The sequence below is a fragment of the Phenylobacterium zucineum HLK1 genome (genome assembly GCF_000017265.1).
Taxonomy (GTDB): Bacteria; Pseudomonadota; Alphaproteobacteria; order Caulobacterales; family Caulobacteraceae; genus Phenylobacterium; species Phenylobacterium zucineum.
The window spans coordinates 53,269-106,648 of record NC_011143.1; the positions used below are offsets into that span (position 1 = coordinate 53,269).

58 protein-coding genes and 1 pseudogene (2 of these 59 running past the window's edge) are annotated in these 53,380 nt (G+C 68.6%); 38 read left to right on the plus strand and 21 right to left on the minus strand.

Annotation, left to right across the window (positions count from 1 at the left end; genetic code table 11):
• The 3 genes in view from PHZ_RS19820 to ligD are tightly spaced (at most 47 nt apart) and all read left to right on the plus strand, a layout consistent with a single transcriptional unit that may run on beyond the window.
• A protein-coding gene (locus PHZ_RS19820) for an RNA polymerase factor sigma-32 (RefSeq protein ID WP_012520292.1) crosses the window boundary here: on the plus strand, positions 1-371 show its 3' end. Its footprint begins 562 nt before the window's first position; only the last 371 of its 933 coding nucleotides appear in the window; its start codon lies off the left edge, out of view; it ends in the stop codon at positions 369-371.
• 16 nt (positions 372-387) lie between these two features.
• Entirely contained in the window at positions 388-837 is a 450-nt protein-coding gene (locus PHZ_RS19825; protein WP_148217016.1) for an SRPBCC family protein, read from the plus strand.
• Between the two features lie 47 nt (positions 838-884).
• Positions 885-2,495, plus strand: coding sequence for a non-homologous end-joining DNA ligase (gene ligD / locus PHZ_RS19830; RefSeq protein WP_012520294.1), 1,611 nt, complete (start codon positions 885-887; stop codon positions 2,493-2,495).
• Between the two features lie 78 nt (positions 2,496-2,573).
• Here the strand turns inward: ligD and groEL are convergent.
• Both groEL and PHZ_RS19835 read right to left on the minus strand, forming a co-directional pair.
• A pseudogene (gene groEL, locus PHZ_RS23680) lies at positions 2,574-2,742 on the minus strand (chaperonin GroEL); the annotation flags it as partial.
• Positions 2,743-2,809: 67 nt separating this feature from the next.
• Positions 2,810-3,838 carry a sensor histidine kinase gene (locus PHZ_RS19835; protein ID WP_187149132.1) on the minus strand — a complete coding sequence of 343 codons (1,029 nt, stop codon included), beginning with the start codon at positions 3,836-3,838 and terminating at the stop codon, positions 2,810-2,812.
• A 150-nt stretch (positions 3,839-3,988) separates the two neighbouring features.
• On the opposite strand from PHZ_RS19835, the gene PHZ_RS23285 reads away from it, so the two are divergent.
• The 5 genes from PHZ_RS23285 to PHZ_RS19855 all read left to right on the plus strand — a co-directional run bounded on the left by PHZ_RS23285 (position 3,989) and on the right by PHZ_RS19855 (position 10,652).
• Positions 3,989-4,159: a hypothetical protein gene (locus tag PHZ_RS23285; RefSeq protein ID WP_187149133.1), complete on the plus strand. Its 171-nt coding sequence runs from the start codon at positions 3,989-3,991 to the stop codon at positions 4,157-4,159.
• Between the two features lie 20 nt (positions 4,160-4,179).
• The gene (gene dnaK, locus PHZ_RS19840; RefSeq protein WP_012520296.1) at positions 4,180-6,039 is read left to right on the plus strand and encodes a molecular chaperone DnaK; all 1,860 of its coding nucleotides are present in this window, start codon (positions 4,180-4,182) and stop codon (positions 6,037-6,039) included.
• Between the two features lie 54 nt (positions 6,040-6,093).
• Positions 6,094-6,636 (plus strand): nucleotide exchange factor GrpE, encoded by a 543-nt coding sequence (locus tag PHZ_RS19845; protein WP_012520297.1) that lies wholly within the window; start codon positions 6,094-6,096, stop codon positions 6,634-6,636.
• Between the two features lie 69 nt (positions 6,637-6,705).
• Complete coding sequence (gene clpB, locus PHZ_RS19850; RefSeq protein ID WP_012520298.1) at positions 6,706-9,312, plus strand: ATP-dependent chaperone ClpB; 2,607 nt, start codon at positions 6,706-6,708, stop codon at positions 9,310-9,312.
• A gap of 557 nt (positions 9,313-9,869) precedes the next feature.
• Positions 9,870-10,652, plus strand: coding sequence for a purine/pyrimidine phosphoribosyl transferase (locus PHZ_RS19855; protein WP_148217018.1), 783 nt, complete (start codon positions 9,870-9,872; stop codon positions 10,650-10,652).
• A gap of 34 nt (positions 10,653-10,686) precedes the next feature.
• Here PHZ_RS19855 and PHZ_RS19860 read toward each other — a convergent pair whose 3' ends face one another.
• Together PHZ_RS19860 and PHZ_RS19865 are read right to left on the minus strand one after the other, a co-directional pair.
• The gene (locus tag PHZ_RS19860) at positions 10,687-11,406 is read right to left on the minus strand and encodes a Crp/Fnr family transcriptional regulator (protein ID WP_012520300.1); all 720 of its coding nucleotides are present in this window, start codon (positions 11,404-11,406) and stop codon (positions 10,687-10,689) included.
• 159 nt (positions 11,407-11,565) lie between these two features.
• Positions 11,566-12,495, minus strand: a complete 930-nt coding sequence (locus PHZ_RS19865; RefSeq protein WP_012520301.1) for a YfdX family protein — start codon at positions 12,493-12,495, stop codon at positions 11,566-11,568.
• A 182-nt stretch (positions 12,496-12,677) separates the two neighbouring features.
• Here PHZ_RS19865 and PHZ_RS19870 point away from each other — a divergent pair, with 182 nt between their 5' ends.
• The 4 genes from PHZ_RS19870 to PHZ_RS19885 all read left to right on the plus strand — a co-directional run bounded on the left by PHZ_RS19870 (position 12,678) and on the right by PHZ_RS19885 (position 15,437).
• Complete coding sequence (locus PHZ_RS19870) at positions 12,678-13,340, plus strand: BON domain-containing protein (protein ID WP_012520302.1); 663 nt, start codon at positions 12,678-12,680, stop codon at positions 13,338-13,340.
• A 73-nt stretch (positions 13,341-13,413) separates the two neighbouring features.
• Positions 13,414-14,151, plus strand: a complete 738-nt coding sequence (locus PHZ_RS19875; protein ID WP_012520303.1) for a sensor histidine kinase — start codon at positions 13,414-13,416, stop codon at positions 14,149-14,151.
• Positions 14,148-14,807: a hypothetical protein gene (locus PHZ_RS19880; RefSeq protein ID WP_012520304.1), complete on the plus strand. Its 660-nt coding sequence runs from the start codon at positions 14,148-14,150 to the stop codon at positions 14,805-14,807. The genes PHZ_RS19875 and PHZ_RS19880 overlap by 4 nt, the downstream gene beginning before the upstream one ends.
• A gap of 30 nt (positions 14,808-14,837) precedes the next feature.
• A complete protein-coding gene (locus tag PHZ_RS19885; protein ID WP_012520305.1) occupies positions 14,838-15,437 on the plus strand; it encodes an HdeD family acid-resistance protein in 600 nt (199 codons plus the stop codon).
• 158 nt (positions 15,438-15,595) lie between these two features.
• Here PHZ_RS19885 and PHZ_RS19890 read toward each other — a convergent pair whose 3' ends face one another.
• Positions 15,596-16,015, minus strand: coding sequence for a response regulator (locus PHZ_RS19890; RefSeq protein ID WP_012520306.1), 420 nt, complete (start codon positions 16,013-16,015; stop codon positions 15,596-15,598).
• A gap of 215 nt (positions 16,016-16,230) precedes the next feature.
• On the opposite strand from PHZ_RS19890, the gene PHZ_RS22855 reads away from it, so the two are divergent.
• On the plus strand, positions 16,231-16,485 hold the full coding sequence (locus tag PHZ_RS22855) for a hypothetical protein (RefSeq protein WP_148217019.1): 255 nt from the start codon (positions 16,231-16,233) through the stop codon (positions 16,483-16,485).
• A 370-nt stretch (positions 16,486-16,855) separates the two neighbouring features.
• Here PHZ_RS22855 and PHZ_RS19895 read toward each other — a convergent pair whose 3' ends face one another.
• From PHZ_RS19895 to PHZ_RS19905, 3 genes are read right to left on the minus strand one after another with little or no spacing between them, the layout of a single operon-like run.
• Entirely contained in the window at positions 16,856-17,617 is a 762-nt protein-coding gene (locus PHZ_RS19895; RefSeq protein ID WP_012520307.1) for a gamma-glutamyl-gamma-aminobutyrate hydrolase family protein, read from the minus strand.
• Between the two features lie 4 nt (positions 17,618-17,621).
• Entirely contained in the window at positions 17,622-18,956 is a 1,335-nt protein-coding gene (locus tag PHZ_RS19900; RefSeq protein ID WP_041374477.1) for a carboxylate--amine ligase, read from the minus strand.
• A gap of 49 nt (positions 18,957-19,005) precedes the next feature.
• Entirely contained in the window at positions 19,006-19,710 is a 705-nt protein-coding gene (locus PHZ_RS19905) for a 2,3-bisphosphoglycerate-dependent phosphoglycerate mutase (RefSeq protein WP_012520309.1), read from the minus strand.
• 117 nt (positions 19,711-19,827) lie between these two features.
• On the opposite strand from PHZ_RS19905, the gene PHZ_RS19910 reads away from it, so the two are divergent.
• A complete protein-coding gene (locus PHZ_RS19910; protein WP_012520310.1) occupies positions 19,828-20,613 on the plus strand; it encodes a ZIP family metal transporter in 786 nt (261 codons plus the stop codon).
• Here the strand turns inward: PHZ_RS19910 and PHZ_RS22860 are convergent.
• The gene (locus PHZ_RS22860) at positions 20,599-21,006 is read right to left on the minus strand and encodes a hypothetical protein (RefSeq protein WP_148217020.1); all 408 of its coding nucleotides are present in this window, start codon (positions 21,004-21,006) and stop codon (positions 20,599-20,601) included. The genes PHZ_RS19910 and PHZ_RS22860 overlap by 15 nt on opposite strands.
• Before the next feature lie 91 nt (positions 21,007-21,097).
• On the opposite strand from PHZ_RS22860, the gene PHZ_RS23685 reads away from it, so the two are divergent.
• Positions 21,098-21,997, plus strand: a complete 900-nt coding sequence (locus tag PHZ_RS23685; RefSeq protein WP_049758479.1) for a diacylglycerol/lipid kinase family protein — start codon at positions 21,098-21,100, stop codon at positions 21,995-21,997.
• 51 nt (positions 21,998-22,048) lie between these two features.
• Here the strand turns inward: PHZ_RS23685 and PHZ_RS23690 are convergent, their stop codons facing one another.
• Positions 22,049-22,327, minus strand: coding sequence for a DUF5961 family protein (locus tag PHZ_RS23690; protein ID WP_041374478.1), 279 nt, complete (start codon positions 22,325-22,327; stop codon positions 22,049-22,051).
• A gap of 108 nt (positions 22,328-22,435) precedes the next feature.
• On the opposite strand from PHZ_RS23690, the gene PHZ_RS19925 reads away from it, so the two are divergent.
• From PHZ_RS19925 to PHZ_RS19935, 3 genes are read left to right on the plus strand one after another with little or no spacing between them, the layout of a single operon-like run.
• The gene (locus PHZ_RS19925) at positions 22,436-22,852 is read left to right on the plus strand and encodes an Hsp20/alpha crystallin family protein (RefSeq protein ID WP_012520312.1); all 417 of its coding nucleotides are present in this window, start codon (positions 22,436-22,438) and stop codon (positions 22,850-22,852) included.
• Positions 22,849-25,227, plus strand: coding sequence for an endopeptidase La (lon, locus tag PHZ_RS19930; protein ID WP_012520313.1), 2,379 nt, complete (start codon positions 22,849-22,851; stop codon positions 25,225-25,227). The genes PHZ_RS19925 and lon overlap by 4 nt, the downstream gene beginning before the upstream one ends.
• An 11-nt stretch (positions 25,228-25,238) precedes the next feature.
• Complete coding sequence (locus PHZ_RS19935; RefSeq protein WP_041374479.1) at positions 25,239-25,532, plus strand: hypothetical protein; 294 nt, start codon at positions 25,239-25,241, stop codon at positions 25,530-25,532.
• Positions 25,533-25,555: 23 nt separating this feature from the next.
• Here PHZ_RS19935 and trxC read toward each other — a convergent pair whose 3' ends face one another.
• Entirely contained in the window at positions 25,556-25,993 is a 438-nt protein-coding gene (gene trxC / locus PHZ_RS19940) for a thioredoxin TrxC (protein WP_012520314.1), read from the minus strand.
• Positions 25,994-26,181: 188 nt separating this feature from the next.
• Between trxC and PHZ_RS19945 the strand changes: the two genes are divergently transcribed.
• From PHZ_RS19945 to PHZ_RS19960, 4 genes are all read left to right on the plus strand, one after another.
• Complete coding sequence (locus PHZ_RS19945) at positions 26,182-26,910, plus strand: peroxiredoxin (RefSeq protein WP_041374480.1); 729 nt, start codon at positions 26,182-26,184, stop codon at positions 26,908-26,910.
• 12 nt (positions 26,911-26,922) lie between these two features.
• Positions 26,923-27,216 (plus strand): glutaredoxin family protein, encoded by a 294-nt coding sequence (locus PHZ_RS19950; RefSeq protein ID WP_041374481.1) that lies wholly within the window; start codon positions 26,923-26,925, stop codon positions 27,214-27,216.
• A gap of 115 nt (positions 27,217-27,331) precedes the next feature.
• Positions 27,332-28,009 carry a BON domain-containing protein gene (locus tag PHZ_RS19955; RefSeq protein WP_012520317.1) on the plus strand — a complete coding sequence of 226 codons (678 nt, stop codon included), beginning with the start codon at positions 27,332-27,334 and terminating at the stop codon, positions 28,007-28,009.
• Positions 28,010-28,024: 15 nt separating this feature from the next.
• Positions 28,025-28,612: an HdeD family acid-resistance protein gene (locus PHZ_RS19960; RefSeq protein WP_012520318.1), complete on the plus strand. Its 588-nt coding sequence runs from the start codon at positions 28,025-28,027 to the stop codon at positions 28,610-28,612.
• Positions 28,613-28,614: 2 nt separating this feature from the next.
• Here PHZ_RS19960 and PHZ_RS19965 read toward each other — a convergent pair whose 3' ends face one another.
• Positions 28,615-29,988, minus strand: coding sequence for a lyase family protein (locus tag PHZ_RS19965; protein WP_012520319.1), 1,374 nt, complete (start codon positions 29,986-29,988; stop codon positions 28,615-28,617).
• Positions 29,989-30,125: 137 nt separating this feature from the next.
• Here PHZ_RS19965 and PHZ_RS19970 point away from each other — a divergent pair, with 137 nt between their 5' ends.
• Genes PHZ_RS19970 through PHZ_RS19980 form a run of 3 tightly spaced genes read left to right on the plus strand, consistent with a single transcriptional unit; the run spans position 30,126 to position 31,875 of the window.
• A complete protein-coding gene (locus PHZ_RS19970; protein ID WP_012520320.1) occupies positions 30,126-30,476 on the plus strand; it encodes a DUF5335 domain-containing protein in 351 nt (116 codons plus the stop codon).
• A complete protein-coding gene (locus PHZ_RS19975) occupies positions 30,473-31,120 on the plus strand; it encodes an RNA polymerase sigma factor (protein WP_041374482.1) in 648 nt (215 codons plus the stop codon). Before PHZ_RS19970 ends, PHZ_RS19975 begins: the two co-directional genes overlap by 4 nt.
• Before the next feature lie 5 nt (positions 31,121-31,125).
• Positions 31,126-31,875 (plus strand): SDR family NAD(P)-dependent oxidoreductase, encoded by a 750-nt coding sequence (locus PHZ_RS19980; RefSeq protein WP_012520322.1) that lies wholly within the window; start codon positions 31,126-31,128, stop codon positions 31,873-31,875.
• 34 nt (positions 31,876-31,909) lie between these two features.
• Here the strand turns inward: PHZ_RS19980 and PHZ_RS19985 are convergent, their stop codons facing one another.
• The 6 genes from PHZ_RS19985 to PHZ_RS20010 all read right to left on the minus strand — a co-directional run bounded on the left by PHZ_RS19985 (position 31,910) and on the right by PHZ_RS20010 (position 36,619).
• A complete protein-coding gene (locus PHZ_RS19985) occupies positions 31,910-33,259 on the minus strand; it encodes an acetate/propionate family kinase (protein WP_012520323.1) in 1,350 nt (449 codons plus the stop codon).
• Positions 33,256-34,476, minus strand: coding sequence for a bifunctional enoyl-CoA hydratase/phosphate acetyltransferase (locus PHZ_RS19990; RefSeq protein WP_012520324.1), 1,221 nt, complete (start codon positions 34,474-34,476; stop codon positions 33,256-33,258). The genes PHZ_RS19985 and PHZ_RS19990 overlap by 4 nt, the downstream gene beginning before the upstream one ends.
• Before the next feature lie 53 nt (positions 34,477-34,529).
• A complete protein-coding gene (locus PHZ_RS19995) occupies positions 34,530-34,808 on the minus strand; it encodes a hypothetical protein (protein WP_041374483.1) in 279 nt (92 codons plus the stop codon).
• Positions 34,809-34,878: 70 nt separating this feature from the next.
• Positions 34,879-35,412 carry an Hsp20 family protein gene (locus PHZ_RS20000; RefSeq protein ID WP_012520325.1) on the minus strand — a complete coding sequence of 178 codons (534 nt, stop codon included), beginning with the start codon at positions 35,410-35,412 and terminating at the stop codon, positions 34,879-34,881.
• A 339-nt stretch (positions 35,413-35,751) separates the two neighbouring features.
• A complete protein-coding gene (locus tag PHZ_RS21960) occupies positions 35,752-36,204 on the minus strand; it encodes a host attachment protein (protein ID WP_012520326.1) in 453 nt (150 codons plus the stop codon).
• A 67-nt stretch (positions 36,205-36,271) separates the two neighbouring features.
• The gene (locus PHZ_RS20010; RefSeq protein WP_012520327.1) at positions 36,272-36,619 is read right to left on the minus strand and encodes an RcnB family protein; all 348 of its coding nucleotides are present in this window, start codon (positions 36,617-36,619) and stop codon (positions 36,272-36,274) included.
• Between the two features lie 195 nt (positions 36,620-36,814).
• On the opposite strand from PHZ_RS20010, the gene PHZ_RS20015 reads away from it, so the two are divergent.
• The 11 genes from PHZ_RS20015 (at position 36,815) to ybaL (ending at position 46,313) form a co-directional block, all read left to right on the plus strand.
• The gene (locus tag PHZ_RS20015; RefSeq protein ID WP_041374484.1) at positions 36,815-37,360 is read left to right on the plus strand and encodes a hypothetical protein; all 546 of its coding nucleotides are present in this window, start codon (positions 36,815-36,817) and stop codon (positions 37,358-37,360) included.
• A gap of 87 nt (positions 37,361-37,447) precedes the next feature.
• The gene (locus tag PHZ_RS20020) at positions 37,448-37,834 is read left to right on the plus strand and encodes a DUF6491 family protein (RefSeq protein ID WP_012520328.1); all 387 of its coding nucleotides are present in this window, start codon (positions 37,448-37,450) and stop codon (positions 37,832-37,834) included.
• A gap of 40 nt (positions 37,835-37,874) precedes the next feature.
• The gene (gene ftsH, locus PHZ_RS20025) at positions 37,875-39,707 is read left to right on the plus strand and encodes an ATP-dependent zinc metalloprotease FtsH (RefSeq protein WP_012520329.1); all 1,833 of its coding nucleotides are present in this window, start codon (positions 37,875-37,877) and stop codon (positions 39,705-39,707) included.
• Positions 39,708-39,780: 73 nt separating this feature from the next.
• Entirely contained in the window at positions 39,781-40,275 is a 495-nt protein-coding gene (locus PHZ_RS20030; protein WP_187149134.1) for an SRPBCC family protein, read from the plus strand.
• A gap of 107 nt (positions 40,276-40,382) precedes the next feature.
• Positions 40,383-40,604 (plus strand): helix-turn-helix domain-containing protein, encoded by a 222-nt coding sequence (locus tag PHZ_RS20035; RefSeq protein WP_012520331.1) that lies wholly within the window; start codon positions 40,383-40,385, stop codon positions 40,602-40,604.
• A gap of 207 nt (positions 40,605-40,811) precedes the next feature.
• Positions 40,812-41,288, plus strand: a complete 477-nt coding sequence (locus PHZ_RS20040; protein WP_012520332.1) for an Hsp20 family protein — start codon at positions 40,812-40,814, stop codon at positions 41,286-41,288.
• A gap of 73 nt (positions 41,289-41,361) precedes the next feature.
• Positions 41,362-41,877: an Hsp20/alpha crystallin family protein gene (locus PHZ_RS20045; RefSeq protein WP_012520333.1), complete on the plus strand. Its 516-nt coding sequence runs from the start codon at positions 41,362-41,364 to the stop codon at positions 41,875-41,877.
• An 82-nt stretch (positions 41,878-41,959) separates the two neighbouring features.
• A complete protein-coding gene (locus PHZ_RS20050; RefSeq protein ID WP_148217022.1) occupies positions 41,960-42,271 on the plus strand; it encodes a hypothetical protein in 312 nt (103 codons plus the stop codon).
• Positions 42,272-42,284: 13 nt separating this feature from the next.
• Complete coding sequence (locus PHZ_RS20055) at positions 42,285-42,971, plus strand: NADH dehydrogenase ubiquinone Fe-S protein 4 (RefSeq protein ID WP_012520335.1); 687 nt, start codon at positions 42,285-42,287, stop codon at positions 42,969-42,971.
• A 91-nt stretch (positions 42,972-43,062) separates the two neighbouring features.
• Positions 43,063-44,511 carry a Do family serine endopeptidase gene (locus tag PHZ_RS20060; RefSeq protein ID WP_012520336.1) on the plus strand — a complete coding sequence of 483 codons (1,449 nt, stop codon included), beginning with the start codon at positions 43,063-43,065 and terminating at the stop codon, positions 44,509-44,511.
• A 68-nt stretch (positions 44,512-44,579) separates the two neighbouring features.
• Entirely contained in the window at positions 44,580-46,313 is a 1,734-nt protein-coding gene (gene ybaL, locus PHZ_RS20065; protein WP_012520337.1) for a YbaL family putative K(+) efflux transporter, read from the plus strand.
• A 100-nt stretch (positions 46,314-46,413) separates the two neighbouring features.
• Here ybaL and groL read toward each other — a convergent pair whose 3' ends face one another.
• Together groL and PHZ_RS20075 are read right to left on the minus strand one after the other, a co-directional pair.
• Positions 46,414-48,033: a chaperonin GroEL gene (groL, locus tag PHZ_RS20070; protein WP_012520338.1), complete on the minus strand. Its 1,620-nt coding sequence runs from the start codon at positions 48,031-48,033 to the stop codon at positions 46,414-46,416.
• Positions 48,034-48,049: 16 nt separating this feature from the next.
• Positions 48,050-48,343, minus strand: a complete 294-nt coding sequence (locus tag PHZ_RS20075) for a co-chaperone GroES (protein ID WP_012520339.1) — start codon at positions 48,341-48,343, stop codon at positions 48,050-48,052.
• Positions 48,344-48,641: 298 nt separating this feature from the next.
• Here PHZ_RS20075 and PHZ_RS20080 point away from each other — a divergent pair, with 298 nt between their 5' ends.
• The gene (locus PHZ_RS20080) at positions 48,642-49,496 is read left to right on the plus strand and encodes an SDR family oxidoreductase (protein ID WP_012520340.1); all 855 of its coding nucleotides are present in this window, start codon (positions 48,642-48,644) and stop codon (positions 49,494-49,496) included.
• Between the two features lie 35 nt (positions 49,497-49,531).
• Here the strand turns inward: PHZ_RS20080 and PHZ_RS20085 are convergent, their stop codons facing one another.
• Entirely contained in the window at positions 49,532-50,848 is a 1,317-nt protein-coding gene (locus PHZ_RS20085; protein WP_041374486.1) for a family 1 glycosylhydrolase, read from the minus strand.
• Positions 50,849-50,928: 80 nt separating this feature from the next.
• On the opposite strand from PHZ_RS20085, the gene ppc reads away from it, so the two are divergent.
• Positions 50,929-53,380, plus strand: the 5' portion of a protein-coding gene (gene ppc, locus PHZ_RS20090; protein ID WP_012520342.1) for a phosphoenolpyruvate carboxylase. 215 nt of this gene lie beyond the right edge of the window; 2,452 of the gene's 2,667 nt are visible here — the first part of the coding sequence; its start codon is at positions 50,929-50,931; its stop codon lies off the right edge, out of view.

Below are 53,380 nucleotides of genomic sequence, written 5' to 3' on the forward strand. Positions count from 1 at the left end.
TGTCGCTGAGCGCGCTCCACGGCGACGAAGGCGAGCCGGATCGCCTCGAGCGCCTTGCCGATGAGAACGCTCAGGATCCGGAGACCGCGCTTTCGGAAGCCGACGAGCGAGACTACCGCACGCGTCTGCTCACTCAGGCCCTCAGCCCGCTCGGGTCGCGGGAGCATCGAATCTTCGTCGCCCGACGCCTGCGCGACCCTCCCGCTCCGCTTGCCGAGCTGGCTCAGGAATATGGCGTGAGCTGCGAGCGCATCCGGCAGATCGAAATGCGCGCTTTCGAGAAGGTGCAGCGCTTTGTCACCGATCAACAGCAGCACCACGCGCGCGAAGGTGCGTGGCGGCGCGGTCAGGCGTACGAATGCGCCGCCTGAAATGGAGGGCGAGAACTTGAAACATGAGATCGAAGTCCGCGCGCCGGCCGCTCATGCGTTCTCCGTGTTCGTGGACGAGATGAGCGGATGGTGGCCGTTCGCCTACACCGTGTCGAAGGACCCCCTCGCCAAGGTCGTGATGGAGCCACGTCTCGGCGGCTCCTGGTTCGAGTTGACCGTCAGCGGACGGCGCATCCCTTGGGGCGCCGTCGCCGCGTTCACCCCGGAAACGCACCTTGGCCTCACGCGAACAGGAAGCGATGGCCACCCTCTCAGCAACATCTCCATTTGGTTTCGGCCGCGCAGCGCGAAACTGACGCAGGTTGAGCTGCAGCACCAAGCTGCCTGCGCTCATTCCATCGCCGAGGATGGAGACCCCTTGTCACAACCCTCCGCATGGCCCGCGATCCTGCGCGAATACGCGGAGGCGGCGAGCCCCACCTCCCGCGCCCTACTGAACGCCTAGGGGACACCTGACGACAAGAACGCCGGCGAACCGAACAGTCCAAGCAGGTGAAGCAAGCCGTGATCGAGACGCGACTCGACAGTTACCGCGCCAAGCGAGACTTTTCCAGGACACCGGAACCAGCTGGCCAGGGCGCCGTCCGACCGGCAAAGCGGCTGCGGTTCGTCGTCCAAAAGCATGCGGCGCGGCGACTGCACTATGATCTGCGGCTTGAGCTCGACGGCGTCCTTCTCTCTTGGGCCGTCGCAAAGGGGCCCTCGTTCGATCCCGCGGAGCGAAGGTTGGCCGTAAGGACAGAGGACCATCCCCTCGACTACGGCGACTTTGAAGGCAAAATCCCGGAGGGACAATATGGCGCTGGCGCCGTGATGATATGGGATCGCGGCTACTGGAGGCCCGAGGGCGACCCCCGCATCATGCTGGAGCACGGCAAGTTGAGGTTCACCCTCGACGGCGTTCGGCTCAAAGGCGGGTGGGCGCTGGTGCAAATGACGCGGCGTTCCGGAGCGCGCGGGCGCGATTGGCTGCTGATCAAGCGCCGCGACGCCTGGGCGGCGCCTGGTGAGGGCGCGGCTCTGCTCCAGACCCTGACCACCTCGGTCGCCTCCGGGCGCACCGTTGAGGAAATTGCGGCGGGTCAGCGCCCTGCGCCGCGCCGGGACGGCGTCACAAGGTCTTGCAGGAACGCGGAGCGCATGGCCGACGAGATCAAGCGGACGGCGAGCGCCGCGGCCGGGGCCGGTTCGTCGGGGCGCGCTGCGCAGGCTCAGGTGCTCGGCGTGGCGATCACCCACCCGGACAGGGCGCTGTGGCCGGACGACGGCCGGGGACAGCCAATTTCGAAACTGGACCTCGCCCGCTACCTGGAGGCCGTGGGACCTTGGATGCTGCGCCACGTGCAGGGCCGGCCGTGCGCCCTTGTTCGCGTGCCGAACGGCGTCCTCGCTCCGCCGCGGTTCCTTCAGCGCCATCCGGGTCGAGGCGCCCCAGCGCAGATAACGCGGGTCGCCGTCACCGGAGGCGGGCCCCCCTGTTTTCAGCTTGACCGCCTCGACGCGCTCGCGGCCGCGGCGCAGTTGGCGGCGGTGGAGTTCCATCCCTGGAACTGCCGGCCATTTCAGCCTGAGGTCCCCGGCCGCGTCGTGATCGACCTTGACCCGGGCGATGGCCTGCCATTCGAGAGCGTCGTCAAAGCGGCCCTGGCGGTGAAGGACAGGTTGGAAGGCGCCGGCCTTGTGCCGTATTGCAAGACCACTGGCGGCCAGGGTCTGCACGTGGTCGCGCCCTTGGCGGACGAGAAGGGTAAGACCACCTGGGCGATGGCGAAGAGCTTTGCCCGCAGGCTCTGCCAAGCGCTCGCCGCCGACGCGCCGCAAGCCTACGTGCTCAGCGCCAGCCTTGACCAACGCCAGGGACGCATATTCCTTGATTATCTGCGCAATGATTGGGCGGCGACCGCGGTGGCGCCGCTTTCGCCGCGTGCGCGGCCGTTCGCGCCCGTTAGCTTCCCTCTTGCTTGGAACCAGGTGCGAGCCGACCTTGAACCCCAGGCCTGGACGCTGCGCACCGCAGCGACCGCGCTGGTCAGCACCGCAGCCTGGGCCGACTATCTCGACGCTGAGCGGCCGCTGAGCGACGCCTTGCATCGGCTGACCTGAGTTGCGCGGCCCGTCGGCGCGGCCGCGCAAATTGTCAGGCTTCCCGCCGAGCCGCTGTCGCACGCTTGTCGGCCAAGGCGGAGGCGCTGGCCTCCGTTTATCCGCGATGCCGCCCACCGCCGCCTCAATGATCAGCAGTCCCGCGACGGACCCCGCATCCTGAAACGCAGTGCGGACAACCTTGGCGGGGTCAACGACGCCGGCCGCACAGGTCGATGTACTCTTCGGTTTTCACGTTGAAGCCGAAGATAGGGGAGGGGGCCTTGCGGCCGGCCAGCCTATCTCACAGGGATAATGCTCGAAGTTGATCGCGATCAAGTCCGCCGCTCGCTTTCGGCCTGCGCACCAGAAGATCCGAGTGCGGCTGCAAGTGGCCGGTGGGCCGACATGCGAACACTGAAACAGCTTCCGCGCTCAAGTGCGGTGTTGACGCCGATGGTGCACCCGAGCACTCCTGCCAACTCGCCCACGATCCAGAGGCCGAGACCCAAGCCTCCGGCGGCAGCGTCGTCGCCGCGTGCGAACGCTTCGAAGAGCCGCGCGCGCATCGGCGGGAGGATGCCCGGCCCGGTGTCGTAGACTGAGATCGCCAGATCGTCCCCGCGCCGCCGGACGCCGATGAGCACGCCCCCACGCGCAGTATGCTTGACGGCGTTCGCCACCAGGTTGCTGACAATGCTGCGGAGCAGCTGCGGATGACTTGTGACCCGCGCCTCCGTCGATACGGTGCGGAGCTTGATTGACTTGAGGTCCGCTTGCGGGATCCAAGCCGCCATCACCTCATCCAGCAGGGGTTGCAGGGCGATCTCTTCCAGGAAGAGCGCCGAACCCCGCTGCTGAGCCGAAAGGAAGGCGACCGCCGCCAGGTCCTGGTCGAGCTGCGTCGCGGCGGCATTCGCATACCCCAGCAGCTGTTGCGCCCTGGCGGGAGGCGCGGACCCCAACAGTTGAAGAGCCGCGACGATCGTCTGCAGCGGCTGCCTCAGGTCATGGCCGATCATCGCCAGCAGATGACTTTGGGCAAGCCCCGCCGCCCGGATGTGGACCTCGCGTTCGGCCGCGGCCGCCGTGAATCCGGCGACCACGGCGTATGAGTCTTTCGTCTCCTGCGGCAGAGGCGCCGCTGTTATCCAGCAACTGAGAATTCGGTCGTCGGCGAGTCGCAGCGTCGCCGGCGCGTGGATAGGATCCGCCGCGGCGATCCCGACATGGGGCCATGCCAGGTCCAAACCCAGCGCTCTCAGGTCCTTCCCGGCGATGTCGGCCGAAGCGTATCCGGTCAGGCGCTCCCAAGCGGTGTTGCAGACGCGGAGTGACGAACGGCCCGCCTCGGTCTCGATCAATGCGAGGGGGTGGGGGGCGGCCATGAAAGCCGCGGCCAACCTTCCTGCCTCCCGATCGTCGCCCTGCGGTGCTTGTAACATGGAACTAGGCGCCTCCGCGATGCACGGCCGCGCCGGGAGGCGCTGACCCGATCTTCGCATGGAGGGTCGATGGATGCGCTGCAGGCCATGTTGACGAACATCAAGACGACCGAGCCCTCGGCGGTCGGCTCGCCGCTCCCAGCCCAACGGCCGGCGTGGGCAAGCGATGCGATCGGCGGAAACCAGGCGGCTCTTGATGCAGATCAAGTCGGTCGGCTCCGGGAGCGCGAAAGTTGGTGATCAATGAAGGAGAAGCCGTCATGGCGCGCGCAGTCGGTATCGACCTCGGCACGACGAACTCGTGCGTCGCCGTGATGGAGGGCGGCAAGCCCACCGTCATCGAAAATGCCGAGGGCGCGCGCACCACTCCTTCCATGGTGGCGTTTCGTGATGATGGCGAAGTGCTCGTGGGCGCCGCAGCCAAGCGGCAGGCGGTGACCAACCCCGAAAACACGCTCTTCGCCATCAAGCGCCTTATCGGCCGCCGCTATGACGACCCCATCGTCCAGAAGGACAAGGCGATGGTGGCTTACAAGATCGTCGCGGGACCCAACGGCGACGCCTGGGTGGAGGTCGCTGGGAAGGCATACAGTCCCAGCGAGGTTTCCGCTCACATCCTGCGCAAGATGAAGGAGACGGCGGAGAAGCATCTCGGCGAAACGGTGACCGAAGCGGTCATCACCGTGCCGGCCTATTTCAACGACGCCCAGCGCCAGGCCACCAAGGACGCAGGGCGTATCGCCGGCCTTGAGGTGCTTCGGATCATCAACGAGCCGACCGCGGCGGCGCTCGCCTATGGGCTCGACAAGACAAAGGCCGGCCGCATCGCCGTCTACGATCTCGGCGGCGGCACTTTCGACATTTCGATCCTCGAACTCGGCGACGGGGTGTTCGAGGTCAAGTCCACCAACGGTGACACATTCCTAGGCGGCGAGGACTTCGACAAACGCGTCATTGAGTACCTGGCCGATGAATTCAAGCGCGACCAGGGAATTGACCTGCGCAACGACAAACTGGCGCTGCAGCGCCTCAAGGAGGCGGCCGAAAAGGCCAAGATCGAGCTGAGCTCGGCCGTGCAGACGGACGTCAACCTGCCCTTCATCACCGCTGACCAGAACGGGCCCAAGCACCTCAACATCAAGCTCAGCCGCGCTAAGCTGGAGGCGCTGGTCGAGGACCTGATCGACAAGACCGTCGAGCCCTGTCGCGCCGCGCTGAAGGACGCCGGCGTGACGCCGGACCAGATCGACGAGGTCATCCTGGTCGGCGGCATGACCCGCATGCCCAAGGTCGTCGAGGCGGTGAAGCAGCTCTTTGGCAAGGAGCCCCACAAGGGCGTCAATCCCGACGAAGTGGTCGCGCTGGGCGCCGCCGTCCAGGCCGGCGTGCTGAAAGGCGACGTCAAGGACGTGCTGTTGCTGGACGTTACGCCGCTGTCCCTGGGTATCGAGACCCTGGGCGGCGTAATGACCAAGCTGATCGAGCGCAACACCACCATACCGACCCGCCGAAGCCAGGTGTTCTCGACCGCCGAGGACAATCAGCCGGCGGTGACGATCCGGGTGTTCCAGGGCGAGCGCGAGATGGCGGCCGACAACCGGTTGCTTGGCCAATTCAACCTTGAGGACATTGCTCCGGCGCCGCGTGGCGTGCCGCAAATCGAAGTGACCTTCGATATCGACGCCAACGGCATCGTCAATGTTTCGGCCAAGGACCGCGGGACAGGCAAGGAGCAGAAGATCACGATACAGTCCTCGGGCGGACTGACGGAGGACGACATCAAGCGCGCGGTGCGCGAAGCGGAGGAACATGCCGAAGAGGACCGGCGACGGCGCCTTCTGGTGGAGGCGCGCAATCAGGGCGATGCTCTGATTTTCGCCGCCGAGAAGGCCCTCGCGAACGCGCCGCAAGGATCGCAACGGCAGGCAGTGGAGGATGCGCTCGCGGCCCTGCGGGCAGCGATGCAGGGCGAAGACACCCAAGCGATCATCGCCCGCGGGGAGGCATTGCGAGCGGTGACGGAGGCGCTGACGAGCGCTGGAGGGGGCGAGGCGCCAAAGGCTGGGAGCGAAGACATTGTCGACGCTGAATTCGAGGATGCCGATGACGGGCGGGCTTGAGGTCGGCGAGCCAGCCCGCCAGAACCATCTCTAAGATCGGCAGGAGACAGCACAGTGACCTCGGAGAGCGGCATCCCGAACGCGCCCCCGGCGGCTGAGATCAAGACGCCTGCCGGCGAGGCGCCCCAGGCAGCGACCGAGGCCGTCGAAGCCTTGCAGGATCGCCTGCTCCGCGCCCTCGCTGATGCCGAGAACGCGCGGCGCCAAGCCGAACGCGCGCGCAGCGAGGGACGTCGGGCGGGGGTGGCGGACCTGATCGCCCGCCTGGCGCCCGGCCTTGACAGCCTTGACCTTGCGGTCGACGCAGCGCGCGGACCCGACCAGGACGACGAAACCTTCGCAAGGTCCGTTCAGGAGGGTTTGCGCGCCGCGCGGCGCGCCTTGCTCGAGGCTTTTCAACGCGAAGGCGTGCAGCGCATCGAGCCCCTGGATCAGCCTTTCGACCCGACGTCGCACGAGGCCGTGGCGACTCGCGCTGACCCGGCGGCTACGCCCGGCCACGTGCTGCAGGTCGTCCAGGCAGGATACCGGGTCGGGGAGCGCCTGGTGCGACCGGCGCGCGTCGTGGTCTCAGCCGCCGCTCCGCCGGCCGATTAGGGGATTGTGAACGCTCGCCCCCTGGCGCACCGCCGATAACGCGCCGATAGTTCGGCAGGAGATTGCGACATGAACCTCGAAAAGTTCACCGACCGCGCCAAAGGCATGCTGCAGGCCGCCCAGACAGTGGCCGTCCGCCTCAACCATCAGCGTATTGCGCCCGAACACATCCTCAAGGCCCTGCTGGAGGACCCGGAGGGCATGGCCGCCGGCCTGATCCGCTCGGCGGGCGGAACCCCAGAGTTGGCCGGCCGCGAGGTCGACTCGGCGCTGGCCAAGATCCCGGCGGTGACCGGCGCCGGCGCTTCCCAGCCGCCGGGCCTCGACAACGACGCCATCCGGCTCCTCGATCAGGCCGAGCAGGTGGCGCAAAAGGCCGGAGACACCTTCGTGACGGTCGAGCGCCTCCTGCTGGCCATGGCGCTATCGGCCAGTTCGACGGCGGGCCGCGCGCTCGCCTCTGCAGGGGTCAAGCCGGAGGCGCTATCGAAAGCCATCGACGCGCTGCGGGGCGGGCGGCTGGCGGACACCGCCAGCGCCGAAGACCGCTACGAGGCGCTGAAGAAGTACGCGCGAGACCTCACGGAGGCGGCGCGCGCCGGGAAGCTTGATCCGGTGATCGGGCGCGACGAGGAAATCCGGCGCACGGTCCAAATCCTGGCCCGACGAACCAAGAACAACCCCGTGCTGATCGGCGATCCCGGCGTCGGCAAGACTGCGATCGTGGAGGGCCTCGCGATCCGCATCGCCAACGGCGATGTGCCCGATACGCTGCGTGACCGCAAGCTGATGGCGCTGGACATGGGCGCCCTGATCGCCGGGGCGAAGTATCGCGGTGAGTTCGAGGAACGCCTCAAGGGCGTGCTCGACGAGGTAAAGAGCGCCGAGGGGCATATCGTCCTCTTCATCGACGAGATGCATACCCTGATCGGCGCAGGCAAGGCGGAGGGGGCGATGGACGCGGGCAACCTGCTGAAGCCGGCCCTGGCCCGCGGCGAGCTGCACTGCATCGGCGCCACCACGCTCGACGAGTACCGCAAGCACGTCGAGAAGGACGCCGCCCTGCAGCGCCGCTTCCAACCCGTCTTCGTCGATGAACCCACGGTCGAAGACACCATCTCGATCCTGCGCGGACTCAAGGAGAAGTACGAGCTGCACCATGGGGTGCGGATTACCGATGCGGCGATCGTCGCCGCCGCCACCCTCAGCCATCGCTACATCAGCGACCGCTTCCTGCCGGACAAGGCGATCGATCTGATGGATGAGGCGGCGTCGCGCTTAAGGATGGAGGTGGAGTCGAAGCCCGAGGAGATCGAGGCGCTCGACCGGCGGATCATCCAACTCAAGATCGAGCGGGAGGCCCTGAAGAAGGAGACGGATGCGGCCTCCAAAGATCGGCTCAGCAAACTCGAAAAGGAACTCGCCGACCTCGAGCAGGAATCGGCCGCCCTGACGCAGCGCTGGCAGGCCGAGAAGGAGAAGATCCAGGCCGAGGCCAGGCTCAAGGAGCAGCTCGACCAAGCCCGCCTCGAACTTGAGCAGGCGCAACGGCGCAGCGACCTTACCCGCGCCGGCGAGCTCAGCTATGGCGTCATTCCACAGCTGGAGAAGCAGCTCGCCGACGCGCAGGCCGCCAGCCAGGGCGCCATGCTGCGTGAGGAGGTGACGGCCCAGGACATCGCTGGGGTGGTGTCGCGCTGGACAGGCATCCCAGTCGACAAGATGCTTGAAGGCGAGCGGGAGAAGCTGATCCACATGGAAGAGGCACTCGGCCGCCGCGTGATCGGTCAGGCCCACGCCATCAGCGCCGTCAGCCGTGCGGTCCGTCGCGCGCGGGCGGGCCTGAAGGATCCGAACCGGCCGCTCGGCTCCTTTCTCTTCCTGGGGCCGACCGGCGTCGGCAAGACTGAACTCACCAAGGCGCTCGCCGGCTTCCTGTTCGACGACGATACGGCGATGGTCCGCATCGACATGTCCGAGTTCATGGAGAAGCACTCCGTGGCGCGCCTCATCGGCGCGCCACCGGGGTACGTCGGCTATGAGGAGGGCGGCGTGCTCACCGAGGCGGTGCGGCGACGGCCGTATCAGGTCGTGCTCTTCGACGAGGTGGAGAAGGCGCACAACGACGTCTTCAATGTCCTCTTGCAGGTGCTTGACGATGGTCGGCTGACCGACGGGCAGGGCCACACGGTCGACTTCTCCAACACCCTCATCATCCTCACCTCCAATCTCGGAAGCCAGTTTCTCTCGAGCCTGGCGGAAGGCGAAAATGTCGAGAGCGTGGAACCACAGGTCATGGAAGTCGTGCGCGCACATTTCCGGCCCGAGTTCTTGAACCGACTCGACGAAATCATCCTGTTCCATCGCCTCGGCCTTGAGCACATGGGTCCCATTGTGGACATCCAGGTCGCCCGACTGCAGCAGTTGCTGGCGGATCGGAAGATCACGCTTGAACTGAGCGAAGAGGCGCGCGCCTGGCTCGGCCGGGTAGGCTACGACCCGGTCTATGGCGCGCGTCCGCTCAAGCGAACGGTGCAGCGACACCTGCAGGATCCCCTGGCCGACATGATCCTGCAGGGCGAGGTGGGCGACGGCGCGACTGTCCGCATCACCGAGGGCGACGGTTACCTTCAGCTGACGGCGACGGCTACGTCGTCCTCACAAATGGCCGCCTAGGTGTCGTCGCCGAAGAGGTAGTGCACCCAAGTCGCTGGGGTTGCGAAGCCCGCAAACCACTCCGGCGATCCCTGGTTGAATATGCAAAAGAATGCGGTGCTGTCTCGGCGTGGTCGCGCCATATTGATGTCGCGGATCGATCGAAGGTTAGAGGGTCGAGGCGGAGGCGCTCTTGGAGCCGACGGCATGCCTGATGGGCCTGTCGGCGGCTGAGCGGCGAGCAAGCGCTGTCGCGCTGCGGCGCACACGGCCGAGGATTGGGACGACGCTGCTGGCATCGATGATGACATATCCTGAAAGGGACGCCCTGACGTGCCACTGACAGACTCGTTCAACGGTTGACGATGCGCAAGCCTTCCTGAGCAGCCTGCAACTCGGCTAGCGGCCGGGGCCTGCGTGGCCGCATGCCGTCAAGCGTCCTCGCCCTCGATCGGTCGAGGCAACGAACACCTGGATGAACTCGATAGGGCGGGCTCTGCGGCGGTCGGAACGGAGCCGTTTGGTGGGCGTGCCGCCGCAGTCCGGCTTGAGACCAATCAAAACCCTAGAACCCCAGTGTGCACGATAGTCCCCTGGCGCTTCCCGACCTCTACGCCCAGTTTCCAAACCCAAAGCATGATGAGGGAATCGGCGGCGTGGCCGGAAAGCTGCAGGCACCACTGGAAGATGTCTCATTGCGAGACGCCGAGCAAACGGCCCGCCCCATGCCGTCGAAGACAGGAGCCGCAGACGCTCTCGCCGCCGAGCGGCTGAAGCACCTGATCGGCACGCCGTCGATCGTGTTGGCCGCAGCGCCCGAAGCCGTGGCGACCGCGGTAGAGATCGCCAGCGCCCTCGGCAGCGACCTGGATCTCATGTTCGTGGAAGGGGTCGCTTCGCCCTCCGCCCCGCGCGCGCTTGTGGGCGCCATTGCCGATGCAGGCTCTCTCGTCACTCTCAAGGCGCCCGGCGACGACTTGGCCCCCGACGTCTTCGCCGCGCAATGGCGACTCGCGCTCGAGGCCCTACAGCGTCGCCAGACGCTCTACGCCCCCTTTCGGCGCAGCCTTGGAGCCGCCGGCAAGACTGCGATCTTGGTGATTGATACGGCCGCGCCAGCCGCGCTAGCCTTCGCTGCCATCGCCGCGGCGCGGCGGCGAAGTCCGGCCCGACTGGTGCTTATCGCCCGCCGAGCCTTCGATGAAGACCTGCAAGCCCTCAGCATCGAGGCCGACGAGTTGATCGTGCTGCAGCCGTTGCCGAGGACCGCCGAGCTCGACGTTGGGACGGAATCCCAGATGAGCGATCGCGAGGCCATCGGATTGCTGACCGCCTATCGACAGGGGGGACCGCTCCACTAGCGACGTGGGCTGGAGGCGCGATCCGCGACCGGGATCAGCCCCCAATGGCCTGGTCAGCGTTGCTGGATTCCTGCGTCACCAGGCATGGGCGGCGTCGCAGGCCCCAAGTTCCTTGGCTTGCTTTCCTGTTTTCTGGCGGGGGGGGGCATCCGCCAATCCAGAGCCGGCGGCCGTGACGCGCCAGTTCCCCGCGCTCGCAAAGTTGGACCACGGCGCGGCACAGGGTCTCGGGCGCGACGCCGAGATAGTTGGCGAGATCAACCTGGCTGAAGGGCAGGCAGATCCCGCTTCGGCCACCGCTGGTGATGCGCTCGCCCATCCGCGCGATGAATGCGCGAAGCTTTTCGGCCGCCGACGGTTGCCCGCGCCCGACCTCGACGCGCTCACGGTAGTGCTTCGTGCATGCCTCGAAGAGTTCCAGTAGCGCGACCGGATCGGTTCGACCGATCCGCAGGAGCCCGGCGACGGGGATCACCGTCAGTTGCAGGTCGGTGCAAGCTTCTGCGGTGCAGTCTCGCACTTGCAGGTTCGCCCCGAAGTAATCGCCTGGGCCCACGAACGCGAAAATCCGGCGCAGCCCGTCTTCACCATCGAGCAGAAGCCGCACCCAGCCCTTGTCGACGCGGTAGACGAACTCGGCAGGATCGCCCTCATGGTAGAGGCTTTGCCCCGGCCGCCGCTGAATCCGCCAGAGGCGAAGCTGCTGAACAAAGGCCCCAACTTGATCGTCGTTTACGAGAGCAAGCTTGGACATGTCCCTCACGCCTTCCATGTTTGCCTCTTGAAAGGTTAACGCAGACTGCGCGCGACGAGTCCACGGTCAACATCCGAACCGGCTCGCGCTCCCGCTATCGCGTCCGGCCCGCCGTCGGCGCCGACGGCGGGCACGGCTAGTCGCGTAGGCGGCGCCGCCTCAGGCTTCAGCGCTCTTGCGCTCGGCCTTCAGGTCACCGATCGCCTTCGAAATCCGCTCCTGCAACTGCTCCAGCCCGGCCTTGATGTCCGAGCCGCCCTTGGCCTGGCGCTCGACTTCACGAATCTCGGCCAGAAGCGCCTTACGGACGTCGCGACTGGCGTAGCCGAGCGCCTCGGTACGTTCGAGCGCGGCCCGCGCCGCCTCGACATGCCCAAGCTTCTTCTGGGCGTCCGTATCCGCCTTGGCGGCTTCCACGGCCGTTTCCGCCGCCAGCAGCGGCAGCGGTATGGCGACATCCGTCATGGCAAGGGTGCTTCGGGCGCGATCCAGAGCCTCGGCCGCCCCAGTCAAGTCACCGCGCTCCACCAGCCCGGCCGCAGAGGCGAGCGCCGCGGGGTAGGTGGCGAGGGGCAGATAGTAAGTGCGCACTCGAATCTCGCTGCGCATGCCATCCAGGGCCACCCGCGCCTTCGGGAAGTCGTCGGTGAGCACCGCAAGCTCGACCGCGCGGCGAAGCTTGCGCACCTGGCCCAGGTCGGCCGGCGCCACGTCGATGATCTGTACCTCCGTCGCCGCCGGAATGAGCGCGGCCGCTGGATTTCGGCCGACAAGTATATCCGCCTTGCCGGCGGCCTCCTCAAGGGTCCGGATCGCTCCCGCCTTGTCCTTGGCGGCGATCCGGCTCTGCGCCTCGTCGGTCTTGGCCAGCACCGCGACGGCCTCGGCGTCCAGCGCCTGCTGGGCGCCGGCCTCCGCCTGCGCACGCTCAGGCTCATAGCGGTTGGCAGGAGACGGGGTCTGGCTGGCCACGGGGCCGGCCTGCGGCGACGGAGTCGGCGCGGCCTCTCGCCAGGGTTTCCAAATGAACAGGGCCACGATCACGACCACGGCAATCGCGAGCAGTATCCAGACGCGCTTCGATCGCATGCTTGCTTCTCCTTCAAGCGGCCGTCAGGCGATCGCCGCTGCGACCTCTGCGCGCCGTGGACCGGAGAATGGCGGAGCCTGCGCGGCCGGTCTTGATGGTCGTCAAGATGCCCCTGGCGGGGGGTGGGACTGTCCTGACGTCGGCCCCCCCGCCGGCGCTAAAGCATAGGAGAACCCTGACCATGGCCCTTTTCAGAACCGACACCGACATCAAGCGCGACGTCGAGGACGAGATCCGCTGGGATCCCTCGATCGAGGACGACAGCCACATCGCCGTGGCGGTCAACGACGGGGTGGTCACCCTCACGGGCTACACCAAGAAGTACATGGATTCCTATTACGCCGAGCGGGCCGCCAAACGTGTCCAGGGCGTCAAGGGCGTCGCGAACGAGCTGGAGATCAAGTACGACACCGGCAGCGAGCGGCCCGACCCCGACATCGCCGAGGAGGCGGTCAAGGCGCTCAAGCGGGACCTCCCGCTGACGCACGAGAAGCTTAAGGTCATCGCCAAAGATGGCCGTCTCACCCTCGAAGGTGAGGTGGAGTGGAACTACCAAAAGGAGACCGCCGAGCGGGCCGTCCGCACCATCCGGGGCGTGAAGTCCATCAGCAACCTGATCACCGTGAAACCGAAGGTTACCCCGTCGGACGTGAAGAAGAAGATCGAGGACGCCTTCGTGCGCAGCGCCCAGCTCGACGCCAACAAGGTCACGGTCGAAGTTGACGGCAGCCGCGTCATCCTGCGCGGGTCCGTCCGCTCCTGGGCGGAACGGCAGGAGGCGGAACGCTCCGCCTGGTCCGCCCCCGGCGTCACCAGCGTCGACAACCGCATCGTCATCGCCTGACCGTCGGCGCCGGTCCGCGCCTGTTGCGGTCGGCCGACGACCGCAACAGGCGCGCAGACCGGGGAGGGAAGCCATGAACGTCGAGCAGCTGCACGGGATCGCCCACGATGTGCGCAACGACCTGATGATCATCCAGGCTGCGATAAGGTCCCTGCGCCGCGCCTGGTCGAACCGCGAGGCGGACGAAGCCCAAGCGTCAGCCTTTACGCCCGGGCTATTGTTCGGCGCCCTCGATCTTGCCGTTTCCCACTCGGCCGCGCTTCTCGCCGGCTGGTCGGATTCCTTGCATCCGAACGGCGGCCGCCATCTCAGCGGCGGCGTCGCCGATCTGCCGCGCGCCCTCTATGCGGCAGGGGCGGCCTTCCAGCCCTGCCTGGCGGCAGGTCAGCGTCTGGACTGCGAGGTGTTCGGTCGCTTCTCGCCGCTCGGCGCGGGCTCTGCAGAGCTGGTGGCCGTATTGATCAATCTCCTCAAGAACGCCAAGGAGGCGCTCGACGAGCGGCCAGGGCGCATCGTCATCCGCGCCCGTGCGCTCCGGCAGCCAGCCCAGCCCGTCGGGAGCTGTGTGCGAATTGTGGTGGCGGACACCGGCCCGGGAATCCGTCCGGACGACCTGGCCAGGGCTACGAGCTTCGGTTTCTCGACGAAGGGTCAAGGGCGCGGCCTTGGCCTGTGGCGCGCCCGCAAGTTTGCGGAGGCCGCGGGCGGACGCCTGCGGCTTCGCTCAAGGCCCGGACGCGGGACGGCGGCCGTTCTCATCCTGCCGCTCGACGATGTGGCGCCTGGAGCGCCGATGGAGGACTACCCATGAGCCAACCCGACGCCCCGCCGATCGAGGTCGCGCGCGTGCGCGAAGTCGTCGGCATCGCCGACTCTCGAGACGCCTTCGATCGCATCGTCGAGGCTCTGCTCCTAGCCGGCGTGGATCGCGCGCGCATCTCGTTGATGGGTAGCCGAGAGGCGATCCTGGACAAGCTGCACCACTACTATGTCGAGCCCACCGCGCTAGCGGAAGTCGACCAGTTGCCCAGGCGCGACCTGGTCACTCGCGACGATGCGGCCGCTCTGAACGTGCTGGTCTTTGGCACCTTGCTCGCGGTCGCCACGCTGGGCGCAGGCGCCATCGTGGTGGCCTCCGGCGGCGCTGCGGCGGCGGCGCTGAGCGCGGCCGTCGGTGGCGGCGTGCTGGCGACGACGCTCGCCAGATCCATCCGCCGCCGCGTTCTCGGCGAAGCCGATCCCGACATGCTCGAGCACGACCTGGCGATGGGCGGTTTGGCGATCTTCGTGCGCGTCGATGACGGGCAGGAGGAGGCCAGGGCGCTGGCCATACTTCGCGAGCATGCGCGCAATGTCCACGTCCACGAGGTCGACCTCGCCAAGACCCTGCTGGACATCCCGCTGGGGCGGATTCGCCCCGACCCGTGGTTGGATGATCGGCCTTTGGCCGCCCCACCCAACAGCTGAGCTGTAAAGACCGACACGGAGGACCCCGACATGACTATGAAGAACGCCACGGCGACGACCGTCGGAGCGAGCCGCCCCCGCCGCTTCGGCGTGAGGTTCTGGCTTTCCCTCGACGCCGTGCTCTGGATATTGCTGGGCGTACTGGCCATTGTGGCGCCGCTGATCGCCGGCCTGGCCACGGTTGCTCTGTTCGCTGTCTTGTTGATCGCCGCCGGCGTTGTCGGCCTCGTCGGGCTTTTTCGGAGCGGGCGCCGCGGCGCCTGGGGCTGGCGGCTGGTGTCGACAATCGCGGCGTTCGTTGCCGGCGTGCTGCTCCTGCTCGATCTCTTTCTCGGCGCCTGGACGATTACGCTGTTGGTGGCGGCCTACCTCATCGCCTCCGGGGTCACGGCCGCCGTCGCAGCGTTCCGGATGCGACGCGTCGAGGCTCGGGGCTGGTATTGGCTGCTGGTGGCGGCCGCAGTGGATATAGCTCTGGCGGCCTTAGCGCTGCTCATCGCCCCGATCGCGGCGCCAATCTTCCTCGGGTATCTCCTGGGGGTCGATCTGGTCCTGTCGGGGGCGGGCTTGTTGGCGTTCGCGCGAAGCCGATCTGTGGCCGCCTGGGACCAAGTGGCGCCGCGGACATAGTGCTTCAGGCCGCCGGCGAAACTGATCTCGTGCATTGGCTCGCTAGGGATTTTCGACGGTGGCCGCGAGCGCCGGCGCATCGCGACCGGCGGATTCGGGCGCGCGCGCCCATCCGCGGCCATCATCTATCCCGCAGCGGGTGGCGGCTCTCCAATGAGTCAGCGGCCGCGGCGGGCGCCGATCTCCTTGATGGCGGTGCAGAAGGCCGCGGTCGGTGCAGGCTTGCTGACCGCAGCATCGGCTCCAAGGTGAAGCGCGAGAGACAGAAGATAGTCGGGCTGCAACGCGCCACATCCCGCCGTCGTGGCGACGACCGCGACCTCGGGCCAGAGCGCTCGCGCCTTGAGAATCGCCTCGACGCCATCTGTCTCTGGCATAAGCATCTCTACGATCAGCACTTCGGCCGGGGTGAGCGTCGTGGAGACGGCGCGGCCGTCCTCCCCCTCTCGAACGGCGAAGCCAGCGCTCCTCAAACAGGTCGCCAACTGTGAGCGGAACGCTTGATCGGGATCGAGAAGAAGAACGTGCTGGAACACTGTCGCCTTGGCGTGCGCGAGCGGAATTGCGCTGGCCCTCATCTGCTGGCCCCCGCCAGTTCGAGCAATATAGTGCACGGTCGATCGGCTCGAATGCGGCGAAGGCGCGCACCGACGGTCAATCACCTGGCCCGCTGGCATGCCGGGCCCCCGATCAGGCGGCCCAAGAGCCATCAAGCCGATGGCGCGCGCCATACGCTGACTTGTCCGCCAGCTTCGCCGACCTAGATCGTGGAAGTACAGGACGGGAGGGGACCATGCTTCACAACGTCTCCATAGTTCCCACAGCCGCCGGATGGCTGGTTCATTCCGACCTTCTGGCTGGACCGCTCGTCTTTCGCTCCGGCGCGAAAGCGCAGGACGCGGCCTGCCGTGTCGGACGCGCGATCGCGGACAACGGCGGCTGGGCGGAAATACAGCTGATGTCGCATGATTGCCGGCAAGCGAGCCGCTTCCTGTGTCCGCCGCTGGCGCCTGATGCTGGCGCTGGCGCTGGCGGGGTCGAGCCGTAGGGCTCCGGTCAAGGGGCGGACACCCAAATCGCTGTGCTCCGCGCCGCCGATGGACGGCTCTCCACGGGAAGCGCCGTCGGGCGAGCCCCAGAAGCCTAGAATGCGCGACGGCGCTGGCAGACGTTCCGTTCGCGGCGAGCGAGGTCTTCTCGGACGTCGCTCGGGAGAGCTCTCTGGCCGGCCCTGGTCGACCCGACGCAGATCGAGATGATCGTCTTGAACTTGGCCATTAACGCGCGCGACGCCATGGACGTGGGCGGGCGCCGGCGAAGCGGTTCTCGCGGACGGACCCGACGATGAGGCCGATCTTTGGCTTGTCCAAGGCATCACCTCTTTCGCTTGGTTCAGGGCTGGCCGGGCCGGCCTTGCGTCACGCGGAGCGATGTAGGTCTCGTCGACCGTCGCGCCAGCCCGCCGGCACGCTCCCGGCCGCGCCGCCTTGTCGCTGGGCCCGGTATGCCCTGGCGGACAGGACCAGGGCCTCGAAGAGGCGCCGGAAGACCTGCCGATGCAGCAGCAGCTCGGGGTGGAACTGCACGCCGATGCAGAAGTCGCGGTCGCTGCGCTCGATCGCCTGCGGCACGCCGTTCTCTTCCCGGGCGCTGACCGTCAGGCCCTCGCCAAGGCGGTCGACGGCCTGGCTGTGGATCGAATTCACCCAGAGCCGCTCGCAGCCCAGGATGGCGTGCAGCCGCGTGCCGGGGGTGAGAGACACCTGCTTGCGGAAATGGATCTGCCGCAGCCAGTGCTGCGGATAGGGCGTGGGATGGAACCGCTTGACCACGTCCATGTGCAGGGAGCCGCCGGCGGCGACGTTCATCAGCTGGGCCCCGCGGCAGATGCCGAGGGTCGGCAGGTCTTCGGCCAGCGCTCGCTCGAGGAGGGCGAGCTCCATCTGCTCGCGCGGATGGTCGTAGCTGTAGTCGGCCTTCGGGCGGGTCTGGAAGCGGCCTGGAAAGACGTCCGAGCCGCCGCTGAGCACGAGGCCGTCCAGCCGCACTTGCTTCCATCCGCTCGATTCCAGCCGCACGGCGCGGCCGCCGGCGAGCCGGATGGCGAGGGCGATCGCGAGGAAGGACAGGAGGTCGCCGACGGTAGGCCGGGTGACGCCGATGGTCGGGCGGGGGTCCACAGGCTCACTCCACCACGAGCCCGCGAGCGTCGGCGTCGTACTTCAGCTCAGGCGGCAGCTTGCCGTGCCGGATCAGGGAGGCGACGACGAAGAGGGCGCCGAGGCTGACCAGCGGATCGTCCGAGCGGAAGAGCTCGTTCGGCGCGTTTTTGGCGGTGCGGAGCGACTCCCTAAGCCGCTGGGCGGCGCGGCCGAGATCCAGACCTGACCCGAACCCGCGCGCGAGCTCGCGGGAGGCGTCGAGCAGCCGTCCGCTTTGGAAGAGGTGGACCGATTGGCCCCAGGCGTCGCGCAGGCCCGCAAAGCCCTCGTCGGAGTCGGCGACCTCCTGGATCGCGGAGAGGAGGTGAAGGCCGCCGACCTTGGTCCGCTGGCCGAGCTTGGGCGCGGCCGGCGTGATGACCTGGCCGGTGACCGCCAGCTCGTAGAGCATCCAGGGGAAGTCGACGCCGGACTCGACCGTATGGAAGAGCCCCGCCCAGAAGCGCGGGTTCACCTCTATGAGGAAGGGCTCGGCGAACCCGTCCCAGCGGAAATCCACCTCCACCACGCCGGTCCAGCCAAGCCGCCCGAAGAGGCTGTCGGCCGTCGCCAGGAAGGGGGTGTCGTCGACGGTCTCGCGCAACACGCCGGCCCCCGCGCCGCGCGGGAACTGCGAGAGGTTGCGATAGGCCGCGCTCGCTAGCCGGCGTCCCCGGTCGTAGAGCGCGGTCAGGCAGAAATCCTGGCCGGGAATGTAGTCCTGGATGAGCAGCGGCTCCGTCGGCCTCGCCAGCAGCTCATCCAGCGCCTCGGCGTCTGTCACGCGCCGGACGCCGCGCCCGCCCACGCCGCGCACCGGCTTGGCCACGAGGGGATACTGCGCCGGTCGGGGCGCACCGGTCCGGAGGGACTCGTCGGTCCAGGTCCGCGGCGCATTCAGACCCAGCTCATGGGCCGTGCGCATCAGCGCGTCCTTCGGATCGACGGCCGCGATCGCCTCGATCGCCGGAGCGGCCACCTGGATGTGCCGCGACAGCCGCTCGGCGTGGCGGGCGATGATCCGTGTCTCCTGGAAACAGGGGATCAGCACATAGGGTCGGCCGTCCTTCGGCTTGTGACGGATGATCGCCGCCTCCAGCTCGTCGATGAACCGATCGGGATCCGTGGCCGCCGGCGCGTGGGTGAAGTGCTTCTTGGCGAAGCGGGAGAAGGACACGGCCGTCAGGCCGACGTCGTCGCAGCCGATCACCTCGACGCCGCGACGTCCGAGAGAATGGGCGATCGTCAGGGCCATGAGGCTGCGCCCATAGGTGACGATCACCCGTCCCGACTTCAGCTGTGCGTGCATGGCGTCCATGTCGTTCCAGGATGAAGATGGTTCGACGCGCCGGTCGCGCAAGCGGCCCTCAGGCGCGTGGCAGCGCCGCGGCGCGGCTCGCATCCAGGTAGGCGAGGGCGATCGTCTGCCCCGCATCGTCGAGCTCCGCCACGAGGGGATTGGCGAGGGGGATTTCGAGCCGCCGGACCTCCTCGGGCTGAAGGCGCAAGAGGTCGCTCAGCAGGGCGCGAAGGCTGTTGCCGTGAGCCACCACCAGGACGGGTCCGGCCGAGAGGGCGCTGTCAAGCTGGGCGCGCCAGGGCTTCAGCCGCGCCTGAACATCCTCCAGGCTTTCCGTGTGCGGCACGGGGACACCGCGGTAGCGGCGGTCCTGCGCCAGCGCCTGATGTTCAGCTTCCCCCATTGGCGGCGGCCGGTCCGAATAGCCGCGACGCCAGCGGGCGATCTGTTCGGCGCCGAACCGTTCCGCGGCCTCGTCCTTCTCGAGGCCGGTCAAGGCGCCGTAGTGGCGCTCATTGAGGCGCCAAGTCTTGTGCTCGGGGACGAAGGCCTGGCCGCTCGCCTGCAGCACGATCCGCAGGGTCCGGATCGCCCGGGTGAGCACTGAGGTGAACGCCGTCTTGAACTCCAAGCCCTGCGCGCGGAGCAGCCGGCCGGCGGCCTCGGCCTGGGCTTCGCCCGCCGGTGTCAGGTTGACGTCGGCCCAACCGGTGAACCGGTTGGCGGCGTTCCACTGGCTCTGGCCGTGGCGGAGGAGGACGAGGCTGCGCATGGCGAAGTTCGGGCTTCGGGAAACCGCCCGCCCAACACGCCGACGCACAGGCGGTTCCAAGGCACCGTTCGGCGCTTCTCTCGTTATGGCGACGGCTTTCTCGGATCGTGAGGCGTCATGGATTGGTCGCTCGTGCTGACCGGCCTGGCGGGAAGCACGGCGGCCGGCGTGGCGACCGGCGTCGGGGCCCTGCCGGTCTTCTTTATCCGCACACTGTCGGACCGCGTGCAGGCGGCGTTCCTGGGGTTCGCCGCGGGCGTCATGCTGACCGCGGCCTTCCGCTCGCTGATCTCACCGGCGCTGGAGCTCGCGCCGCAGCACCCGCTCGGCCCCACGATCGGCCACGCCGAGGTGGTGCTCGGGCTGGCGCTGGGCGCGATGGCCGTGCAGCTCGTGAACCGCTTCGCGCCCCACGAGCACTTCGTGATTGGGATCGAGGGCGTACCCGCCGAGTCCCTGCAGCGCATCTGGCTGATCGTCATCGCCATCGCCCTGCACAACATCCCCGAAGGCCTGGCCGTCGGCGTGAGCTTCGGCGGTCCCGACGTCGCCAACGGGACGAGCGCTGCCCTCGGCATCGGCCTGCAGAACCTGCCCGAGGGCCTCGCCGTGGCCGCCGCCCTGGCCAGCATCAACTATCCCCGCAAGGTCGCGTTTGCGGTGGCGCTTCTGACCGGGCTGCTGGAGCCGGTCAGCGGCTTCATGGGCATCGCCCTGGTGTCGTGGATCGACGGATTGCTGCCGGCGGCCTTGGCCTTCGCGGCCGGGGCCATGGTGTGGGTGGTCAGCGCCGAGATCATCCCGGAGACCCACGCCAAGGGACACCAAGCCGTCGCCACGGGATCGCTGATGGCCGGACTGATCCTGATGGTGGTGATCGACGCCTGGCTAGCGGGCGGCTGATCCCCGGGCGTCGCGCAGCCTGGCGGCTCCCATGGCGGCGATCCTCGCCGCGGCTGAGCGGGTGACGCTTGGCCGGGCGAAACGCCAGAGCGCTGCGGCTCCGCGAAGTGCGGCCAGCCGCGCCGCCGGGTTGGCGAGCACGCCCGCGCCGGCGAGGAGGCCCGCAGCCACGAGTGTCGTCTTCACCGGATGGCGACGCGCATAGGCGGCTGCGGCCTGGGCGCGATGCGTCGTCGCCTGGCCCGCTTCCGCCGCCCGCGTTCGCGCTACGGCGCCGGCGCGTTCGGCGATTGCGCGCCCTTCGTCCGCCAGCCGGCTGGCTTCGACGACCGCCCTTCGGCCGCTCTCCTTCACCTTGGAACGGGTTGGTTTTCGATTTTCGGCCATGGCCATGGCGTAGCTCCTTTCGCCGCGCGGTAACGCTTCAGCGGCCTGGCCGATCCGGCGCTGCAACAGAGCCCAAGGACGCCCGTTTCCCGCAGCGATGCGCTTCAGTCCGAACCCTGTCGTCGACCTGAAGGCCGCCAAGATTGCGGCCGTGGTCAACGCCGCGAGCGGTCGTTGCAGCCGGGCGACCGGCGAGGCGCTGCGCGCGCACCTGCAAGCGCACGGCCTAGCGCCGGCGGAGGTCTGGTGCGGACTGGGCGCGGATCTTTGCCCGGCGCTGGATCGGGTCCTGGCCGGCAAGCCCGACGTGCTCATCGTCCTGGGCGGGGACGGCACCGTGCGCACCGCGGCCGAGCGCTGCGAGCCGTCGGGACCCCTGCTGATGCCGCTCCCTGGCGGCACCATGAACGTGTTGCCGCGCGCCCTCTATGGCGCTCGGACCTGGCGTCAGGCGATCAACGACTTGCTAACCGCGCCTCAGCTCTGCCCTGTCAACGGCGCCCGGGTCGCCGGCCAGCGGTTCTTCGCTGCGGCGCTGTTCGGCGGGCCGTCCCTGCTGCAGGAGGCTCGGGAGGCGGTTCGCTACGGAGAGTTCGCCCTGGCGGCCCGCAAGGGCTTGGCGGCCCTGCGCAGCGCCTTTGATCGCGAGCTCATCTGCCTGTGGGACGACGCCGACGAGGCGAGGGGGGAGGCGGTCGCCGTCCTGTGCCCCCTGGCCTCGCCCCGGCTCGCCGCTACCGAGGCTCGCCTGGAAGCCGCCGTCGTCCACCCGGAAGGGCCGCTCGACGCCCTGCGCCTGGTGCTCACCGCAGCGTTCCGGGACTGGCGCGCCGATCCGGACGTCCGCTGCGCCATGGCCCAGACCGTCGAGGTGCTGGGCGCCGGCCCCGTGCCCGCCTTGCTGGACGGCGAGCGGTTCACCTTCGAAGGACCACTGCGGGTCGAGCTCGTGCCGGAGGCCTTCCTGGCGCTCACGCCGGGCGACCGGCCCGGCTGACGGCAGCGCCGGACGCGCAGCCACTGCATGCAGGCCTAAGAACCCCCGCCTTCAGCAGGGTCTCATCGCGCCCGTCGCCACCGCGATCCTGAAACACTCCTCAGCGCCGGTTTCACAGTCGATGACGGTTACGGAGACTTCTTCCCGGTCTGCGTCGTCGTTCGGCCCCCAGCACTCGAGGAAGCCGATCGCCGCGTCGGTTAAGCTCTCCGCCTCCGGGACCTTGTGACCGGAGCAGGCGCCCTCGTCCGTCGCATAGGCGTAGAAGCGCCCGGGCGCAGAACTCGCACAAGGTTCGGGGTGGCGATGCGATGGGGAAACGCGGTTCATAGGCGGATCACGACGTTAGGGCGCGGGCAGAACGCACGTCGCCTTGCGCCGTTTCTACGGAACCGGCGCCAGGCCGGACGGCGTTCATGCGCCGGGAGTGCAGGGGAAATGGCCAACCGAAACTCGCGCGACTGGATGTGGTCCGACGCTTTGCAGATGCTGGCGCGCGCCGACCAGCTGCACCGGCAGGTTTTCCGGCCGGCCGCGGCGACGCGGGCGCTGTGCTGGGAGCCGCCGATCGACCTCCTGGAGACGACCGGCGAGGTGCAGATCATCGCCGCCCTGCCGGGCGTCGACCCGGAGGGCGTCCAGGTCTTCATCGATGAGGGCGGCGCCCTGGTGATCACGGGCCGGCGGGACCCCTCGCCCGCGATGCGTCGGGCGATGGTCCACCGCATGGAATTACCGCAGGGCCAGTTCGCCCGACGGGTCCCGCTACCGGCCGGCCGCTACGGCCGCATCGACTGGCAGGCCGAGCATGGCTGCCTCACGGTGACGCTGCACAAGGCGGGGCAGGCCCGATGAGCGGAGTTCCCTCCAGTAACGGCGTGCGCGACTTCCCGGACGACGCGGTGGTCGTCGTGCCCGTGTCCAACGTCATCTTCCCCGGCATCGTCTTCCCGATCGTGCTCGATCGCCCGAGCGCCGTGGCGGCCGCCCAGCACGCCCTGCGCGAACAGCACCCGCTGGTGCTGGTCCTGCAACAGGATCTTCAGGCGCCAGACCCAGGACCGCGGTCGCTGCACCGCATGGGGACGCTCGCCAACGTCCTTCGCTATGTCACCGGGCCGGACGGGGCGCCCCACGTCGCCTGTCAGGGCGTCGAGCGGTTCGAGATCACCGAATGGCTGGAGGGCTATCCCTTCATCGCCGCTCGGGGCCGACGGATCACCGAGTCGGAGGCGGACGGGCCCGAGATCGAGGCCAGGTTCCTGCATCTGCGCAGCCAGGCCCTGGAAGCGCTGCAGCTCCTTCCGCAATCGCCGCCCGCCGAACTGGTGAGTGCGGTCGAGGGCGCTAGCTCGGCGGCCACGCTCGCCGACCTCGTGGCCGCCTATCTCGACCTGCAGCCGCCGGAGAAACAGGAGATCCTGGAAACCGTCGACCTGCAGGCGCGGCTTGACAGGGTCTCGACCTTCCTGGCGAAGCGGCTGGAGGTCCTGCGCCTGACCAGTGAAATCGCTCAACGCACCCGCGAGTCGCTCGGCGAGCGGCAGCGTCAGGCCCTGCTGCGCGAGCAGATGGCCGCCATCCAGCGGGAGCTTGGCGAGACCGATGACCGCGAAGAGCTGGTCGAGCTGGAGAGCGCGATCGGGGCGGCCGGCATGCCGGAGGAGGTGGTGCAGCAGGCCCGCAAGGAGCTGCGCCGTCTCGCCCGCACCCCAGAGACCGCGGCCGAGTACGGCATGGTGCGCACCTATCTGGAGTGGCTGGTCGAGCTGCCCTGGAAGGCGCCCGAACCCGTCCCGCTCGACTTGGCCGAGGCGCGCCGCATCCTCGACGAGGACCACTTCGGGCTGGAGAAGATCAAGCAGCGGATCGTCGAGCATCTGGCGGTCCGACGGCTCGCGCCGGAAGGCAAGGCGCCGATCCTCTGCTTCGTCGGCCCGCCGGGCGTGGGCAAGACCTCGCTCGGCCAGTCCATCGCGCGCGCCATGCACCGGCCGTTCGTGCGGGTGAGCCTGGGCGGCGTGCACGACGAGTCCGAGATCCGGGGCCACCGCCGCACCTATGTCGGCGCCCTGCCGGGCAACATCATCCAGGCGATCCGCAAGGCCGGCCGCCGCGACTGCGTGATGATGCTGGACGAGATCGACAAGATGAGCGCGGGGCTGCACGGCGATCCGTCCGCCGCCCTCCTGGAGGTGCTCGATCCTGAGCAGAATGCGACTTTCCGCGACAACTATCTCGCCGTGCCTTTCGACCTCAGCCGGGTCGTGTTCCTCACCACGGCCAACATGCTCGACACCATCCCGGGGCCGCTGCGGGACCGCATGGAGATCATCCAGCTCTCCGGCTACACGGCAGGTGAAAAGCTCCAGATCGCCGAACGCTTCCTCGTCCGCCGCCAGCTGGAGGCGAACGGCCTCAAGGCGGACCAGGTGGAGATCGACCGCGCCGCCCTGGAGCGGCTGATCGCCCGCTACACCCGTGAAGCGGGGGTGCGGTCCCTGGAGCGCGAGATCGGGCGCGTGCTGCGCCACGTCGCCGTCCGCTTCGCCGAAGGCCAGGCCGATCCGGTCCGGATCACGCCCGACGACCTCGAGCCGATCCTCGGGGCCCCGCGGGTGGAGAACGAAGTCGCGATGCGCACCAGCGTGCCGGGGGTCGCCACGGGGCTCGCCTGGACCCCGGTCGGCGGCGAGATCCTGTTCATCGAAGCGACCCGCACGCCGGGGGAGGGGCGTCTGATCCTCACTGGCCAGCTGGGCGAGGTGATGCGCGAAAGCGCCCAGACCGCCCTCAGCCTCGTGAAGAGCCGCGCCGAAGCGCTTGGCGTGGATCCTTCGCTGTTCAAGGACAGCGACATCCACATCCATGTGCCGGCGGGGGCGACGCCCAAGGACGGGCCGAGCGCCGGCGTCGCTATGACCATGGCCCTGATCTCCCTCCTCACCGATCGCACCCTGCGCAGCGACACCGCCATGACCGGCGAGATCAGCCTCCGCGGCCTAGTGCTGCCCGTCGGCGGCATCAAGGAGAAGGTGGTCGCGGCCGCGACCGCAGGCGTGCGGCGCGTGCTGCTGCCGGCGCGCAACCGCCCTGACGAGCGGGACATTCCGCAGGAGACCCGCGAGCAGCTGGAGCTGGTCTGGCTGGACCGGATCGAGGACGCCATCGAGGCGGCGTTGGACCGGCCGCCGCAGGCGAAGAAACCCTCGGTGCGGGCCGTCGATTAGGAGGACCGAAGGTGGCCGAAGTCGTGAAGCTGGTGGCCGGCGACCCCCTGCCCGATGAGGGGGAGTTCCTGGTCGTGACGCGCCTGAGCCGTCCTCGCGTCTTCGAATACTTCATCGACGTCAGTCCGGCGCTGGAGCCGAAGGTCGGCCGACGGATTCCGCCGGGAGGCCCTGGCTATGCCAGCCTGGAGACGGCTCTGCACGCCGCCCAGGAGCTGGCCGCGCAGCACCAGGCGCCCACCATCTATGTGCAGCACGAATCCATCCTCGTGCGGCCCTTCTTCCCGGCGCGGCGCCGCGGCTGATCCGAGTCTCTCTACCGCGCCGGTCAGGCCGCCAGCCGGTCCACCCAGCTCTTCAGGGTGTTCACGTCGGCGACGCCGGACTGCCGCGCCGCCACCTGGCCCTTCTGGAAGGCGAAGAGGGCGGGGATGCCCTGCACGCCGTACTGCGCCGCCAGCTCCGGGTTCTCGTCGACATTGATCTTCACGAACCGCGCCCGCGGCTCGAGCGCCTGGGCGGCTCTCTCGAAGATCGGCGCCATGGCCCGGCAGGGCCCGCACCACGGCGCCCAAAAGTCGACGATCACTGGCACGTCCGAATTCTGCAGGTGCTTGCGTGCGCGCTCGCCGCTCAGCGCGATCGGCGCGTGGGGGAAGAGCTTGGCGTGACAGCGCCCGCACTTGGCGGCGTCGGCCGGCCGGTCGGCGGGCACGTTGTTCGTGCTGTCGCAATCGGGACAGACCACGCGAAGCTTCTCAACCATCGACGCGACTCCTTGGATCTGCTGCTCTGATGAGGGCCAATTTGGGCCTCGCGGCGCGCGGCGCCAGAGGTGAACGGAGCGGCTTGTGCGGGTGAGGGGCCGCCCTAACTCACGCCTGAGCCGCGGTCCCACGGCCGCGGACGATCCACCCATTGGACAAGGACAGCTTCAATCAAGGGAGCACAGCCATGGACACGCATGCGGGGCCTCTTCAGGCTCAGCCGACCCGACTTGATCAACTCGAACAGGATTTCGCCGCCTTGGCGCCGCAGCTGCCCGAGGGCCCGCAGACGCAGGCGCTTTCGCTGCTGCACGGCATGATCCAGGAGGTCTGGCGTGGCGGCGCGGCCGCCGCGCCGCAGATCGCCGGCGGCCGCACCCTGCAGGACGTGGCCGATCTGCACCAGCACGCCCCGGCCATGGAAGGCGATGCGGTCAGCACGCCGCTGAAGGTCGGTGAGCCTGCTCCGGACTTCGCCTTGCCGGACGCGAACGGCCAAGTGGTCCGGCTCTCCGATTTCCGCGGCCGCAACGTGTTGCTGGTCTTCTATCCGCTCGACTGGAGCCCGGGCTGCAGCCGGCAGCTCGACCTCTATCAGCAGGAGCTCGACGAGTTCCGCAACCGCAACGTCGAAGTGGTCGGCGTCTCCGTCGACAGCCTGTACAGCCACGGTGCGTGGGCCGCGGTGCGGGGCGTCACCTTCCCGCTGCTGGCGGACTTTAACCCGAAGGGCGAGGTGGCGCGGCGCTATCAGGTTTGGCGCGATGCGGACGGGTTCTCCGAACGCGCGCTCTACCTGGTCGATGCGGACGGCGTGATCCGCTACGCCCATGTCTCGCCCAAGCTGCAGCACGTTCCTGACATTTACGAACTCTTCGAGGTCCTGGACGGGCTTGCGGCCCCGAAGGCGGCTTAAGGGGAGGCGGCCATGTTGGGTGCTGGTTACAGTCCCTTCGCCTCCCGCGGCGCGGTCGCCGGCGAGGTCATCGTCTATGGGAGCCGCTGGTGCGGCGTCACCATGATGGTGCGTCGGCATCTGGACCGTGCGGGCGTGCCCTACCGCTTCGTCGATTGGGAGGCAGCCCCGCAGGCGAGGGCCCAGCTTGAGTGGTTGGCCGGCGGCCGGCTGGCGAGCCCGACCGTCACGGTCGGCGGCCAGATCCTCGTCCAGCCGTCATTGCGCGAGCTCGATTGGGCGCTGATGCGCGCGGGCTACCGCTGAGCGGAACCTCCAGCTCAGAACAGTATTAGGTCAGTGTGCACTTTATTGCACGTTTCGCCGCTCCGGTAGGCTCGAGAAGCCCTGGCCGCCGGAGCGGCGGGCAGGAGGGCCAACCATGCAGAACGATGCTGACATCAAGAAGAACGTCGAAGCCCAGCTGAGCTGGGAGCCGGGCCTGAAGGATGATGACATCGCGGTCGCCGTGAGGGACGGCGTCGTCACCCTTGCAGGCTTCGTGAAGAGCTACGCCGACTTCTATGCCGCGGAGAACGCCGCCAAGAAGGTGAAGGGCGTCAAGGCGGTCGCCAACGATATCGAGGTTCGTCTGCCCCAGGTGGACCGCCGACCCGACCCCGACATCGCGCGGGATGCGGTCGACGCGCTGAAGCGTGACCTGCCGGCCGCCTCGGAGCGGATCAAGGTGGTGGTGAAGGACGGCTACCTCAGTCTGCAGGGCGAGGTGGAATGGAAGTACCAGAAGGACTGGGCCGAACGCGCTGTCCGCAACATCAAGGGCGTCGTCGCGGTCTCGAACATCATTCGGATCAAGCCGAAGGTCGAGCCGATCGAACTCAAGAAGAAGATTGAGGACGCCTTCGTCCGCAGCGCTCAGGTGGACGCACACCACGTGATCGTCGAGGCGGACGGCAGCCAGGTGACCTTGAAGGGCCATGTCCGATCCTGGGCGGAGCGCCAGGAAGCCGAGCGGCAAGCCTGGTCGGCGCCCGGCGTGACGGAAGTGCGCAACGAACTGACCATTGATCCCTGGCCCTTCGCTAGCCAGGCCGCCTGAATAAGGAGCATTCCGATGGTCGCCCGTCACATCCCTATCGAACGATCCCATGGTCTCGCCCTGCCCAAATGGCGGGCGAGCCCCAGGACCTGGTTTATCCTCGAGGGCGTGGCCCTGACGCTGCTCGGCGTCCTCGCCTTCGCGCTGCCGCTCGCCGCGGGCCTCGCCGCAGCCCTGGTGTTCGGCTGGTTGCTGATCCTCGGCGGCGGGATCAGCCTCGTGGCGCTGGTCCGCACCCGCCGTCACGCGAATGCCGCCTGGCGCCTGGTGTCAGCGATCGCCGCCATCGTCGCGGGCGTCCTGGCCCTGGTCTATCCGTGGGTCGGGGCGTGGACTCTGGCGCTGCTGGCCGCCGCCTACTTCTTCGTGACCGGCGTCGCCCTGGCCATGGTCTCGGTGAAGCTCAAGCGCCTCCAGGCGCCCGGCTGGTACTGGCTCCTGGCCCCGGCCGCCGTCGACCTCGCGCTGGGCGTGCTGGCCATGTTCATCGCCCCCGTCGCAGCGCCGCTGTTCGTCGGCTACCTCGTCGGGATCGATCTGATGTTCTCCGGCTTGGCGCTGCTGGCCTTCGCCGCGAGCCGCCGCCGCGAGGCCTGGACCTGATCCTAGCCGCCGTTCGGCCCGAGCATACGCTCGGGCCGAACGAGCCGCTCGTAGGTCTCGGCGTCCACCACGCCCGAGGCCAGCGCCGCCTCCCGTAGGCTGACCTTCCGTTGATAGGCGTCGCGCGCGATCTTCGCGGCGACGTCGTAGCCGATGTGCGGCGCGAGCGCCGTCACCAGCATCACCGACTGCGCGACGTTGAAGGCCAGCACGTCCGTACGGGGCTTGAGACCGGCCACACCGTGGTCGGCGAACACTCGGATCGCGTCCGCAAGCAAGGTCGCCGAGCGCAGGACGTTGAACGCCAGAAGCGGCAGGAAACCGTTGGACTCGAACTGTCCCTGAGAGGCGGCGAGCGACACGGCGCCGTCTGCGCCGATGACCTGGACGCACACCTGGGCCAAGGCTTCAGCCGCGTCGGGGTTGGTCTTGCCGGGAAGGCTGCTGCACGGAAGACCGGTCTCCGGGAGCCGCAGCTCATTGAACCCAGCCGCCGGTCCGCTGGCCAGGAGGCGGACGTCGCTCGAGATCTTGAAGAGCGCCGTCGCGAGCGTCGCGAGCGCTGCGTGGAAGAAGGCGATGCGCCCGGGTCCGGTCAGGTCCGCGAGGGCGTCGGGAGATGGGCGCAAGGCAAGGCCAGTGCGCTCGGCCAGCCGTCGAATGGCGCTCGCCGCGAAGCCCGCCGGCACTCCGGCCCCCGTCCCGACGCAACCCTGGCCGAACGGCACGGCCAGGAGGTCTTCGGCGGCGGCGCTCAGCCGGGACCGGCCGTTGCGCACCTGCTGCAGCCAGCCCGAGACCTCCTGGCCCAGCGTCAGGGGAGCGGCGTCTTGCAGATGGGTGCGGCCGATCTTGATGAGGTCGGACCAGGCGGCCGCCTTCTGCTCAAGGAGCCCGGTCAGGTGCGCCAACGCCGGGGAGAGCCCCGTTTCCCACAGTCGCAGCGCGGCCATGTGGAGGGCGGTCTGCACCGCATCAACGCATTGGTGACGGCGCACGTCTTCCGGCCGAATGTCTGCGTGGCCCCGGGCGACCTCGAGGATCGCCGCGTCGAGCGGATAGGCCAGGCCCGCCCCGCCGCCATCCTGCCAAAGCGGTCGGCTCCAGGCGTCCGGCGGCTGAACAGAAACCTGAAGCGCGGCCCTGGCGAGCGCTTCGCTGCGCGCCTGATCGAGCGCGCCGCAGTCGCGGTTCGCCAGCGCCGCCGCGGCCCGGACCTCGCCCAGCGCCCGGATAAGGGCTGGCGGGGGTGGCTCGGCTCCAATCCGCAGGGCCAGCCTTCCGGCCGGCGCGCCGCAGTAAAGGCAAGGGCCGATCACCGCCGATGAACTGTATTGATCAGGGGCAGAACGCGTCGGGTACTTATTGGTGGCCACCGGGCGTGAATTTGAGTGCACGCCCGAAACTGTAGGGCGGGGCTGGACGTTCTTCCAGCGACCGGGCGCGCCGTCGCTCTAGGCGGCTCCCGATCCGAAATTCTCCTTGTGCAGTTTGAAGTTCGTGAGGATGGAGCATGTCTGACGAGGTTATCGACAAGGGCCAGTGGGAGTTCTTCTGCGACCGGCTTTCCCTGCAGCTGGAAGGCGCCCAGACGGAGATTGAGGTCGCGAGCCTGAACATCGGCGACCAGATCCAGGCGGAGTGGGTGCCCCTGCTGGGCGTCACCTATGATCCGAAGGACGACATCGTCGAAATCGCCGTGGAGGGCTTGGACCACATCGTCCGCGAACCCGCCGCCCTGATCGTGCAGCGCGAAGGCGCCGTCGTCGAAAGCCTGGCGGTGGAAAGTGCGTCCGGCGAGCGCCATATCGTTCGCTTCCGCCAGCCCCTCAGCCTTCCGGCGCCGGAGACGGTGCGACCATGAGCGCGCTGCCAGCCCAGGAGATGGCGCCGGCGCGCGACGAAGCCTGGCGCAAGGTCCTCGCCGGTGACAAGGACGGCTTTCGGCATCTGATCGAGCCTTACCTGCCGGAGCTGATGGCCGCCGCCGCCCGCGAGCTGCGCTACCGGCGCACGGTCGGCGACCTGCGCCCGCAGGACCTCTCCGCCGACGAGCTGGTGGGCGAGACCTTGGCGCGGGGCTGGCGGGATCGGGCCCGCAAGCCCCAGAACCTGGAGGTCCGGCCCTGGCTGCTCGGCCTGTTGTTCAAGGTGCTGGAATCGATCGTCCGCAGCGAGCGGCGCGCCCGCCGGCTCGCCGGCGTCTCCCTCGAGGCGCCGGTGGAGGATGAAACGGCGGCGGTCGAGGCGACGGACGAGGAATTCTGGGAATGGCATCAGCCCGACGACATCACACGCTGGGAGGACATTATCCCGGCTGAGGACGTCCAGGCGGACGACGTCAGCGATGACAGGACCTACCAGCTCACCAACGAGGAGCGGCAGGCCCTCGTGCTCAGCGTCGAACACCGGCTGAGCGTCGTCGAGATCTCGTCGGTCATGAACCTGTCGCCCGACCGGGCGGTCCGCCTCATCGACGCCGCGCAGCGCCAACTCGGGAACGCCTGACGCTCATGGCCAAGCCTGGCAGGCTGGCCGATAAGGTGGCCATCGTCACCGGCGCGGCGGGCGGCATCGGTCGGGCGATATGCCTGAGACTGGCGAAGAAAGGGGCCGCTGTCCTCGTCACCGGCCCGCACCTCGAGCGCGCCGAGGCCGTGGCGGCCGAGCTCCTTCGCGAGCGGGGGAGCCGCGCGGCCGCCACGATCTGCGACGTCCGCGACCCGGCCTTGGTCGCCGCGGCCGTACGCCAGGCGGAGGAGACCTGGGGCGGGCTCGATCTGGTCGTGAACAACGCGGGGGTGATGACCTTCAAGCCCCTCGAGGAGATCAGCGACGAGGAGTGGCGCGCCGTCCTGGACATCGACCTGCTCGGCGCGGTGCGCGTCACCCGCGAGGCTTTCCGCGCGATGCGGCCGGGCGGCGCGATCGTCAACGTCGCCAGCGTGCACGCCTTCGAGACCACGCCGCTGGTGGCGCTTTACGCCGCCGCCAAGGCGGCGCTACTGTCGCTGACCCGATCGGCGGCGATCGAAGGCAAGCCGAAGGGCTTGCGCGCCAACGCCGTCGTGCCGGGAGCCGTCGACACGGCCATGCTGCGCGACAATCCCAATCTGAAGAGCGGGGCGGAGCGATTGGACCCCGAAGACGTGGGCTGCCCCGAGGACGTGGCGAGCGCCGTCGCCTTCCTGTGCTCGGATGACGCCGCCTTCGTCACGGGCGCAGCCCTGGCCGTGGACGGCGGCCGCCTCGCCCGACTCTGAACAGCATGGCCGATGGCCTTTCCGCGTGTCGCCGCTACTCGCGGTCCGCCGCAGACGCCGGCTCCAAGTCGTCCGGATCGTGCGGCCGCACCAGGGACGGCGGGTCGCTCGCCGGGAAGGTTTCCTCCAGCGCCTCATCCAGTAAGGCGTCGACGCGATCGCCGGAGGGCCCAGAGCTCGGCAAACCGTTGGCCGGCGCCCGAGGCCACATGAGCTCGGCCGCCTCGTGCGCCATCTCGGCTTCTTCGTTGGCGGGGATCACCCACACCGAGACGCAGCTGGTCGGGGCGTCGATGCGGCGCTCGCCGGCGGCGGCGTTGGCTTTGGGATCGATGTCAACCCCCAGCCAGGCAAGGCGCCGGCAGATCCGCGCCCGCACCTCGGCGTTATGCTCGCCTACGCCGCCGGTGAAGACCAGGCCGTCCATACCGCCGAGTGTGGCCGCCATGGCGCCGATCCCCTGGACCGTTCGGTAGACGAAGAGGTCGACGGCGGCCTTGGCGTCCTCGCTGTCGGCGGCCATCAGTTCGCGCAAATCGCCGCTCAGGCCCGAGACGCCGAGCAGGCCGGACCGCCGGCAGAGCAGGTCCTCGATATCTTCAGGGCTCATCTTGTTGTGCTTGAGGAGATAGAGGACGACGCCGGGGTCCAGGCTGCCGCACCGGGTGGCCATCATCAGGCCGTCGAGCGCGCTGAAGCCCATCGTCGTGTCCTGGCTCGTCTCGTCTTCCAGCGCGCAAAGGCTCGCGCCGGCGCCCAGGTGGGCGGCCACGAGGCGGCAGGCGGCGAGGTCGGGATCGACGCTGCGCAGCCGCCGCAGCGTTTGGGCGTAGGACAGGCCGTGGAACCCGTAGCGGCGAACACCTTGCGCGGTGAGTTCGCGCGGCAGGGCGAAGCGCCGTGCGGTGTCGGGCATGCGGCTGTGGAAGGCGGTGTCGAAGCAGGCGACGTGGGTCGCGGCGGGCAGTCGCACCCGCGCCTGGCGGTAAAGCGCCAGTCCGACCGGTTGATGCTGGGGCGCGAGGGGCGCCAGGGCCTGCAGCTCGGCCTCGAGGTCCAGCGAGAAGACCTCCGCCGAGGCGTGATCGCCGCCATGCACGATGCGGTGCGCGACGATCGCGATTGGCTCGTCCTCGGTTTGGCCGTCAAGCCAGGCAAGGACGCGCGCCACGGCTGAAGCGTGCTCCGGTGCGTCGCCCGCGGCCGACCAGGACTCTTCGAGTAGGGTTTCCCCGCCGGCGTTCCGCACCGAAAGCCGCGCTTGGCCGTCAAGACCGTCGGCGAGGCCGCGCATCGTTTCCACCAGCTCGCCGCCGTCGCGCCGATAGAGGGCGAACTTCAGGCTCGAGGACCCGGCGTTCAGGGACAGGATCAGCTCGCTCACGGCTGGGCTCCTTCACTCGCCATCAGCGCCGCTACCGCACAAGAGGCGACCCGTGTGCGCTCCGCATCGGCGCGGCTGGTGAGGATGATGGGGACCCGCGCGCCGAGCGCCACGCCGGCTGCCTCCGCGCCGGCCAGGAAGAAGAGCTGCTTGGCCAGCACGTTGCCGGAGACCAGGTCAGGCGTGACGAGGATGTCGGCGCGCCCGGCGACCGCCGAACGGATGCCCTTGTCTTGCGCCGCTTGCGGACTGATGGCGTTGTCGAAGGCGAGCGGCCCGTCGATCAGCGCGCCGGAGATCTGACCTCGGTCCGCCATCTTGCAGAGCGCGGCGGCGTCGAGGGTGGATTGGATCTTGGCGTTGACGGTCTCCACTGCCGAGAGCACCGCCACCCTGGGGGTGCGGATGCCCATCACATGCGCCAGGTCGATGGCGTTCTGCACAATGTCGCGCTTGTCCTCGAGTGACGGGCTGATGTTGATCGCCGCGTCGGTGATGAGCAGCGGCCGCGGGTAGGCGGGGGCCTCGACGATATAGACATGGCTCACGCGCCGCTCCGTGCGCAGGCCGCGCGCGGGGTCGAGGACAGCGTGCATCAGCTCCTCCGTATGCAGCGACCCCTTCATCAGCAGCTGGGCTTGGCCGGCCCGAACCAGGGCGACAGCCTGGGCCGCCGCCGCATGGCTATGCGGCTCCGGAATGATCTGCACGCCGTGCAGATCTGCGCCAGCCGCCTCGGCGGCGCGGCGGATCTTGCCCTCGGGCCCCACCAGCAGCGGGGTGATGAAGCCGCGCTGCGCCGCCTCCAGAGCTGCGCCCAGCGAGGTCGCATCGCAGGGGTGCGCCACCGCTGTCGGAACAGGCGGCTTCCCGGCGCAGCGCTCCAGCAGCGCATCGAGCCATTGGCTGGGCGGCGGCTGGACGGCCTCCGTCTCCGCCTCGGGGTCCGCCTCGAAGAGGTTGTCGGCTTCGCACGGATGGATCGGGCTCAGAGCCAGCGCGGGCCAGTGGCCGGCGTGTTCCGGCGGCGAAAAGGTCACATAGAGCGTGTCCACAGCCTGAGCGGCCGCGAGGCCCTGGCTGAAGAGGTGGGCGGCCTCATAGGTCGCAAAGCCGAGGCCGCCGATCGGCAAAGGCCGCGGCAGGCGCGCCTCCAGCCCTGGTGACGCTGTGACATAGTAGTCATAGCCGCTCTGGCGGCGGTAGCGGCGGATCATCAGCCACGCCGCGCCGCCGTCGGGCTGGTCGTAGGCGGCGATCTCCACGCGTCTCACGACCTCGCCCCTCCTGCGCTCTGGGGCCCGGGCGCCGCATTGTCGTTGGCTTGGCCTTCGCGCGTTTCGGCGTCCAGGAGCTCGGCGTCGGCGTTGCGTTGCGCGGCCTCCCGCTCGAACAGCACCTGGAGGTTCTGGCGTTCGCTGAGGCCGTTGAAGTTCATCATCTGGCGCGCGTGACGCTGCCGCCAGAGGCTGTGCCGCTGGTCGCTTGTTAGGGAGGCGATCGCCGCGTCGTGTTCGCGGCGGATGTCGTCGGGTGTGACGGATCGCATGGTTCGAGGCATGTCATGCCCCAGCGGAGGAGCGGGCTCGGCGGCGCCGGCCTGCTGCCCGCCGGGAAGGTTAGGCGGCCTTACGCCGGGCGCGCTTCGGCTTCTCAAGGGCGGCGTCGTTGGCCGGCGCGCCGGGTGCCGCCGCCGCGCCGGAGGGCTGCGCCCTCGTGTTCGAGACCACCTCCGGCGTGCGGATGCCGATCCGGCGTGGCCTCACTGCCTCGGGCAGCTCGCGCTTCAGCTCGACGTTGAGCATGCCGTTGTCGTAAGTCGCCCGGCTGACGACGACGTAGTCGGCCAATTCAAAGCGCCGGTCGAACGCGCGAGTAGCGATGCCGCGGTGCAGATAGTGTCGCGGCTCGTCCGATCTCGCCTTGCGGCCGCTGATGGTCAACTGGTTGGGCTCGGCGACGAGTTCGAGCTCGTCCGGGCTGAAGCCGGCCACGGCGAAAGAGATGCGGTACTGGTCGTCCGCAAGCTTCTCGATGTCGTAGGGCGGATAGCTCGCCTCGTCCGGCATACGCATGGCGTTCTCCAAAGCGCCGATCAGGCGTTCGGCTCCGACCATGGAACCGTAGAGGGGCGAAAGGTTCAGGGCTTTCATCTCCAGTCCTCCTTGAAGCAACGTGGATATGACGCCGACTTGGCGACGGGCCGCGACCCAGCAGAGGCGCCGCGGCCTTGAGCTGGATTTAGGTCGAGGCGGGTCCCGCACAATCCCAATTCCGGAGAAGACAGGCTGGGAAAAAGGAGGCGGCAAGTCCCGGCGCAGGCGCTTTGCTGCGCAGCCTGCGCCGGCTTGCTCAAGAAGGATGCTCTGCCTTGGGAGGCGCGCGTTGAACTACTCTGTTCCAAGGCGGGTTCCAGAAACGCGCGGGCGTCGGAACGTGGGCGGCGGGGCCGCCGGTCGAGCGCCGCCTCATCACCACAGACAGCCGCTCGGTCAGCGCTCCGGGATGCGAAGATCGCGCAGGATCAGCCGCACGTCCTCGGCGCTCGCTTTGATGCGCTCGTGGTCGTCCGTGACCTCGATCCGCCGCGAGACGGCGGGCTTGAGCGCATGGCGAAGCACGCCCAAGGCGCGTGGCGGCGCCATCAGCACGAGCTTCTCGAATTCCCCGGCCGCGGCGCTGCGGTTGATCCGTTCGGCCACGCCTTCGAGGAAGCGCTTCTCGGCCGCCTCGGCCGGCGGCGCCTCCAGGACATTGTCGCGGCCGTAGCCCATGCGGTCGTTCACCGTCCCGCCATGCCTGCGCGCCCAGTGCCGGTCGTGCTCGTCGGCCTTCAAGGACCAGCTCGCAAGCTCGGCCAGGGGGCCGTGACGCCGGTGCTCGGCGAGGCCGCGCGCCTGAACGCCGTCGGCCAAGATGACGAGGGTCTCAATTCTGTCGGTCATCGCATCACTCCACTCAGCAAAGCACGACAGACGCCGCAGGCGCTCGCCTGCGGCGCCTCAGAGGCGGCTAGCGCGCGTAGACGCCCCGGATCACTTCGGTGATCAGGCCGGTGGCGATTGCCGCCAGCACGACGTCGTCGCCAACCCGAACCCAGTGGTGGCCCCGCGGCGGCTTGCGCAGATGCCGCGCGCGCCAGTCCACGATCACATAGGGTGGGCCGTAGTAGGCCGGCGGCAGTCGCTCGCCGACGATCCAGCGCCGCTCGATCCAGCCGGGCGGCGGGACATAGACTTCGCGGTAAACAGGCCAGTGCCGGCCGTGATAGACCCAGTAGCCCTCCCGGTGCGGGTGCGCCGACGCCACGGAGGCGCCGAACGTCAGCAACGCGGCCAGGGCCGCAGCCAAACGCTTCATCGACTCACCTCTCAAGATGATTCGGCCGCCGCAAAAGCGCGGCTGAAGGACGAGGTATCGCGCGCCGGCGGGCCTTCAAGACGGGCCGTGTTGCGCAGTGTTCGCCGCGCCCTAGCTGAAGGCTGTCAAGGGAGCTGCAAGGCGCCCCATCGCAGGTCCCGCCCGCGGCTCGCGCAATCCCAAGGAGGATCGGGGATGAGCGGCCTCATCGGGGCCGGCGATGTCGAAGCCGTTTGCATCTGGGGCTGGGTGTTCCCGAACGCCGCCACGCGTGCGGCGGCGGCGCGGAATGTCATTGAGAAAGACTCTCGGCTGCAGCTCTTCGACGAGCACGAGGCGCCCGCCTTGTTGGCGATCGCCTGGGAGCGAAGGGCCGCCTGTCCACAACGCAGAGCGGGCCTAGTTCGCAGGTGCGCAACGGATCGCCGTGTGGCGCGCGAAGCGCCCGGCTGCCTTGTGGTCGTTCGCCAGCCGCTGAAGGCCCAGGATCCCGCCGCTCGGCGGGACTGGGTGTCCACGGTGCTGCTGACCCTCGACGGCGACGCGACGCCCCCGGAAGGTCTGCTGACGGCCAACTTCTTCGCCGGCCGCGACGGCGCGTCCGTCTACAATCTCGCGGCCGCCATGGTCCGTATGGCAGCATCGGATTCTCAGACCTCTGGCGCGCCGCCCGCGAGCACTCCGCGAGCCGAGCACGAGGTCCGGCGATATGCCCGCCACGGGGCTCTGGTTTCCGCCTGAGCGGCCGGCCGCCGCGCCGTCTTCCGCGCCGGCCGCCGCGCTCTATATCGCCAGCATCGGGGGATCCTTTGGAAGGAGGATCGTTGGATGAAGACAAGGGTCTTGGCCGCCGCGGCGGCCTTGTTGATCGGGGTCGCTGCCACGCCGGCCGTTTCAGCCGACAAGCCGAGCCAGCCGCGGCAATGCTTTTGGAACCACCAGGTGAACAGCTTCGCCGCGCAGGGCGACCGCACCGTGAACCTGCGGGTGGGCGTCAAGGAATACTATCAGCTGGAGCTCTTCGGACCGTGTCCTGACGTGGACTGGACGCAGAAGATCGCCCTGATATCCCGCGGCGGCTCCACCATTTGCTCGGGCTTGGACGCGGAGATCGTTACGCCCTCCGTCATCGGCTCGCAGAAATGCATGGTCCGCAACGTGCGCAAACTCAGCCCCACGGAAGTGGCCGCGCTCCCCAAGGGCGCGAAGCCGTAACGCGTGCCTTAAGGCCCGCTCCTGATCGCGCGAGACGTCCATGAACAAGCAGACCCGCTTCCACGTCATCTACTGGATCATCGCCTTCTTCGGCGTGATCGCGATCCAGCACTACATCGGGGTCGCAACCCAGGTCGCGCAAATCCCCTATAGCCAGTTCCAGCAGCTGCTGCGGGACGGCAAGGTGGCGGAGGTCGGGGTCTCCGACCGCTTCATGCAGGGCCGCCTGAAGGAGCCCCTCGAAGGCAAGAAGGCCTTCGTCACCACGCGGGTCGAGCCCGAGCTCGCGCGCGAACTCCAGCAGCACGGCGTCACCTATACTGGCCAGGTCGAGAACACCTTCCTCCGGGACCTGCTCTCCTGGGTGATCCCGGTGCTGCTCTTCTTCGGCCTTTGGATGTACCTGGGGCAGAAGGCGGCCGGCGCGGGCGGCCTCATGCAGGTGGGCCGCAGCCGGGCGAAGATCTATGTCGAGGCCAACACCGGCGTCACCTTCGCCGACGTCGCGGGTGTCGACGAAGCCAAGGACGAGCTGCGCGAGATTATCGACTTCCTGAAGGACCCACAGGAGTATGGCCGCCTCGGCGGTCGCATGCCCAAGGGCGTGCTGCTGGTGGGGCCGCCCGGCACCGGCAAGACGCTGCTGGCCAAGGCTGTCGCCGGCGAGGCCAAGGTTCCCTTCTTCTCCATCTCCGGCTCGGAGTTCGTGGAGATGTTCGTGGGCGTGGGCGCCGCGCGGGTCCGCGACCTCTTCGAGCAGGCGCGCCAGAAGGCGCCCGCCATCATCTTCATCGACGAGCTGGACGCGCTCGGCCGGGCGCGCGGCCTCTACGCCTACGGCGGCCACGACGAAAAGGAGCAGACGCTCAATCAGCTGCTGGTCGAAATGGACGGTTTCGATTCCAGCACCGGCCTGGTGCTCCTCGCCGCCACCAACCGTCCCGAGATTCTCGATCCAGCGCTTCTGCGCGCCGGCCGGTTCGATCGCCAGGTCTTGGTGGACCGGCCCGACAAGAAGGGCCGGGTGGCGGTCCTGAAGGTGCATACCCGCAAGGTGAAGCTTGCGCCGGAAGTGGACCTCGAAAAGGTGGCGGCCCTTACCCCAGGGTTCACGGGGGCCGACCTTGCTAACCTGGTCAATGAGGCGGCCCTGCTGGCCACCCGCCGCGGCGCGGCCGCGATCACCATGCCCGACTTCAACGAGGCCGTGGAACGGATCATCGCCGGCCTGGAGAAGCGCAACCGCATCCTCAACCCGAGGGAACGGGAGGTGGTGGCGCACCATGAGATGGGTCACGCCCTCGTCGGCCTCGCGCTGCCTGGGGTGGATCAAGTGCATAAGGTCTCGATCATCCCGCGCGGGGTGGGCGCTCTCGGATACACCATCCAGCGCCCGACCGAGGACCGGTTCCTGATGACCCGCGAGGAGCTGGAGAATAAGATGTGCGCGCTGCTCGGCGGCCGGGCCGCGGAGTGGATCGTCTATGGCCGTCTCTCGACCGGAGCAGCCGACGACCTGCGCAAGGTCACCGACATCGCCCGCAGCATGGTCACGCGCTACGGCATGTCGAAACGGCTGGGTCCGGTCTCCTACGACCGGGAGCCGCGCTCGTTCCTCAGCCAGGGCGACGCGCCAGCGCCCTTCCTGCGCGAGAGGGACTTCGGCGAGGCGACGTCGGACGTAATCGACGAGGAGGTGCGCGCCATCGTCGAGGCGGCGTTCGCGCGCACGGTGGAGATTCTCGAGAGCCGCCGCGGCGCGCTCGAGCGCGGCGCCCGGCTCCTGCTCGAAAAGGAGACCTTGGATGAAACCGAGCTTGCGGAGCTCGCCGGCGCGCCGGACGGCGAGGCTCGCAGGTCGTCAGCGGGGTGAGAAGGAAACTGTAGGCCGGCGTCTGCGTTCAGCGCAGGCCAGCGCCGGAGGGGGCGCGGCGGCGCTTCGGAGCATGAACATGAAGGACGAACCTGTGAAGGCGGGCGTCACCCTCAGCGCGCCCGTAGAGCATGCATTTCGAGTGTTCACCGAGGGCATCGGCGACTGGTGGCCGAGGGCCAAAACCTTCTACCGTGACGACGTCGCCGGCATTGCCATCGAACCTCGCGCGGGCGGTCACTGGTATGAGGTCGATCGGCGCGGCAGGCGCATTGACTGGGGGGAGGTGCGCGCGTTCGAGCCGGACCGGCGCTTGGTGCTCGGTTGGGCGGTCTCGGCCGACCGCGGGCAGGAGCCGCCGGAGCGCGCGAGCGAGGTCGAGGTTCGCTTCCTCGCGCTGGGCCCCAAGCTTACGCGCGTGGAGGTCGAGCATCGCGGCTTCGCTCGTCACGGCGCGGGCGCAGAATTGCTGCGCGTGGGCATGGCTTCGCCCGACGGCTGGCCGTACATCCTGCGCGAATACGCCGAGGCGGCTAGCCCGACTGCGCGAGCGGTGCTGAGCGCCTGATGAGCCTCCACAAAATTGGCCGGGTTCCTGAACGAGGTGGGAACCGGACGTTCACCGTGCAATTAAGTGCGTAGCACCAAAATCCTCGTTCATGTTGGTAGGTCGGCATGGACGTTCGCACAATCGTAGGAACCAACGTCAGGCGATACCGCGGCGAGGCAGGCCTTTCACAGGAAGGTCTCGCCGAGTTGATGGGCGTGGACCGGGCTTATGTCAGCGGACTCGAATTGGGCCGCCGCAACCCGACCATTCTGACCCTCTGGCACACCGCCATGGCGTTGAAGATCCGGCCCTCGGAGCTCCTGGAGTTCGAAGGGCCGCTGTTCTGAGGCCCGTTTTCGCGGGCGGTCTTAGGGCCTCCGCGCGCGCTCGTGCGACGCTGCGCGCCTCCAGCTAGAGGAATAAATTCGATCTTGCAGGGCGTGATGAGCGCCCTACCTCAAGTCTTGCCGGACGCTGATGAAGGTTCGGCGGCGGGCGCCGGCGTTATCCGGCGCTCCCCAACGCCCATGTTGCTCAACGGAGGGACTTGGACCATGAGGATGAACACTATGACGCCGATGTCGGGCTATCGGCCCATGCCGAGCGTCGACGGTGCGCTGAGCCTGATGGACCGTGCGATGAGCGGCTCGGTCCCTGGTCTCAACTGGCCTCCCTACAATGTCGTGCAGGCCGACGGCGATCACTACCGCATCGTTCTTGCGGTGCCGGGTTTCCGCGATGGCGATCTGGAGATCGTCTCCGAACCCAACCGGCTGACCGTCAGCGGCCGGCCGCAGGAGGTGCAGGAGGACGGCGAGGTCGTCTACCGCGGCATCGCCCAGCAGCCGTTCCGTCGGACCTTCGAGCTCGCCGACCATGTGCACGTGCAGAACGCGCGCCTGGAGAACGGCCTGCTGACCCTCGAGCTGGTGCGGGAGATCCCCGAGGCCCTGAAGCCGAAGCGGATCCAGATCACCGGTTCGGGCCAGTCCGCCATCGGCTCGGGCGAGTCGGAGCAGAAGACCCAGTGAGCGACGGTGATGGCAGGCGGCCGGCGCCGCGCAGGTTCGCGGCGTCGGGCCGCCTGGTAGAGGAGAGCTGACGATGCAACTTCGTGATCTGATCCCCTGGGGACGGCATGAGCAGGACCATCGTCCGCACGAGGGCGCGCTCACCACGACCTCTCGTCGCGACGAGGAAACCCATCCGTTCCTCACCCTTCATCGGGAGGTGAACCGCCTCTTCGACGACGTCTTCCGCGACTTCGGGGGCTCCATCCTGGGCCGCTCCGCCAGTTGGCCCAGCGTCGAGGTGGCCGAGGACGCCAAGGCCATCCGCGTTTCGGCCGAGCTGCCGGGCATGGATGAAAACGACGTCGACGTCGTGTTCGAAGACGGCGTCCTGGTCCTGCGGGGCGAGAAGCGCTCCGATGTCGAGGATAAGGATCGGCACTACAGCGAGCACTACTATGGCCGCTTCGAGCGGGTGGTGCCGGTGCCGGTCGCCATCGACGAGGATGCGATCAAGGCCAACTTCAAGAAGGGCGTCCTGACGGTCACCCTTCCGAAGTCCAAGGCCCAGCAGGACGGTGTCCGGAGGATCCCGATCAGCAAGGGCTAACTGAGCGCCGCGCCGTCCGCGCCAGGCGCGGGCGGCGCGGGGTCTTTTCCGGAGCTACGCCATGACAACCCAAAGCCAGGGCGTGTCCCCCCCTTCCGGGATCGCGATCGTCGGTCGCCCCTTCGTCGACGCCCTACTGGATCCGAGAACGGCCTTCGCCTCGCCCGACGTGGTGGCCAACCACGCCTGGCTGTCCCGCGAGGAGAAGCGGCTGATCCTTTGGAGCTGGGCCCGGGACCTCTTGCGCGAAGCCCGCGACGGGACCGCGCAGACCGCGGCCTGCGAGGCCGTGCTGGGCGCCCTGGCCCGGTTCGATCCTGCGGCGGCCGACGAGTTCGAAGGGGCGTTCGCGACGCTGTCGCCCGATCGGGAGGGCGGGCGCGCCCAGAACTGATCGGAGTTGAGCCATGTTCGATTCGACAGATTTCAACCTTGGGACCACGACCCCGTCGGTCGCCGCCCGCCGCCACGCCTCGGCCCTGCCCGCCGACGCCGTGGCCGTGATCCGGCCGAACGAGCGTTCGGCCATGAGCAGCGGCCGCGCCACGGCCAGGGGCTGGACCGTGACGTTCAAGCCGCGCAGCGCGCCGCGGATCGAGCCGCTGATGGGCTGGACCGAATCCGCCGACACCCTCCAACAGGTGCGCCTGTCGTTCCCGACGGCCGAGGCGGCGATCGGCTACTGCCAGCGCCAAGGCCTGGCCTTCGAGGTCCAGGGCGGCACCGGCGCGGCGGCGTATGGCGAGGGCAGGGGCGCCGAGCGGCCCCTCAGCGCCGACAACGAGAACCGTCCCCAGCCGCCCTCAGACCGTCTCGGCGCGGCCGAGGCCGACCGGCTCTATCTCAGCCCGGAGGCGGTCTACGCCTCGCCCGACGCCGTGCTCGCCGACCTCTCGCTCTCGCCGGAGCAGAAGCGCGCCATCCTGCGCTCCTGGGAATGGGACGAGTACCTGCTCGAGGTGGAAGCGGGCGAAGCCCCGGTGCGCGAGCACGTCTCGCGGCTGGCCGAAGTGCGCTCGGCGCTCGCCCGTCTCGACGCCCACGAGGCGGCAGACGCCGACTGCTACCGCTGGGAGCCGACCCGTGCGGCCTGAACCGGAGACCGGCGGGGCGCGCTCCCGCCGGTCTCCTTTTTCTATTCCGAGGAGAGGAGAGACATGTTTCTATTCCGAGGAGAGGAGAGACATGCCTAAGCGCCAATCGCGCCTGCTTTGTTCTGTCGCCCTCGCCGCCGCCCTGGCCGCGGGCGGCGTGGGTCCGCTGACTGCCCCGGCGGCCGCGGCCCAGCCGGCGCGCAATTTGCCGGCCGGCGTCCCGTCGAGCTTTGCCGATATCGTTCAGCGCGTCGCGCCCGCCGTGGTCTCCATCGACGTGACCCGCAGCGCCCCGGCTCGGCCGAACCTGCCGCAGCTGTTCCCTGGCTTCCCGTTCTTCTTCGGGTTCCCGGGTTCGCCGGATGGCAACAACGGGACGCCGTCACTGCCGAATGCGCGGGTGTCGGGCTCGGGCTTCTTCATCACGCCGACCGGCTACATCGTCACCAACAACCATGTGGTCGAGAACGCCACCAAGGTGAGCGTGCGCACCAACGAGGGGCGCGAGCTTGAGGCGCGCGTCATTGGCCGCGATCCGCTGACGGACCTGGCGGTGCTGAAGGTCGAGGGCTCAAACTTCCCCTATGTGACGTTCGAGACCAACGCGCGGCCGCGCGTGGGCGACTGGGTGATCGCCATGGGCAATCCTTTCGGCCTCGGCGGCACCGCCACCTCGGGCATCGTCTCGGCCTATGGCCGCGACATCGGCGAGGCCTATGTGGACTACCTTCAGATCGACGCCCCCATCAACCGGGGCAACTCGGGCGGTCCGACCTTCGACGTCTACGGCCGGGTGATCGGCGTCAACACGGCCATCTTCTCGCCCTCGGGCGGCTCTGTCGGGATCGGCTTCGCCATTCCCGCCGAGATCGCCGACCGGATCACCAAGCAGCTCATCTCCGGCGGTTCGATCGTACGCGGCTACATCGGCGCCATGGTGCAGAACCTGACGCCGGAGATCGCTGAGAGCCTTGGCATCCCGGGCCGCAAGGGCGCCCTGGTGGCCGAGGTGACCCCGGGCGGGCCCGGCGACCTCGCCGGTCTGCGCGCGGGCGATGCGATCCTCAGCCTAAACGGCCAGGAGCTGACCTCGTCGTCCGACCTGACCCGGCGCGTCGGCGCCGCCCGCGAGGGCGACCGGCTGCGGCTGGAGATCTGGCGCGAAGGCCGTCGCCAGACCCTGGAGCTGAGGGCCGGACGCCGGCCGGCCGATGATGCGCCCGGCGTGGTCAATCCTGCGGACGCGGCGAGCCTCGGCCTGACCCTGCGCCCGCTCGACCAGGCGGCCCGCACGCAATACCGGCTGCCGGCGACGGCGCGCGGCGTCGTCATCGACGCGGTTTCGCCAGGCTCGGACGCGGCTGAAAAGGGGCTCCGCGCCGGCGACGTGATCGACCGCGTGGGCGAGCGCAGCGTCGCAGCGCCGGCCGATGTCCGCGAGGCGATCGATGCGGCGCGGCGCCAGGGCCGGCCTTCGGTGCTGGTGCGCGTGTGGCGTGAGGGGCGGAGCCTGTTCGTGCCGCTGCGGCTGACGAGCTGAGGCGAAACGGCGTCGCTGGCGGCGGACACCAGATCCGACCGCCGGCGCCCAGCCGAGGACGGGTACGCATGCTGCACGAGACGCCCCTGATCGCCACCCTTACCCTGGCTTTCGTCGGGGCGTCGGTGTTGGGACTCATCGCCGGCCGGCTTCGCCTGCCGCCGATCCTGGGATATCTGCTGGCCGGCGTCGCGCTGGGCCCGTCCACCCCAGGCTTCACGGCCAATCCGGAGCTGGCCTCCGAGCTGGCCGAGATCGGCGTCATCCTGCTGATGTTCGGGGTAGGGCTGCACTTCTCCTATCGAGATCTAGTCAAGGTCCAGAGCATCGCGCTGCCGGGCGCGATCGCCCAGATCGTCGTCGCCACCCTGCTCGGCGCAGCACTGGCGTCGGGGATGGGCTGGCCGCTCGCCAGCGGCCTCGCCTTCGGCCTCGCCCTTTCTGTGGCGAGCACCGTCGTCCTCGTCCGTGCGCTCGAGGAGCGCCAGCTCCTGGACACCCGAAGCGGCCACATCGCGGTCGGCTGGCTGGTCATCGAGGACCTGGTCATGGTGGCCGCTCTGGTGTTCCTTCCAGTGATCGCCGGGGCCTTGCCGGGCGGACGCCCCGACGTGTTCGCCGAGCATGGCGGCGTGGGATTGTCGCTCGCCGCGACCTTCGGCAAGCTGGCCGCCTTCGTCGCACTGATGATCCTCGTCGGCCGCCGGGTGATCCCCTGGTCGCTGGCCAAGGTCGCCAGCCTCGGGTCGCGTGAACTCTTCACCCTGACCGTGCTCAGCATGGCGGTGGGGGTCGCCTATGGCGCCGCCAAGCTGTTCGACGTCTCCTTCGCCCTTGGGGCCTTCGCCGCCGGCATGATCCTCAAGGAGTCGGAACTCAGCCACAAGGCGGGCGACAACATCCTACCGCTGCGCGACGCCTTTGCGGTGCTGTTCTTCGTCTCGGTCGGCATGCTGTTCGACCCCCGGACGCTCCTCGAGCGGCCGCTCGCGGTGCTGGCGACGGTGCTCACCATCGTCGTGGGCAAGTCGCTCGCCGCCTTCCTGATCGTGCGCGCCTTCCGCCACCCGCGCGACACGGCGGTGCTCATCGCCGCCAGCCTCGCCCAGATCGGCGAGTTCTCCTTCATCCTCACCTCCATGTCCCAGAGCCTCGGCCTGCTGCCCGAGGAGGCGCGCGACCTTGTTCTGGCAGGCGCCATTGGCTCGATCCTGCTCAATCCCGCCGTCTTCTCGCTGGCCACGGAAATGCGGGCCCGGCGGCTCGCGCGCACTCCGATCCGAGACCTGGGCGACGAGCCGCTCAAGGTCGATATCGCGACGCCTCACCAGAGCGAACTGGCCGACCATGTGATCGTTGTGGGCTACGGCCGCGTCGGCCGGCGGGTCAAGGAGGCCCTCGACCGGGACGGCGTGAAGGCGGCGGTCATCGACACCGACATCGAGCGCGTCGAGGCCCTGCGGCGCAACGCCGAGATTGCGATCCTGGGGAACGCGACGCGTGAGGAGGTACTGCTGGCGGCCGGCGTCAAGACCGCCGTCTGCCTTGTCCTGGCGATCCCCGACGGATTCGAGAGCGGCGAGATCGTCACCCGCGCCCGCGCCCTTAATCCTCAGCTTCGCATCGTGGCCAGGGCCCATTCGGAGGAGCAAACCGACCGTCTCTTGAACAGCGGCGCGGACCGGGTGGTGATGGGGGAGAGCGAAATCGCCCGCACCATGCTGGCCGATCTCAGCGAGGCCGGCATCCTGCTGCCGCCTCAACCGGAACAAGGCCTGGAGGCGGTGGCGCGTTCGCCCTGAGCGCCGCGTCGAAGGCGCTTTAATCGACACGTAGTAATAGTGTGAAAGAAAAGACGCCGGCCGCTGCGATGGGCGGCCGGCGTCGCGCTTTTCGGCTTGCTTAAGCCACCATGGCGGCGTTCGCGCCGGCCTCGGGCTTCTTCGGCGCCTCGGCCACCGCAGCCTCGGTCGTGATCAGCAGTCCGGCCACGGAGGCCGCGTCCTGCAGGGCGGTGCGCACGACCTTGGCGGGATCGATCACGCCCGCCTGCACCAGATCGACATATTCCTCGGTCTGGGCGTTAAAGCCGAACGTCGGCGAGGCGTTCTCCAGGATCTTGCCGACGACTATGGACCCCTCGACGCCGGCGTTTTCCGCGATCTGGCGAATCGGCGCCTGTAGCGCGCGCCGCACGATGGCGATGCCGGCGTTCTGGTCGTCGTTGGCGCCGTTCAAACCCTCCAGCACCTTGCTGGCGCGCAGGAGAGCTACGCCGCCGCCGGGGACGATCCCCTCCTCGACAGCCGCCCTCGTGGCGTGCATGGCGTCGTCGACGCGATCCTTCTTCTCCTTGACCTCCACCTCGGTCGAGCCGCCGACCCGCACCACGGCGACGCCGCCGGCGAGCTTGGCCAGGCGTTCCTGCAGCTTCTCGCGGTCGTAGTCGGAGGTCGTCTCCTCGATCTGACGCCGGATCTGGCCGATACGGCCCTGGATGTCGGCCTTGTCGCCGGCGCCTTCGACAATGGTGGTGTCGTCCTTGGTGATGATGACCTTTTTGGCGCGGCCGAGCTGGTCGATGGTCACGTTCTCCAGCTTGATCCCTAGGTCCTCGCTGATGAACTGGCCGCCGGTCAGGATGGCGATGTCCTCTAGCATCGCCTTGCGGCGGTCGCCGAAGCCGGGCGCCTTCACGGCGGCGACGCGCAGGCCGCCGCGCAGCTTGTTGAGGACGAGGGTGGCCAGCACCTCGCCTTCGATGTCCTCGGCGATGACCAGGAGCGGTTTGCCGGATTGCACCACCTGCTCGAGCAGCGGAATGAGCGGCTGCAGGGTCGTCAGCTTCTTCTCGAAGATCAGAACCAGGGCGTCTTCGAGCACCGTCTCCATCCGGTCGGGATTGGTGACGAAGTAGGGCGAGACATAGCCCCGGTCGAATTGCATGCCCTCGACCACCTCGAGTTCCATCTCGAGGCCCCTGGCTTCCTCGACCGTGATCACCCCCTCGTTGCCCACCCGCTCCATGGCCTGGGCGATCATGGCGCCGATCTCGCGTTCGCCGTTGGCCGAGATGGTGCCGATTTGGGCGATCTCCTCGTTGGAGGACACCTTCTTGGAGGTGGCGCGGATCTCCTCCACGACGGCGGCGACGGCCTTGTCGACGCCGCGCTTCAGGTCCATCGGGTTCATGCCGGCCGCCACCGACTTCAGGCCTTCCTGGACGATGGCCTGGGCGAGCACGGTGGCCGTGGTCGTGCCGTCGCCGGCCTGGTCGTTGGTCTTGGAGGCGACCTCGCGCAGCAGCTGGGCGCCGAGATTCTCGAACTTGTCCTCGAGCTCGATCTCCTTGGCGACGCTGACGCCGTCCTTGGTGGTGCGCGGCGCGCCGAAGGACTTCTCAATAACCACGTTGCGGCCCTTCGGGCCCAGGGTCACCCGCACGGCGTTTGCCAGGATGTTGACGCCGCGCAGCATGCGGTCGCGGGCGTCGGTGGAGAAGTGGATCTCTTTCGCTGCCATGTTCAGCACTCCTGCGTCAGGCGGCGTCCAGGACGCCCAGGACGTCGCTTTCCTTCATGATCAGGAGGTCTTCGCCGTCGATGCGGACCTCCGAGCCGGACCACTTGCCGAACAGCACCTTCTGCCCGGCCTTCAGTTCGGGTTCGAGACGCCGGCCGTCCTTGTCCCGGGCGCCGGGGCCGACGGCGAGCACCTCGCCCTGCTGCGGTTTTTCCTTCGCGGTGTCGGGGATGATGATCCCGCCCGGCGTCTTGGCGTCTTCTTCGACGCGCCGAACGAGGATCCGGTCCCCGAGGGGTCGAAACGTCATTCCAGCCTCCGTTCCTCCGCCGGGCCCTGGAGCCCAGCCCCTTCATCCTCTCAAAGTTCAGCCGAAAGGGCGGCGCGCCAGCTGCGCCATGTCAGCCAGCCGGCCCCTCGCGCGCGAAACGTCGGCGAGGCAGCAAAGTTCCGCGTTTAGAAGTACTCGTGTGTCAACGTTGCTTGCGGCAGGCGGCGATGGTGCACCACAGTGCACCGGTTAGACAGTGCAGGCCAAGTGGAGGGTCCGCGAAACCCCGTCCCCGCGCCCTTCGTTTTGCGCTGGTCCGTTCAACTCGGAGGCCAAGATGACTGAGCTCCAGCCGCCGTTCCCCGACCAGAGCCAGACCCCGCCCGGGACGACGTCACAGATGGAGCCGAAGCCCGACCATGGCGAGCACTCCTACAAGGGATCGGGCCGCCTGGCAGGCAAGGCAGCCCTGATCACCGGCGGGGACAGCGGCATCGGGCGGGCTGTGGCCATCGCGTTCGCACGGGAGGGCGCGGACGTCGCGATCGGCTATCTCAACGAGCACGACGACGCCGAGGAGACCCGGCGCTGGGTGGAGACGGCGGGACGTCGCTGCCTCTTGCTGCCCGGCGACCTTGCGGACCCGGCGCATTGCCGTGCCCTGGTGGAGAAGACCGTGAGCGAGTTTGGACGGCTCGACGTTCTGGTCAACAACGCCGCCGAGCAGGCGACCTACCAGAGCCTTGACGAGATCACCGAGGAAGCCTGGGCGCGGACCTTCCAGGTCAACATCCACGCCATGTTCCACCTGGCCAAGGCGGCCCTGCCGCACCTGAAGCCGGGATCGGCGATCATCAACACCACCTCGGTCAACGCGGACGACCCCAATCCCTCGCTGCTGCCCTATGCGACCACCAAGGGCGCGATTCAAAACTTCACGGCAGGTCTGGCGCAGATGCTCGCCGAGAAGGGGGTGCGGGTGAACTGCGTCGCGCCGGGTCCGATCTGGACCCCGCTGATTCCGGCCACCATGCCGCCCGAGAAGGTGAAGCAGTTCGGGGCCAACACCCCGATGAAGCGGCCCGGCCAGCCTAAGGAGGTCGCACCGGTCTATGTGCTCCTGGCCTCCGACGAGGCGAGCTACGTCTCGGGCGCGACGGTGGCCGTCACCGGCGGCCGGCCGATGCTCTGAGGCCTCAGACCGCCGCCGTGACCAGGAGCTTCCTCTCAGTCGTTCCGGCCCGCGCCAGGAAGCGTCCCGGCCGAACCCCGCGCGAGCCGGCGCTCCCGCGCTTCGGCCATCCGGCGCTGCACAAAGCCCTCCTCGAACTCGCTGGGCAGGATGACCGGGACCTGCAGGCAGATGCTCTGGGTGGGAAGGACGTCGCGCCAGGCGGCGATCAGCTCTTTGTAGGCCTGGCCTACGGGCCGGATGCGCCGGTCGAGGTCATAGAGCCCAAGCGCGTTCACCCGCCCGTTCTTTTCGCGCAGGGCCGTGTCCCAGTCGACCTGGTCGGTCAGGGAATACCAGGTGAAGCCGACGATCGGCACGCCGTCGTTGCGGATGCGCAGGACGTTGGCCCACTCCTTCCAGAGCCACAGGACCGCCTCGTCGCCCCGTTCGCCTTGAAGGTAATTGGTCTCGGTGTGCATCACCGGCAGGTGATAGCGGGCGTAGTACTGCCGCGTGATCTCGTCGTAGCCGAACACCTCCCCGGCGGCGCGGGTGTGGCCGTCCGGCCAGACCCGGTGCTCGTTGGTGACGTAGTAGTCATTGCCGAGGATGCAGTGCGACTTCAGCCGCGCGTGCATGAAGAAGTCGTACTCCGCCGCCGTCATCCCGTTGTCCATCAGGTACCGGTACATCTCGGAATTGACGCGGATCCCGTAGTTCAGGTCGAGCGCCAGGAAGCGTACGGCGTTCATGAACTCGGCCGGCCCGATGGCAGCGGGGCTGTCGGCGTGGAAGTATTCGGAGGACTCGCTCTGCACGAACAGCGCATCGGGCCGCACGTCCAGGATCGCCTGCATGGCCAGCACATTGGCCCGGGCAATGTGCTTGAGGGCTGTGACGAAGCCGCGGTCGGTCGTCATCTGCTCGTTCCACCAGCCGTACTTGGCCGAGAAGGTCGCGCAGATGAACATCTCGTTGATTGGGGTGTAGAGCTGCACCCAGGGAAAGCGCCGTGCGAAGTCGCCGGCGTAGCGGGCGAAGAGGGCGGGGAAGTCGGGGTTCTGGAAGTTGCCGATCCAGTCCGGCACCCCGAAGTGGCAGAGGTCGGCGATCGGGACGATGTTGCGCCGTCTCAGTTCGGCGAACGCCAGGTCGGTGAATTCCCAGTCGTAGCGCCCGTCGGCCAGCCAGACCCGGTGCAGCGGCGGGCCGTAGCGCAAGAAGTGGATGCCGAGATCCTGGACGAGGGCGAAGTCCTCCTGCCAGTGCGCGTAGTGGCGGCAGGCGTCCATCTCGTCGACCCGCGTTCGGCCCTGGTGGATGGTGGGGTAGGAATTCTCGATCCCCGTGGCGAACATGAAGAGCGTCATCGGTTCGTCCTGAAAGCCTCCGGGGAAACAAACACGGCTTTGCCGCGAAGGTTCTCGGTGGCCGTCGGAGCCTACGGACCATGAGCGCAACCCCGCCGGGCGACGTTCGATCGGCCACCCAGGAGGTGGGGGCGCTGCTGGGGCAGATCATCCGCGATGAGGACCCGTCCGCCTTCGCGCGCATCGAAGCGGTGCGTCGGCTCGCCGTGGCCCGCCACTTCCAGGGCGCGGCCGGGGAGCTGCCGGCGCTGCTCGACGGTCTGAGCGCCGACGAAGCCTTCAAGGTCGTGCACGGCTTCGCCTGCTTCCTCCAGGCGGCCAACGCGGCGGAGGACGCCATGCAGGCGCGGCGCGCCAGCCTCGGCGAGGACGCCATCCGGCTCGACGACGTCCTGGATGCGCTCGCCAAAGAGGGCGTCACCGAGGACCAGGTGCGGGCGCTGCTCGGCAAGGGTCTGATCGTCCCGGTGCTCACCGCCCACCCGAGCGAAGTGCGCCGCAGAAGCGTGCTGGAGCACGCTCAGGCCATGCGGGAGACCCTCGGCGCCTTGGCGCATCCGGACTGCGGCCCCGACGCCGAGACGCTGTCCGAGATCCTCCTGCGCGAAACGGCCCTGCTCTGGGGCACGCGCCTCTTGCGAAGCGTCAAGCCGACCCCGGAGGACGAGGTCGACAATACGGTCGCGGTGATGCGCGCGAGCCTGTTGTCGGCCATCCCCGCCGTCTACGAGGCCTGGGAGCGACGGCTGGGCCCTGAACTGCCCGGCTTCCTGCGTCTCGGCAGCTGGGTGGGCGGCGACCGCGACGGCAATCCCTTCGTCACCGGCGAGGTTCTGCGTCGTGCGCTTGCTCGCCAGGCCGAGGCGGTGCTCGGCCACTATCTTGAAGAGGTGCATCGCCTCGGCGTCAGCCTGTCGCTCGCCGAGGACCTGGCGCCGCCGACCCCTGAGCTGAAGGCGTTCGCCGATAGTCTTGCCGACCCGCCGGCCCACCAGGCCCGGGAGCCCTACCGCCGGGCCCTGACCCTCATCTACGCGCGGTTGGCGGCGACCTACCAAGCCTTGGTCGGCCGGCCGGCCCCCCGCCTGGCCGCCGCGCGTGCGGACCCCTATGCATCCCCGGACGCGCTGGTCGCGGACCTGGAGCGCCTGCTGTCCTCGCTGCGGCGGACGAACGCACGGGCTTTCTCCCGCGGGCCTCTGCCGAACCTCGTCCGCGCCGTACGCGTATTTGGCTTCCATCTCGCCAGCTTGGACCTTCGGCAGAACGCGGCGGTGCATGAACGCGTGGTGGCCGAGCTCCTGGCGAAGGCGGGCGCCTGTGACGACTACCTCGCCTTGGACGAGGCGGGACGGCAACGTATCCTGTTGGCCGAGTTGGCGCATCGCCGCCCGCTCGTCTCGCCGATCGTCTGCTATTCCGAGGAGACCGCGCGCGAATTGGGCGTGTTCCGGGCCGCGGCCGAGGCGCGCGCCCGGTTCGGGCCAGCGGCGCTCGGCGCCTACATCGTCTCGAACGCCGGCGCAGTCTCGGACCTGCTGGAGCCCTACGTGCTGATGAAGGAGGCGGGGCTGTTCGATCCCATTGAACCCTCCGCGCCGCTGCGGGTGGAGCCGTTGTTTGAAACGATCGCCGACCTGCGGGCCGCGCCCGAGGTGCTCGCCGCCTATCTGGAGACGCCCCTGATCGCAGGGCTGATGCGCGGCGCGAACGCCCACCAGGAGGTGATGATCGGCTATTCGGATTCCAGCAAGGACGGCAGCTATCTGACCTCCAGCTGGCAGTTGCATCGGACGTCCGCGGCGCTTTCGGCGCTCGCGGACGCCAAGGGCGTGCGCCTGCAGCTGTTCCACGGCCGGGGCGGGGCGGTCGGCCGCGGCGGCGGCTCCAGCTTCGAAGCCATCGTCGCGCAGCCGCCGGGCGTGCTGCGCGGCCGTATGCGGCTGACGGAGCAGGGCGAGGTGATCGCCAACAAGTACGCCGACGCGGCGCTCGCCCGTCGCAGCCTGGAGACCTTGGCCTGTGGCGTGATCGCGGCCTCCCTGCGTCCGGCCTTTGCGGACGTGTCGGCGGCGGACGTCGAGGCGATGGACGCGCTCGCCGAAACCTCGCGCAGGGCCTACCGCGGGCTCGTCTACGAGACGCCAGGATTCGCGGACTTCTTTTTCTCGTCGACGCCCATCGCCGAGCTCAGCGAGCTCAACATCGCCAGCCGCCCGGTCGCCCGTCAGGCGGCGCGGACGATCGAGAGTCTCCGCGCCATACCGTGGGTGTTCTCCTGGTCGCAGGCGCGGCTGATGCTGCCGGGCTGGTACGGCTTTGGCGCGGCCACGAAAGAGGCGGATCTCGAGCGACTGAGGGCGTGGTGGCGAGGCTGGCCCTTTTTCCGCGCGACGCTCCGCAACATGGAGATGGTGCTCGCCAAGGCTGACCTGGCGATTGGTGCGCGCTATGCGGAGCTGGTGGCCGACGTGGATCTCCGGGCCGTCATCTTCGGCCGTATCCGGGCCGAATGGGACCGGACGGTCGACC

Excerpts from the sequence above, each read along its gene's own strand:
- ybaL (WP_012520337.1), top strand. The coding sequence starts at position 44,580 with ATGCTGCACGAGACGCCCCTGATCGCCACCCTTACCCTGGCTTTCGTC.
- PHZ_RS20075 (WP_012520339.1), bottom strand. The coding sequence starts at position 48,343 with ATGACGTTTCGACCCCTCGGGGACCGGATCCTCGTTCGGCGCGTCGAA.
- PHZ_RS20040 (WP_012520332.1), top strand. The coding sequence starts at position 40,812 with ATGAGGATGAACACTATGACGCCGATGTCGGGCTATCGGCCCATGCCG.
- clpB (WP_012520298.1), top strand. The coding sequence starts at position 6,706 with ATGAACCTCGAAAAGTTCACCGACCGCGCCAAAGGCATGCTGCAGGCC.
- PHZ_RS20060 (WP_012520336.1), top strand. The coding sequence starts at position 43,063 with ATGCCTAAGCGCCAATCGCGCCTGCTTTGTTCTGTCGCCCTCGCCGCC.
- PHZ_RS23690 (WP_041374478.1), bottom strand. The coding sequence starts at position 22,327 with ATGAACCGCGTTTCCCCATCGCATCGCCACCCCGAACCTTGTGCGAGT.
- PHZ_RS20055 (WP_012520335.1), top strand. The coding sequence starts at position 42,285 with ATGTTCGATTCGACAGATTTCAACCTTGGGACCACGACCCCGTCGGTC.
- PHZ_RS19995 (WP_041374483.1), bottom strand. The coding sequence starts at position 34,808 with ATGCGATCCGTCACACCCGACGACATCCGCCGCGAACACGACGCGGCG.
- ftsH (WP_012520329.1), top strand. The coding sequence starts at position 37,875 with ATGAACAAGCAGACCCGCTTCCACGTCATCTACTGGATCATCGCCTTC.
- PHZ_RS23685 (WP_049758479.1), top strand. The coding sequence starts at position 21,098 with ATGCGCTTCAGTCCGAACCCTGTCGTCGACCTGAAGGCCGCCAAGATT.
- PHZ_RS22860 (WP_148217020.1), bottom strand. The coding sequence starts at position 21,006 with ATGGCCATGGCCGAAAATCGAAAACCAACCCGTTCCAAGGTGAAGGAG.
- PHZ_RS19990 (WP_012520324.1), bottom strand. The coding sequence starts at position 34,476 with ATGATCCGCCGCTACCGCCGCCAGAGCGGCTATGACTACTATGTCACA.
- PHZ_RS19880 (WP_012520304.1), top strand. The coding sequence starts at position 14,148 with ATGAGCCAACCCGACGCCCCGCCGATCGAGGTCGCGCGCGTGCGCGAA.
- PHZ_RS19970 (WP_012520320.1), top strand. The coding sequence starts at position 30,126 with ATGTCTGACGAGGTTATCGACAAGGGCCAGTGGGAGTTCTTCTGCGAC.
- PHZ_RS20080 (WP_012520340.1), top strand. The coding sequence starts at position 48,642 with ATGACTGAGCTCCAGCCGCCGTTCCCCGACCAGAGCCAGACCCCGCCC.
- groL (WP_012520338.1), bottom strand. The coding sequence starts at position 48,033 with ATGGCAGCGAAAGAGATCCACTTCTCCACCGACGCCCGCGACCGCATG.
- PHZ_RS19905 (WP_012520309.1), bottom strand. The coding sequence starts at position 19,710 with ATGCGCAGCCTCGTCCTCCTCCGCCACGGCCAGAGCCAGTGGAACGCC.
- PHZ_RS19945 (WP_041374480.1), top strand. The coding sequence starts at position 26,182 with ATGGACACGCATGCGGGGCCTCTTCAGGCTCAGCCGACCCGACTTGAT.
- PHZ_RS19950 (WP_041374481.1), top strand. The coding sequence starts at position 26,923 with ATGTTGGGTGCTGGTTACAGTCCCTTCGCCTCCCGCGGCGCGGTCGCC.
- trxC (WP_012520314.1), bottom strand. The coding sequence starts at position 25,993 with ATGGTTGAGAAGCTTCGCGTGGTCTGTCCCGATTGCGACAGCACGAAC.
- PHZ_RS19890 (WP_012520306.1), bottom strand. The coding sequence starts at position 16,015 with ATGAGGGCCAGCGCAATTCCGCTCGCGCACGCCAAGGCGACAGTGTTC.
- PHZ_RS19875 (WP_012520303.1), top strand. The coding sequence starts at position 13,414 with ATGAACGTCGAGCAGCTGCACGGGATCGCCCACGATGTGCGCAACGAC.
- PHZ_RS19865 (WP_012520301.1), bottom strand. The coding sequence starts at position 12,495 with ATGCGATCGAAGCGCGTCTGGATACTGCTCGCGATTGCCGTGGTCGTG.
- dnaK (WP_012520296.1), top strand. The coding sequence starts at position 4,180 with ATGGCGCGCGCAGTCGGTATCGACCTCGGCACGACGAACTCGTGCGTC.
- PHZ_RS20045 (WP_012520333.1), top strand. The coding sequence starts at position 41,362 with ATGCAACTTCGTGATCTGATCCCCTGGGGACGGCATGAGCAGGACCAT.
- PHZ_RS23285 (WP_187149133.1), top strand. The coding sequence starts at position 3,989 with ATGGATGCGCTGCAGGCCATGTTGACGAACATCAAGACGACCGAGCCC.
- PHZ_RS19980 (WP_012520322.1), top strand. The coding sequence starts at position 31,126 with ATGGCCAAGCCTGGCAGGCTGGCCGATAAGGTGGCCATCGTCACCGGC.
- PHZ_RS19860 (WP_012520300.1), bottom strand. The coding sequence starts at position 11,406 with ATGTCCAAGCTTGCTCTCGTAAACGACGATCAAGTTGGGGCCTTTGTT.
- PHZ_RS21960 (WP_012520326.1), bottom strand. The coding sequence starts at position 36,204 with ATGACCGACAGAATTGAGACCCTCGTCATCTTGGCCGACGGCGTTCAG.
- lon (WP_012520313.1), top strand. The coding sequence starts at position 22,849 with ATGAGCGGAGTTCCCTCCAGTAACGGCGTGCGCGACTTCCCGGACGAC.
- PHZ_RS20035 (WP_012520331.1), top strand. The coding sequence starts at position 40,383 with ATGGACGTTCGCACAATCGTAGGAACCAACGTCAGGCGATACCGCGGC.
- PHZ_RS19885 (WP_012520305.1), top strand. The coding sequence starts at position 14,838 with ATGACTATGAAGAACGCCACGGCGACGACCGTCGGAGCGAGCCGCCCC.
- PHZ_RS20010 (WP_012520327.1), bottom strand. The coding sequence starts at position 36,619 with ATGAAGCGTTTGGCTGCGGCCCTGGCCGCGTTGCTGACGTTCGGCGCC.
- PHZ_RS19960 (WP_012520318.1), top strand. The coding sequence starts at position 28,025 with ATGGTCGCCCGTCACATCCCTATCGAACGATCCCATGGTCTCGCCCTG.
- PHZ_RS20000 (WP_012520325.1), bottom strand. The coding sequence starts at position 35,412 with ATGAAAGCCCTGAACCTTTCGCCCCTCTACGGTTCCATGGTCGGAGCC.
- PHZ_RS19870 (WP_012520302.1), top strand. The coding sequence starts at position 12,678 with ATGGCCCTTTTCAGAACCGACACCGACATCAAGCGCGACGTCGAGGAC.
- PHZ_RS19955 (WP_012520317.1), top strand. The coding sequence starts at position 27,332 with ATGCAGAACGATGCTGACATCAAGAAGAACGTCGAAGCCCAGCTGAGC.
- PHZ_RS19975 (WP_041374482.1), top strand. The coding sequence starts at position 30,473 with ATGAGCGCGCTGCCAGCCCAGGAGATGGCGCCGGCGCGCGACGAAGCC.
- PHZ_RS19910 (WP_012520310.1), top strand. The coding sequence starts at position 19,828 with ATGGATTGGTCGCTCGTGCTGACCGGCCTGGCGGGAAGCACGGCGGCC.
- PHZ_RS22855 (WP_148217019.1), top strand. The coding sequence starts at position 16,231 with ATGCTTCACAACGTCTCCATAGTTCCCACAGCCGCCGGATGGCTGGTT.
- PHZ_RS20030 (WP_187149134.1), top strand. The coding sequence starts at position 39,781 with ATGAACATGAAGGACGAACCTGTGAAGGCGGGCGTCACCCTCAGCGCG.
- PHZ_RS20015 (WP_041374484.1), top strand. The coding sequence starts at position 36,815 with ATGAGCGGCCTCATCGGGGCCGGCGATGTCGAAGCCGTTTGCATCTGG.
- PHZ_RS20020 (WP_012520328.1), top strand. The coding sequence starts at position 37,448 with ATGAAGACAAGGGTCTTGGCCGCCGCGGCGGCCTTGTTGATCGGGGTC.
- PHZ_RS20085 (WP_041374486.1), bottom strand. The coding sequence starts at position 50,848 with ATGACGCTCTTCATGTTCGCCACGGGGATCGAGAATTCCTACCCCACC.
- PHZ_RS19900 (WP_041374477.1), bottom strand. The coding sequence starts at position 18,956 with ATGGACGCCATGCACGCACAGCTGAAGTCGGGACGGGTGATCGTCACC.
- PHZ_RS19925 (WP_012520312.1), top strand. The coding sequence starts at position 22,436 with ATGGCCAACCGAAACTCGCGCGACTGGATGTGGTCCGACGCTTTGCAG.